53 protein-coding genes and 2 tRNA genes (1 of these 55 running past the window's edge) are annotated in these 57671 nt (G+C 44.0%); 45 read left to right on the plus strand and 10 right to left on the minus strand.

Annotation, left to right across the window (positions count from 1 at the left end; all coding sequences use genetic code 11):
* The first annotated feature begins 57 nt into the window (after nucleotides 1–57).
* The 4 genes from BCU75_RS21195 to BCU75_RS21210 all read left to right on the plus strand — a co-directional run bounded on the left by BCU75_RS21195 (nucleotide 58) and on the right by BCU75_RS21210 (nucleotide 1840).
* Nucleotides 58–134, plus strand: a tRNA-Asp gene (locus BCU75_RS21195).
* Between the two features lie 35 nt (nucleotides 135–169).
* Nucleotides 170–246, plus strand: a tRNA-Trp gene (locus tag BCU75_RS21200).
* A 171-nt stretch (nucleotides 247–417) separates the two neighbouring features.
* Nucleotides 418–1257: a penicillin-insensitive murein endopeptidase gene (gene mepA / locus BCU75_RS21205; protein WP_102475004.1), complete on the plus strand. Its 840-nt coding sequence runs from the start codon at nucleotides 418–420 to the stop codon at nucleotides 1255–1257.
* A gap of 274 nt (nucleotides 1258–1531) precedes the next feature.
* Complete coding sequence (locus BCU75_RS21210; RefSeq protein ID WP_076677772.1) at nucleotides 1532–1840, plus strand: hypothetical protein; 309 nt, start codon at nucleotides 1532–1534, stop codon at nucleotides 1838–1840.
* 42 nt (nucleotides 1841–1882) lie between these two features.
* On the opposite strand, the gene BCU75_RS21215 is transcribed toward BCU75_RS21210, so the two are convergent.
* The 3 genes from BCU75_RS21215 to rdgC all read right to left on the minus strand — a co-directional run bounded on the left by BCU75_RS21215 (nucleotide 1883) and on the right by rdgC (nucleotide 4708).
* Nucleotides 1883–2137, minus strand: a complete 255-nt coding sequence (locus tag BCU75_RS21215) for a YfhL family 4Fe-4S dicluster ferredoxin (RefSeq protein ID WP_102475005.1) — start codon at nucleotides 2135–2137, stop codon at nucleotides 1883–1885.
* Between the two features lie 32 nt (nucleotides 2138–2169).
* Complete coding sequence (yegQ, locus tag BCU75_RS21220; protein ID WP_017098091.1) at nucleotides 2170–3588, minus strand: tRNA 5-hydroxyuridine modification protein YegQ; 1419 nt, start codon at nucleotides 3586–3588, stop codon at nucleotides 2170–2172.
* 205 nt (nucleotides 3589–3793) lie between these two features.
* A complete protein-coding gene (rdgC, locus tag BCU75_RS21225) occupies nucleotides 3794–4708 on the minus strand; it encodes a recombination-associated protein RdgC (protein ID WP_076677775.1) in 915 nt (304 codons plus the stop codon).
* Between the two features lie 193 nt (nucleotides 4709–4901).
* Here rdgC and phoB point away from each other — a divergent pair, with 193 nt between their 5' ends.
* From phoB to BCU75_RS21240, 3 genes are read left to right on the plus strand one after another with little or no spacing between them, the layout of a single operon-like run.
* Complete coding sequence (gene phoB / locus BCU75_RS21230) at nucleotides 4902–5591, plus strand: phosphate regulon transcriptional regulator PhoB (protein WP_004735064.1); 690 nt, start codon at nucleotides 4902–4904, stop codon at nucleotides 5589–5591.
* Between the two features lie 33 nt (nucleotides 5592–5624).
* A complete protein-coding gene (gene phoR / locus BCU75_RS21235; RefSeq protein WP_076677777.1) occupies nucleotides 5625–6923 on the plus strand; it encodes a phosphate regulon sensor histidine kinase PhoR in 1299 nt (432 codons plus the stop codon).
* Nucleotides 6920–7897, plus strand: coding sequence for a PstS family phosphate ABC transporter substrate-binding protein (locus BCU75_RS21240; RefSeq protein WP_102475006.1), 978 nt, complete (start codon nucleotides 6920–6922; stop codon nucleotides 7895–7897). Before phoR ends, BCU75_RS21240 begins: the two co-directional genes overlap by 4 nt.
* Before the next feature lie 76 nt (nucleotides 7898–7973).
* On the opposite strand, the gene ppx is transcribed toward BCU75_RS21240, so the two are convergent.
* Both ppx and ppk1 read right to left on the minus strand, forming a co-directional pair.
* Nucleotides 7974–9485, minus strand: a complete 1512-nt coding sequence (gene ppx, locus BCU75_RS21245; protein WP_102475007.1) for an exopolyphosphatase — start codon at nucleotides 9483–9485, stop codon at nucleotides 7974–7976.
* Nucleotides 9476–11572 (minus strand): polyphosphate kinase 1, encoded by a 2097-nt coding sequence (gene ppk1, locus BCU75_RS21250; RefSeq protein WP_102475008.1) that lies wholly within the window; start codon nucleotides 11570–11572, stop codon nucleotides 9476–9478. The genes ppx and ppk1 overlap by 10 nt, the downstream gene beginning before the upstream one ends.
* A 200-nt stretch (nucleotides 11573–11772) precedes the next feature.
* On the opposite strand from ppk1, the gene BCU75_RS21255 reads away from it, so the two are divergent.
* The 4 genes from BCU75_RS21255 (at nucleotide 11773) to phoU (ending at nucleotide 17403) form a co-directional block, all read left to right on the plus strand.
* On the plus strand, nucleotides 11773–13989 hold the full coding sequence (locus tag BCU75_RS21255; protein ID WP_102475009.1) for an ABC transporter permease subunit: 2217 nt from the start codon (nucleotides 11773–11775) through the stop codon (nucleotides 13987–13989).
* A 111-nt stretch (nucleotides 13990–14100) separates the two neighbouring features.
* Nucleotides 14101–15810, plus strand: a complete 1710-nt coding sequence (gene pstA / locus BCU75_RS21260) for a phosphate ABC transporter permease PstA (RefSeq protein ID WP_102475010.1) — start codon at nucleotides 14101–14103, stop codon at nucleotides 15808–15810.
* The gene (gene pstB / locus BCU75_RS21265; protein WP_102475011.1) at nucleotides 15811–16629 is read left to right on the plus strand and encodes a phosphate ABC transporter ATP-binding protein PstB; all 819 of its coding nucleotides are present in this window, start codon (nucleotides 15811–15813) and stop codon (nucleotides 16627–16629) included.
* Between the two features lie 75 nt (nucleotides 16630–16704).
* Nucleotides 16705–17403, plus strand: coding sequence for a phosphate signaling complex protein PhoU (gene phoU / locus BCU75_RS21270; RefSeq protein ID WP_004735072.1), 699 nt, complete (start codon nucleotides 16705–16707; stop codon nucleotides 17401–17403).
* Nucleotides 17404–17446: 43 nt separating this feature from the next.
* On the opposite strand, the gene BCU75_RS21275 is transcribed toward phoU, so the two are convergent.
* On the minus strand, nucleotides 17447–18190 hold the full coding sequence (locus BCU75_RS21275) for a copper homeostasis protein CutC (protein WP_102475012.1): 744 nt from the start codon (nucleotides 18188–18190) through the stop codon (nucleotides 17447–17449).
* 318 nt (nucleotides 18191–18508) lie between these two features.
* A complete protein-coding gene (locus tag BCU75_RS21280; protein ID WP_009848275.1) occupies nucleotides 18509–19117 on the minus strand; it encodes a peroxiredoxin C in 609 nt (202 codons plus the stop codon).
* 209 nt (nucleotides 19118–19326) lie between these two features.
* On the opposite strand from BCU75_RS21280, the gene BCU75_RS21285 reads away from it, so the two are divergent.
* Nucleotides 19327–20232 carry a hydrogen peroxide-inducible genes activator gene (locus BCU75_RS21285; protein ID WP_016767129.1) on the plus strand — a complete coding sequence of 302 codons (906 nt, stop codon included), beginning with the start codon at nucleotides 19327–19329 and terminating at the stop codon, nucleotides 20230–20232.
* Between the two features lie 109 nt (nucleotides 20233–20341).
* Here the strand turns inward: BCU75_RS21285 and BCU75_RS21290 are convergent, their stop codons facing one another.
* Both BCU75_RS21290 and BCU75_RS21300 read right to left on the minus strand, forming a co-directional pair.
* Nucleotides 20342–22282 (minus strand): HAMP domain-containing methyl-accepting chemotaxis protein, encoded by a 1941-nt coding sequence (locus tag BCU75_RS21290; protein ID WP_102475013.1) that lies wholly within the window; start codon nucleotides 22280–22282, stop codon nucleotides 20342–20344.
* 275 nt (nucleotides 22283–22557) lie between these two features.
* On the minus strand, nucleotides 22558–23001 hold the full coding sequence (locus tag BCU75_RS21300) for a CBS domain-containing protein (RefSeq protein WP_102475015.1): 444 nt from the start codon (nucleotides 22999–23001) through the stop codon (nucleotides 22558–22560).
* Nucleotides 23002–23335: 334 nt separating this feature from the next.
* Here BCU75_RS21300 and queA point away from each other — a divergent pair, with 334 nt between their 5' ends.
* The 5 genes from queA (at nucleotide 23336) to secF (ending at nucleotide 28998) form a co-directional block, all read left to right on the plus strand.
* The gene (queA, locus tag BCU75_RS21305; RefSeq protein ID WP_102475016.1) at nucleotides 23336–24388 is read left to right on the plus strand and encodes a tRNA preQ1(34) S-adenosylmethionine ribosyltransferase-isomerase QueA; all 1053 of its coding nucleotides are present in this window, start codon (nucleotides 23336–23338) and stop codon (nucleotides 24386–24388) included.
* Nucleotides 24389–24582: 194 nt separating this feature from the next.
* The gene (gene tgt / locus BCU75_RS21310) at nucleotides 24583–25719 is read left to right on the plus strand and encodes a tRNA guanosine(34) transglycosylase Tgt (RefSeq protein ID WP_004735086.1); all 1137 of its coding nucleotides are present in this window, start codon (nucleotides 24583–24585) and stop codon (nucleotides 25717–25719) included.
* Between the two features lie 110 nt (nucleotides 25720–25829).
* Nucleotides 25830–26159, plus strand: coding sequence for a preprotein translocase subunit YajC (gene yajC, locus BCU75_RS21315; protein WP_009848281.1), 330 nt, complete (start codon nucleotides 25830–25832; stop codon nucleotides 26157–26159).
* A gap of 20 nt (nucleotides 26160–26179) precedes the next feature.
* Entirely contained in the window at nucleotides 26180–28036 is a 1857-nt protein-coding gene (secD, locus tag BCU75_RS21320; RefSeq protein ID WP_102475017.1) for a protein translocase subunit SecD, read from the plus strand.
* A 14-nt stretch (nucleotides 28037–28050) separates the two neighbouring features.
* The gene (gene secF / locus BCU75_RS21325) at nucleotides 28051–28998 is read left to right on the plus strand and encodes a protein translocase subunit SecF (RefSeq protein ID WP_004735089.1); all 948 of its coding nucleotides are present in this window, start codon (nucleotides 28051–28053) and stop codon (nucleotides 28996–28998) included.
* A gap of 228 nt (nucleotides 28999–29226) precedes the next feature.
* Here the strand turns inward: secF and suhB are convergent, their stop codons facing one another.
* Nucleotides 29227–30030 carry an inositol-1-monophosphatase gene (gene suhB, locus BCU75_RS21330; protein ID WP_004735090.1) on the minus strand — a complete coding sequence of 268 codons (804 nt, stop codon included), beginning with the start codon at nucleotides 30028–30030 and terminating at the stop codon, nucleotides 29227–29229.
* Between the two features lie 181 nt (nucleotides 30031–30211).
* Between suhB and trmJ the strand changes: the two genes are divergently transcribed.
* The 28 genes from trmJ to ureA form a co-directional block, all read left to right on the plus strand.
* Nucleotides 30212–30940: a tRNA (cytosine(32)/uridine(32)-2'-O)-methyltransferase TrmJ gene (trmJ, locus tag BCU75_RS21335; protein WP_102465221.1), complete on the plus strand. Its 729-nt coding sequence runs from the start codon at nucleotides 30212–30214 to the stop codon at nucleotides 30938–30940.
* A 116-nt stretch (nucleotides 30941–31056) separates the two neighbouring features.
* The gene (gene iscR / locus BCU75_RS21340; RefSeq protein WP_102475018.1) at nucleotides 31057–31578 is read left to right on the plus strand and encodes a Fe-S cluster assembly transcriptional regulator IscR; all 522 of its coding nucleotides are present in this window, start codon (nucleotides 31057–31059) and stop codon (nucleotides 31576–31578) included.
* Nucleotides 31579–31605: 27 nt separating this feature from the next.
* Nucleotides 31606–32820 (plus strand): IscS subfamily cysteine desulfurase, encoded by a 1215-nt coding sequence (locus BCU75_RS21345; RefSeq protein WP_102475019.1) that lies wholly within the window; start codon nucleotides 31606–31608, stop codon nucleotides 32818–32820.
* A 33-nt stretch (nucleotides 32821–32853) separates the two neighbouring features.
* Nucleotides 32854–33231, plus strand: a complete 378-nt coding sequence (gene iscU, locus BCU75_RS21350; RefSeq protein WP_004735094.1) for a Fe-S cluster assembly scaffold IscU — start codon at nucleotides 32854–32856, stop codon at nucleotides 33229–33231.
* Between the two features lie 101 nt (nucleotides 33232–33332).
* Entirely contained in the window at nucleotides 33333–33656 is a 324-nt protein-coding gene (gene iscA / locus BCU75_RS21355) for an iron-sulfur cluster assembly protein IscA (protein WP_004735095.1), read from the plus strand.
* Nucleotides 33657–33736: 80 nt separating this feature from the next.
* Complete coding sequence (gene hscB, locus BCU75_RS21360) at nucleotides 33737–34252, plus strand: co-chaperone HscB (protein ID WP_009848288.1); 516 nt, start codon at nucleotides 33737–33739, stop codon at nucleotides 34250–34252.
* 22 nt (nucleotides 34253–34274) lie between these two features.
* A complete protein-coding gene (hscA, locus tag BCU75_RS21365) occupies nucleotides 34275–36125 on the plus strand; it encodes a Fe-S protein assembly chaperone HscA (RefSeq protein WP_102475020.1) in 1851 nt (616 codons plus the stop codon).
* Nucleotides 36126–36145: 20 nt separating this feature from the next.
* Nucleotides 36146–36484, plus strand: coding sequence for an ISC system 2Fe-2S type ferredoxin (fdx, locus tag BCU75_RS21370; protein ID WP_076644811.1), 339 nt, complete (start codon nucleotides 36146–36148; stop codon nucleotides 36482–36484).
* 92 nt (nucleotides 36485–36576) lie between these two features.
* Nucleotides 36577–36777: a Fe-S cluster assembly protein IscX gene (gene iscX, locus BCU75_RS21375; protein WP_076677795.1), complete on the plus strand. Its 201-nt coding sequence runs from the start codon at nucleotides 36577–36579 to the stop codon at nucleotides 36775–36777.
* 206 nt (nucleotides 36778–36983) lie between these two features.
* Complete coding sequence (gene pepB, locus BCU75_RS21380) at nucleotides 36984–38279, plus strand: aminopeptidase PepB (protein ID WP_102475021.1); 1296 nt, start codon at nucleotides 36984–36986, stop codon at nucleotides 38277–38279.
* A 107-nt stretch (nucleotides 38280–38386) separates the two neighbouring features.
* Nucleotides 38387–38821, plus strand: coding sequence for a nucleoside-diphosphate kinase (gene ndk, locus BCU75_RS21385; RefSeq protein ID WP_102475022.1), 435 nt, complete (start codon nucleotides 38387–38389; stop codon nucleotides 38819–38821).
* 427 nt (nucleotides 38822–39248) lie between these two features.
* Nucleotides 39249–40391: a bifunctional tRNA (adenosine(37)-C2)-methyltransferase TrmG/ribosomal RNA large subunit methyltransferase RlmN gene (locus BCU75_RS21390; RefSeq protein WP_009848292.1), complete on the plus strand. Its 1143-nt coding sequence runs from the start codon at nucleotides 39249–39251 to the stop codon at nucleotides 40389–40391.
* A gap of 440 nt (nucleotides 40392–40831) precedes the next feature.
* Entirely contained in the window at nucleotides 40832–41776 is a 945-nt protein-coding gene (gene rodZ / locus BCU75_RS21395; RefSeq protein WP_102475023.1) for a cytoskeleton protein RodZ, read from the plus strand.
* Nucleotides 41777–41783: 7 nt separating this feature from the next.
* Nucleotides 41784–42905, plus strand: coding sequence for a flavodoxin-dependent (E)-4-hydroxy-3-methylbut-2-enyl-diphosphate synthase (ispG, locus tag BCU75_RS21400; RefSeq protein ID WP_017074118.1), 1122 nt, complete (start codon nucleotides 41784–41786; stop codon nucleotides 42903–42905).
* A gap of 70 nt (nucleotides 42906–42975) precedes the next feature.
* Entirely contained in the window at nucleotides 42976–44244 is a 1269-nt protein-coding gene (hisS, locus tag BCU75_RS21405; RefSeq protein WP_102475024.1) for a histidine--tRNA ligase, read from the plus strand.
* A gap of 79 nt (nucleotides 44245–44323) precedes the next feature.
* Nucleotides 44324–44938, plus strand: a complete 615-nt coding sequence (locus BCU75_RS21410) for a YfgM family protein (protein ID WP_054548097.1) — start codon at nucleotides 44324–44326, stop codon at nucleotides 44936–44938.
* 10 nt (nucleotides 44939–44948) lie between these two features.
* Complete coding sequence (bamB, locus tag BCU75_RS21415) at nucleotides 44949–46109, plus strand: outer membrane protein assembly factor BamB (protein ID WP_102475025.1); 1161 nt, start codon at nucleotides 44949–44951, stop codon at nucleotides 46107–46109.
* A 158-nt stretch (nucleotides 46110–46267) separates the two neighbouring features.
* Nucleotides 46268–47749 carry a ribosome biogenesis GTPase Der gene (gene der / locus BCU75_RS21420; RefSeq protein ID WP_004735108.1) on the plus strand — a complete coding sequence of 494 codons (1482 nt, stop codon included), beginning with the start codon at nucleotides 46268–46270 and terminating at the stop codon, nucleotides 47747–47749.
* A gap of 133 nt (nucleotides 47750–47882) precedes the next feature.
* Nucleotides 47883–48785, plus strand: coding sequence for a metal-dependent hydrolase (locus tag BCU75_RS21425; RefSeq protein ID WP_102475026.1), 903 nt, complete (start codon nucleotides 47883–47885; stop codon nucleotides 48783–48785).
* 289 nt (nucleotides 48786–49074) lie between these two features.
* Nucleotides 49075–50070 carry a GGDEF domain-containing protein gene (locus tag BCU75_RS21430; RefSeq protein WP_102475027.1) on the plus strand — a complete coding sequence of 332 codons (996 nt, stop codon included), beginning with the start codon at nucleotides 49075–49077 and terminating at the stop codon, nucleotides 50068–50070.
* A gap of 42 nt (nucleotides 50071–50112) precedes the next feature.
* Nucleotides 50113–50340, plus strand: coding sequence for a zinc ribbon domain-containing protein (locus BCU75_RS21435; protein ID WP_102475028.1), 228 nt, complete (start codon nucleotides 50113–50115; stop codon nucleotides 50338–50340).
* Between the two features lie 292 nt (nucleotides 50341–50632).
* Entirely contained in the window at nucleotides 50633–51919 is a 1287-nt protein-coding gene (gene urtA / locus BCU75_RS21440) for an urea ABC transporter substrate-binding protein (RefSeq protein ID WP_102475029.1), read from the plus strand.
* 134 nt (nucleotides 51920–52053) lie between these two features.
* A complete protein-coding gene (gene urtB / locus BCU75_RS21445; RefSeq protein ID WP_102475030.1) occupies nucleotides 52054–53682 on the plus strand; it encodes an urea ABC transporter permease subunit UrtB in 1629 nt (542 codons plus the stop codon).
* Between the two features lie 10 nt (nucleotides 53683–53692).
* The gene (gene urtC / locus BCU75_RS21450; protein WP_102475031.1) at nucleotides 53693–54874 is read left to right on the plus strand and encodes an urea ABC transporter permease subunit UrtC; all 1182 of its coding nucleotides are present in this window, start codon (nucleotides 53693–53695) and stop codon (nucleotides 54872–54874) included.
* Nucleotides 54871–55713, plus strand: a complete 843-nt coding sequence (gene urtD, locus BCU75_RS21455; protein WP_102475032.1) for an urea ABC transporter ATP-binding protein UrtD — start codon at nucleotides 54871–54873, stop codon at nucleotides 55711–55713. Before urtC ends, urtD begins: the two co-directional genes overlap by 4 nt.
* Before the next feature lies 1 nt (nucleotide 55714).
* Nucleotides 55715–56410 carry an urea ABC transporter ATP-binding subunit UrtE gene (gene urtE / locus BCU75_RS21460; RefSeq protein WP_102475033.1) on the plus strand — a complete coding sequence of 232 codons (696 nt, stop codon included), beginning with the start codon at nucleotides 55715–55717 and terminating at the stop codon, nucleotides 56408–56410.
* The gene (locus BCU75_RS21465; RefSeq protein ID WP_102475034.1) at nucleotides 56407–57354 is read left to right on the plus strand and encodes an urease accessory protein UreD; all 948 of its coding nucleotides are present in this window, start codon (nucleotides 56407–56409) and stop codon (nucleotides 57352–57354) included. The genes urtE and BCU75_RS21465 overlap by 4 nt, the downstream gene beginning before the upstream one ends.
* 133 nt (nucleotides 57355–57487) lie before the next feature.
* Nucleotides 57488–57671 carry the 5' portion of an urease subunit gamma gene (gene ureA / locus BCU75_RS21470; RefSeq protein WP_004735119.1) on the plus strand. 119 nt of this gene lie beyond the right edge of the window, so only the first 184 of its 303 coding nucleotides appear in the window; its start codon is at nucleotides 57488–57490; its stop codon lies off the right edge, out of view.

Consider the following 57671-nt stretch of genomic DNA (forward strand, 5'->3'; position numbering starts at 1 on the left):
ATCTTTAGGTTGACCGACCTGAAGATATGGACGCTCACTTAGTGAGTTGACCACTGCGGAGTGGTAGTTCAGTTGGTTAGAATACCGGCCTGTCACGCCGGGGGTCGCGGGTTCGAGTCCCGTCCACTCCGCCACTTATTCAGAGTTTCAGCTCTTTAAAACTGAAAATAGGGGTGTAGCTCCAATTGGCAGAGCAGCGGATTCCAAATCCGCGTGTTGGGAGTTCGAATCTCTCCACCCCTGCCATATTTAAGGCTCTAGTCGAAAGACTAGAGCCTTTTTGCTTTCTATGATTTGAACATTAGCGCCCTTCTCCAAGTGAAACTCCACTTTTATCTCCTAAATATCATCCTCGATATGCACCTGTCCCCAATGCCGACTAGTATAAAAAGTAGATATCATTCATTTGGAATAGTTATGAGGTTATTTTGTGCAACAGCTCTTATCTTATGTTCGTTTTACGTATCAGCAACCCCATGGGAAAAAGAGAAGAGCCCGACAACAAACTCAACCTCATCAATAGGTAGCTACGCTAATGGCTGTTTAGATGGTGGACAAGCGTTACCCATTGACGGTCAAGGTTACCAAGTTATTCGTCCTCAGAGAGAGCGCTACTATGGACATACAGAGGCCATTCAGTTTATTGAAAGGCTTGGTGTAACTATAAGCGAACAACTCAACACTAACTTGTTAGTTGGCGATATCTCCCTACCTCGAGGTGGGCGCTTTTCTTCTGGTCATTCAAGTCACCAGACTGGGTTGGATATTGATATATGGTTAAGGCTCACTGACAAGAGACTTTCAGAAAATGAACTCGCAGTTCCTAAGCCAATCAGCGTTGTCGACCTTACCAATTACAAATTGCGTAAATCTAATTGGACCGATAATCATTTTCAAATGATTCGTTATGCAGCCCAAGATGAAAAAGTGGTACGTATTTTTGTTCATCCAGTGATTAAGCAAGCCCTTTGTGAACAAGAAAATTCTGACGCCAATGATAGAACTTGGTTAGGCAAAATTAGGCCTTGGTGGGGGCATCATTCCCATTTTCATGTTCGTTTAAAATGCCCTAAAGGCAGTTCAAACTGCATAGCTCAAGCAACCCCTCCAAAAGGTGATGGCTGTGGAGGTGAGCTTGCTAGTTGGGCCCCACAGACTATTCCAGTTCCGCCACCTAAAAAAGTTGCTAAAAGTAAGAAAAAAAAGAAAGTTAAAGTGATGCCTAGCCAGTGTTTGGCTTTGATATCGAATAAATAACGTGCTTATCGAGGCGTTTTACAGTGGTAATGCCACTGGTTTTCTCGACTCTAAAACTGGAGAAATGTCACACTTTTGTCTAGAGTTTATAAACACGTAATTAAGAACATCGTTTGATATCAAAACAAACGAATAACGACAAGAGCAAAAACAACGATCAATTTGATAATGCTTAGTCAGGGATGGCGTGTTTTTTGGGTGAAAGATGCGGCTTATGTGCAGTATATGAAAATCAGAGTCTGATACCCGTTTATAAAAAATCAAGGATAAGTCAATGACTATGATTTGCGCGAGGGAATTCTCTAAATGGTTAAGACATAGATTCAGTAGTGAGAATATCGGTATTTCAATTTCTAGAGAAGATATAAACCAGCTAACAGGTCGACAACGGTTAGACCCTAACTTTGTGAATGATGTTCATTATGAACTGATGCAACATGGATTGGCATTTGTCACTGATACCAGTCGGGAGAATTTTTATTTGGTACCTGTATCTCAATCCAAAAACTGGCGAGAACAACTCGAATATCAATTTGAGAAAGAGATGTTTTGCAACATATACCCTATTGAAAAATCGGGTTAAAAAAAAGGTTCAACTTGATGACTAAGTTGAACCTTTTCTCTTTTAGGTCAAGCCTTGAATGATGACAAACTTTTCTAATAATTCGTCTTCAGTTTCAATATTGTTTGGGTCAGTGATTATGCATTTTGTAATGGGACACACTGACTGACATGTTGGCTTCTCATAGTGACCTTTACACTCAGTACATAAATCAGGATCGATTTCGAAGATACTGTCACCCATAGTGATTGCGCCATTTGGGCATTCTGGGTCACACATATCGCAGTTTATGCACTTGTCAGTTATTAACAGGGCCATTGTTTTCTTCTCAGTAGAGCTTCTAAGTAAAGTTACTTACCTGAAGCGTTACGTGTATCTTGGCCTGCGCTCAAGTTTCTCATTAATAAACCAAATTCTAGGTCAAGATCAGCAGGTACTGGAATAAACACAAAGTGTCCGTTACCTTTCGCATCGTCTACTGCTTCAGATTTACGGTTTTCCATAACTTCTAGTTTGAAAACAATGTTACCTTTCGGTGTCATCATTTCTAGGCTGTCACCAACTAGGAATTTGTTTTTCACTTCTACTTCAGCTAGGTCGCCACGGCGTTTACCTGTGAATTCACCAACAAACTGTTGAGTATCAGAGATAGAGTAACCGTATTCGTAGTTTTGGTATGAATCGTGAGTGTGACGACGTAGGAAGCCTTCAGTATAGCCTCGGTGAGCTAGGCTCTCTAGCGTACCCATTAGGCTCTCATCAAATGGCTTACCTGCAACAGCATCATCGATAGCTTTACGGTAAACCTGAGCTGTACGTGCACAGTAGTAGAAAGACTTGGTACGGCCTTCAATTTTCAATGAATGAACACCCATCTTCGTTAGGCGCTCAACGTGCTGGATTGCGCGAAGATCTTTCGAGTTCATGATGTAAGTACCATGCTCATCTTCAAACGCCGCCATTTTCTCTTCAGGTTTGTGTGATTCAGAAAGTAAAACGACTTCATCAGTTGGTTTACCAAGGCCTAGTGTGTTGTCAGGGCGCTCGTCTTGAACTTCAATACCTTGAGTTTCGACTTCTTGAATAGCAACGCCTGTAGGGTTAGCTTCAACGATCTGACCGTTTTCGTCTTCTTTAGCAGCTTCTGTCTTGTATTCCCAACGACAAGCGTTAGTACAAGTACCTTGGTTTGGATCGCGTTTGTTCATGTAACCAGAAAGCAGACAACGACCAGAGTAAGCCATGCATAGAGCACCGTGAACAAAGATTTCTAGCTCTGTTTCTGGGCAGTGTTCGCGAATCTCTTCGATTTCTTCAAGAGATAGTTCACGAGATAGGATCACACGCTCAACGCCTTGAGTTGACCAGAACTTTACGGTCGCCCAGTTTACTGCGTTTGCTTGAACTGAAAGGTGGATCGGCATTTCAGGGAATGATTCACGTACCATCATGATAAGACCTGGGTCTGACATGATAAGTGCGTCTGGGCCCATCTCAACAACTGGCTTAAGGTCGCGAATAAATGTTTTTAATTTAGAGTTGTGTGGCTGAATGTTACATACAACATATAACTTTTTGCCTTGAGCATGAGCTTCATCGATACCGATTTGTAGGTTTTCGTGATTGAACTCGTTGTTACGAACACGAAGGCTGTAACGTGGCTGGCCTGCGTAAACTGCATCTGCGCCGTAGGCGAATGCGTAACGCATGTTTTTAAGGCTTCCTGCCGGTGATAATAGTTCAGGTACAAATGGTTTTTGTGTAGTCATTGCTTCGTTCTCTAATCTGATCTCAAGTCAGGTTGATACCACCAAGTGATATCAAAGGGGCGCAAATTTTACGCTAAAATGAGCTTGGTTGATAGCCTTAAAGATAACAATGATATTAAGAATAGGGTGGAGAGATGAATATAAGCAGAAGTTTGAGGGAAGTAAGCTCAGATGCCATCGACATCTGAGCTTTGAGTATGACTGATTAAGCGTTAGGTTGAGTTAACCCACCTAATGATTCGAATAGGTTTGGTAGGAAAACACTGAACTCACCACAAAGTAGAGAGAAGTCTGCATCAAAACGTGCAGCTTGATCTTCACGAGGAATATCGTCGTTCTCATCTTTTAGTTCATCACTGAATTTTAGACGCTTGATACTGCCATCTTCTGCAAGAATAAATTCAATACGGTCTTGCCAGTTGATAAGAAGCTTAGTCACAACTTTGTTGGCTTCAATGTGGTTTTTAATCTCATCAGCTTCTAGTTCTTGTTTCTTAACTCGAACAATACCGCCGTCTTCTTGGATTGATTTAAGCTCAGCTTCATCAAGCATCGTAATGCCTTGAGGAGTATCGCCTGACTTAACCCACTCTGTCAGAGTCGTCTCAATTGCTTGCTCTGGAATAGCAGGCACTACTGGCAAGCTACCCATAGTTTTACGTAGTAATGCTAATACGTCTTCAGCTTTTTTGTAGCTGCTAGCATCAACCACAATAAAGCCTTCTTTCGGCATGATCAGCGCGTAAGTGAAGTTACTGCGGCTGAAAGCACGAGGAAGAAGATCGATGATGATGTCTTCTTTTAGGCTGTCTTTCTCTTTCTTTTTCAGAGGAGTACCAGACTCTGCCTCAAGCGTTTCTATTTTTGCATTCAATGAATCTTTGATCACAGAAGCAGGAAGCATTTTCTCTTCTTTCTTTGCACAGATTAGAATGCGGTTTTCTGATACGTGCGTCATCATATCGCCGTGTCTACCCATCGCATTTACCCAACCAAACTTTTGTTTGTCTTGGCTACCACAAGGGGTAAAACGGAACTCTTCAAGTTGTTTCTCTAGATGATCTGCGTTGAAGTCTATATCACGATTAAAGCGATAGACGAGGCAATTCTTAAACCACATAAATATTTCTCATACCTTTATCTGAAGACGCTCATCATAGGAGATTTCGATCCATTTGTCTTATACCTGCAATAAAAATTAAAAGTGAAATGTTTGAGACAGTTATATGAAAATTTGTTTTCAAAGGTCACAAAAGTGTCATAATTAAACCAGATAATGCAATGCGTTGATTAAATACTAAGGCTATTCAATTATGTCGAGAAGGATTCTGGTCGTTGAAGATGAAGCACCTATTCGTGAGATGTTGTGTTTTGTACTTGAACAAAAAGGCTACCAAGCAGTAGAGGCTGAAGATTACGATACAGCGGTAAACAAGCTATGCGAACCTTTCCCAGATCTAGTATTACTAGATTGGATGCTACCTGGTGGTAGCGGGATAAACTTTATCAAGCACATGAAGCGTGAAGAGTTAACTCGCAACATCCCAGTAGTGATGCTGACTGCTCGTGGCGAAGAAGAAGACAAAGTTCGAGGTTTAGAAGTGGGCGCTGATGATTACATCACCAAGCCATTTTCACCAAAAGAACTCGTTGCTCGCCTGAAAGCGGTTATCCGCCGTGTAACGCCTACCGCGCTAGAAGATGTGATTGATGTACAAGGGCTTAAATTAGACCCTGTATCTCACCGCGTTACCGCAAGCGAAGGTCCAGTTGATATGGGGCCTACAGAGTTCAAAATGCTGCATTTCTTTATGACTCATCAAGAGCGTGTGTATAGTCGAGAGCAACTACTGAATAACGTATGGGGTACCAACGTTTACGTTGAAGACCGTACTGTTGATGTACATATTCGACGCCTACGTAAAGCACTTGAATCGGCAGGTCACGATAAGCTAATCCAAACGGTTCGCGGCGCGGGCTACCGTTTTTCTACAAAGGCTTAATGTGGCTTCGCTACGCAGTTTACGGAGTCCTGAATGGTTGAAAAGTTAACCTGGAAAAAGCTAGCTTGGGAGCTGGCTTTTTTTTACGCACCTTGGTTTTTAGTCGGTTGGATGTTCGGCTACTTACCTTGGTTACTGCTGGCTGCTACGATATTGCAGCTCGGCTGGCATCTACATAATCAAATGCGTTTGTCCGCTTGGTTATGGGATGAAAAGCGTTTAACACCACCATCAGGTTCTGGAAACTGGGAATCTCTGTTTAACGGTATTTACCGTATGCAACAGAGACAGCGTCGTAAAAGAAAAGAGCTGACCAACCTAATCCGCCGTTTCAGAAACGGTGCAGAATCCCTTCCCGATGCCGTTGTGGTATTTCGCGGTGAAGGCAATATCGTTTGGTGTAATAAGCTTGCTCAGTATTTACTGGGGTTTCGCTGGCCAGATGATTCAGGACAACCGATTTCTAACTTGATCCGCACGCCGGACTTCATCAAGTATCTTAATAAACAAGATTTCTCAGAGCCGTTAGAGATGCCTTCGCCACTGAATGTGGAGCGCATGCTCGAGCTTCGTATCGTGCCGTATACCGAGGGCGAGCACCTAATGGTAGTACGTGATGTTACTCAGCTAAAGCAGCTAGAAGGCATGCGCCGGAACTTTTTTGCTAACGTTTCTCACGAGCTACGCACTCCAATGACCGTACTTCAGGGATATCTTGAAATGACGGAAGATCCAGACATGGTCGTTGGGCCTATGTGGCCTAAGGCTCATGGTGTGATGACTGAGCAACTGAATCGCATGAACAGTCTGGTGAATCAGCTTTTAACACTGTCAAAAATCGAAGCAGCACCGATGCATGAGCTTGATGAAGTGGTGAACGTTCCGGCTATGCTTGAGGTTCTTGAAAAAGAAGCGGCAAGCCTAAGCGGTGACCGAGAACATAAGCTTGAATTTGATATCGATAAGAGTCTACGAGTTCTCGCTGATGAAGATCAGCTGAGAAGTGCGATATCGAATCTGGTTTATAACGCAGTGAAATATACACCACCGGGCGCTACGGTTAAGGTTCGCTGGTATCAAACTAGTCAAGGCGCGTGTTTGGATGTGTCAGATACCGGAGACGGTATTGAACCACAACACTTACATCGACTCACAGAACGTTTTTACCGTGTAGATAAAGCACGCTCTCGCGATACTGGTGGTAGTGGTCTTGGACTGGCGATTGTGAAACATGCACTTAGTCATCATGACTCACATTTAGAAATTCAAAGTAAAGTGGGTGTTGGTAGCCGATTCCATTTCACGCTACCTAACCGATTGACAGTGTCATGAGTTGTTTGACACGCAGGATGCGTTTACCCGCCAGCTCATTGTTAGCAATTGCTTTGGTTAACCCAGTTCATGCCGAACAGGGTGTCGACTCACTTCCTGATTACGCTAAGGTTCCGGGTATTTCAGGGAGCTTACTGTCTGTTGGTTCGGATACCTTGGCGGGTATGACGACATTATGGGTTGAAGAATTTAAGTCTTACTACCCTAACGTTAACGCTCAGGTTCAAGCTTCTGGTTCTTCAACGGCACCTCCAGCTTTAACGGAAGGTACAGCTCAGCTTGGGCCTATGAGTCGACCAATGCGCCTACGAGAAGTAGAAGCGTTCGAAAGAGAACATGGTTACAAGCCGACAGCGCTGCGAGTCGCTATCGATGCTATTGGGCTTTTTGTGCATCGTGATAACCCAATTGAAGGGCTTAACTTTCACCAGATTGACAGCATATTTTCAGAGACATTGCGCTGCGGCGCGACTAAGTCGCTAAATAATTGGCAAGATTTAGGTATCGAACAGCCGTGGGCAAAACATCGATTTCAACTGTTTGGTCGTAATTCTGTTTCGGGAACGTACGGCTATTTCAAACAAAACGCACTGTGCGGCGGTGACTTTAAGAACCGAGTTAATGAGCAGCCAGGTTCTGCATCGGTTGTACAGTCGGTCGCTTCATCAATCAGCGGGATAGGGTATTCCGGTATTGGGTATCGAGTGGCTGGTGTTAAGTTAATTCCTATTTCAGAGCAGGGTTCTGATTATGTCGAGCCGACTCGAGCGAATATCTTGAGTGGTGATTACCCATTATCTCGCTTTCTTTATGTGTATGTGAATAAGCATCCTGATAAACCGCTTTCTCCTGTTGAAAGAGAGTTCCTTACTTTTGTGTTCTCAAAGCAAGGGCAAGAGCTTGTAGAGAAAGACGGCTACTTAGCGATACCGTCTGAGTTCGCTGAACAAGAGTTGGCAAAAATAGGACTCTGATTTAGGTACGATTAACATAGAAAACGAACCTAGGAACGGCTTGCTAAATCGCAGGCTGTTTTATTGAGGTTACCTATTATTCAAACTTCAACGACCATCCAGCACTTTGCCAACGTTGTTGTTCTTCTTTGAGTTCGTAATCAAGCAGTTGGTTTTGAGCTAACCAGTCGGTTGCATCTCCTTCTAAGTACCAGTTCTCATCTTGCTCAATGATTAACTTTACATTCGGTATTGGTGATTGGTTTCGCTGTCGATTGAGTAGGATTGCCATCCTCAATACTTGAATTAATAACGTTACCTGCCCTGTATTGAATAGCGTGAGATCCGGTAAGTCACTAAGCTTAATCGCTTTTCTTTGATAGCGAACTAATGTTGAGATCAGGCGCTGCTGCTCAGTATTGAAACCGGGCATAGTCGTATGTTTAAGTAAATAAGCTGAATGACGGTGATAGCTTTGGAATGCAATGCTTTGTCCAACTTCATGAAGCAATGCAGCCCACCCAATGAGATCATAAAGTTCATTGTTTACCGCAGTACTCACCTGAGGTTGCACTTGCTTCAATAAGGCAAGGGCGAGTACTTTGACTTTTTGGCCATGAACTACGTCAACATGGTATCGAGAGACTAGCGTTTCGGCAGTTCTTGTTCGAACATCAATATCTTTAAACCGATCTTCCATATCATAAAGAACCCCTTCTCTTAGGGCGCTATCGGAGAAATGTAATTCTTTGATGTTTAGCATATCCATCGCTGCTGAAAGAATGGTGACACCAGCGGCAAACACCGACTTTCTTTCATCGCTTAAACCTGAAAGATCTAATCCCTTAGATGATGGAAATTCACATAAGTGGTTCTTCAAATAGGATAGGCGTTGCGGCGTAATGAGACCATCGGTGAACCCTAAGCCAATGAGTACCTCTTTTATTGATTTAGTAGTACCTGATGAGCCAAAGGCGACTTCCCAAGCGTTTTTTTGGTATTCTTCAATTAATGGCATCAGCAGGCGAGTAGCAGAGACATAAGCATCGGAGAAGTGTTGTGATGTCAGCTCTCCATCGGCAAAGAAACGCTGAGTAAAACTGACACATCCCATTGGTAAGCTACGCATGACTTGGGGGGTAAAGCCTTGTCCAGCGACTAATTCAGTACTTCCTCCACCGATATCAATGACTAATTTGGATTCGGAAGCGGCTTGTGTGTGCTCTACGCCGTTATAGATAATTCGGGCTTCTTCTTGCCCTGAAATGATCTCTATTGGAAAAGGAAAGAGTGGTTTAGCTTGCTCTAAGAAATTTTTGGCGTTTTTGGCCTTTCTTAGAGCATGAGTCGCAACGACTCTGACATTATCAAGTTCAAAATCCGCTAGTCGTTCTGCGAATACCTTGAGGCACTCCAAACCTCGCTCGATAGCGCTTTCGGATAAGAAGCTGTGCTCATCCAACCCATCACCTAATCTCACTTTCTGTTTGTGTCTGCTGACTAATTGCAGGTGTTGGTCGAATACTCGAGCAACCACCATATGGAAACTATTCGAACCCAAGTCGATAGCGGCAATACATCGAGAATATTTGTTATCCATTAGTGGCATGATTTCTTCTCTTGTTTGTACTTCTTGCGAGCAAGTTTCTCCATACGTTTAATATAGTGGTAAGTGGAGAGTTGCGACGTCGGGTAATTTAGTGGGTTGGCTGGTGGTTGTATGTAAGGGTTGCTCATCGATTGGTCTAGCACTCGAGCTTTGTTGCTGTCATCGAAATGAAACTCGGTGATATCGATAATGGTTTGCTTGATATTTGGATCTAAAATTGGAGTGGCGACTTCGATCCGATGATCGAAGTTTCGCGTCATCCAGTCGGCAGAGGAGATATAGACTTTTGGATTTCCAGCGTTACCAAAGATCATCACTCTTGGGTGTTCGAGAAAACGATCGACCACACTGACAATCTCAATCTGATCACTGATGTTGGGTATGCCAGGGACAAGAGAGCACATACCACGAATGACCATTCTCACTTTTACATTGGCTTGGCTAGCCTGATAGAGCTTCTCAATGATTTCTCGGTCGACCAAATTGTTGAGTTTTAGAGTGATGCTTGCCGGCTTATCCTCTATCGCGTTTTGTATTTCATTATCTATCAACTGATACAGGCGTTTTCTTGTATTCTTTGGTGACACAATCAGTTGTTTGAACTGGGACTTTTGATAAGGGTTTTCAATATACTTAAAGACTTGCCTCACCTCTTGGGTCAAATCTTCATTCGCAGTGATCAGAGAAAAATCGGTATATACGCGCGCTGTTACTTCATGAAAGTTACCGGTGCCAATATGGGCGTAATGCGCTGTATGCTTGCCTTCTTTCCTTTTAATGAGCAGCAGCTTGGAGTGGATTTTTAAACTCGGAATACCATGGATTACTTTTACTCTCGCTTCTTGAAGTTTCTTAGTCCATTGAATATTGGCTTGCTCATCAAAGCGGGCTTGTAGCTCGACAACCACAGTGACCTTTTTTCCATTGTGTGCCGCATCGATGATCGAGCTAAGGAGCTTTGAGCCTTCTGCAACACGGTAAACGTTTATTTTTATGGAGGTGACCTTCGGGTCAAAGGAAGCCTGCCTCACGAGTTCAGTAATGTGATTAAAGGTGTGGTAAGGGTAATGCAACAAGATGTCACGAGCTTTGATCGCGTCGAAATAGTTTGGGTAGTGGCTGAAATGCGCGCACTTAATCGCGGGTAGTGGACGATTAACTAAATCACGTCGATTAAGGCTTGGGAACTCAGAAAAATGTTTGAAGTTATGATAGCGACCACCTGCAATGACACTGTCATAGTCAGACAGCCTTAGTCTGACTTGTAAGAAACTGAGCATTTCAGCTGGCATTTCTGACTCATAGATAAGGCGTATCGGTAGTGCCGTTAAGCGCTGTTCTAAACCTAAAGACATCAATTCTAGTAGACTATTTTCATTGCTCTCTTGAAGGTCATAATCGGCATCACGAGTCATTTTTATAGCAAAGCAACGCACGGAGTCATACTCAAAGAATCCTTTAAGCAAGTCATCTAAACAAAACCGAACTATATTATCTAATAAGATCAAAGTCGTACGCTGTGAACCAGAAGTGTCTGGTAACTTAACAAATCGAGGGAGAGCTTCTGATGGGATTTCGAGTAAGACATATTGAGAAGATGCCTCATGCTCGATGTCGATGGCTAAGTAACTTTGCTCGTCTTTCATAATATTGAGCAACTGGCTATCTTCGTTCAAGAGAAACGGAGTTAAATGTGGCAGCACTTTTTTCTTAAAGTACTTTTTGATCCACTCACTTTGCTCTTCGTTGATTTGTTGTTCGTTGACCAAAAAAATACGATTGCGCGCCAGTTCCAACAATAGGTCGTTATACAGCTCATGGAATCGAACATCGAGCTTACTTGCTTTGCTCTGCATTTGGGTCAGTAAGGTTTTCTGCGAGTTAACAGGCAATTGTGGATTTTGAAGTAAGATTTTTCGTTTCACATCAGCAAATCGGACCTTGTAAAACTCATCGAGATTTTTTGAGTAAATACCTAAGAAACGAACTCTTTCGATTAAGGGGACTGACTTATCAGCTGCTTCTTGGAGCACTCTTTCATTGAAGGATAACCAGCTAAGTTCTTTTGTGACATAGTCTTTTTCCATCGCGATGATAATCCTTGAGTGCTGGCTATAGAGCTGATTACTTTAATTTAGAATGACAAAATTCACAAAATCCATGATCTTACTTTAAGAAACATGGTCAACAAACTTGTTATTAGTTTCAGTTGTTTAACGTAACTTGTAATATAATTGTCATCTAACGTACATATTATGTCAGTAGCTAAAAAAAGGTAGATAAACAGATGGCTTCAACCCAATTTTCATTGAAAGAGCGTGACAAAAAAAGATGGTTGAAAGATCGTCTCGTCCGTTTTTCAGTGACATGTGGTGCCGTCAGTGTTCTAGCTGCTCTGGTATTGATTTTTGTTTACTTGGCTATGGTCATTTTACCGGTATTTTCTGATACTGGTTTAGAGACTGACCAAGCCGTTAAGACCGTTGCTGTAGAAAAGCCTATCGCCTTATCGGTTGATGAATACGGTCAGCATGCATTTACTATCGAAAAATCTGGTTTGGTGCAGTTTTGGGATTTAGAGTCTCAAAATACACACTCTTACTTTGAGCGTAGTGTTTTGGCCAACCCAGTTGCCTTTTCTCGAAATACCCCATCTGAAAACTGGTTTGCCTTTGCCGATAGCGCAAGCCATCTTACTTTTTTCTATCCTGAGTATAGTGCGCCCGTGATGCAAAAGGGCAGTGAAGCTAAACCTAAAATTGAGCAAATTACTCTCCCTGAACCGTTTTTAAATGATGAATCCTCAATTGGGGCGACGATCGACAAGTTCGCGTTCTCTAAAAATGGACGTGGTATCACGGTTGCCGCTCAACTAAGTGACCAACGAGTCTTAGTGAAGTGGTACCAAAGTGATATTACGGGTCAGTATGTTTTTCAGAAAAGCCAATGGCTGTCGGATAAGTTGGGCTTACAGCAGCAATTGTTAGTCACACCCGACGGGAAAACTTTATATCTCCGAGCACAATCGGATTTAGTAGTTTTGAAGCTGTCAGATAGTGGCTTTAATGTTCGTGAAGTGATTGATCTTAGTTTGAATGATGCCAAGCACTCGGTGAAAAGTATCGATTTACTGTCTGGGGCTTATTCCCTGTTGGTTACGCATGAGGATGGACAGGTTTCTCAGTGGTTCGATGTACTCAAAGATGAAAAGCGTAGCCTGACCCATATTCGAGACTTCCAACTTGCTGAACAAGTGCAATTTATTTTGCCTGATACTTATAGAAAGGGTTTTTATAGCTTCTATAAGAACGGCACATTACAAAGCCACTATACGACCAGTGAAAAGCTGTCGCTGTTCGAGCGAGCATTTGATAAATCACCACAATTAGCGGCTATGTCTGCCAATGAACTGCATCTGGCGACGCTGATTGATGGCACCATCAGTGTGGCTAAGGTCGATAATGAATACCCGCAAATATCATTCTCATCGCTTTGGCAAAAAGTCTGGTATGAAAGCTACCCTGAGCCACAATATGTTTGGCAATCAACCTCGGCGAATGATGACTTTGAAGAGAAATTCAGTTTAGTACCCATTACGTTCGGTACCATTAAGGCCGCTCTGTTTGCGATGATGTTTGCCGTGCCGGTTGCTGTGCTCGGAGCCATTTACACCGCATACTTCATGTCTCCACGAATGCGAAGAGTGGTTAAACCTTCGATAGAGCTGATGGAAGCGCTTCCAACCGTCATCATCGGATTCTTGGCTGGGCTTTGGTTTGCTCCAATTGTCGAAACGCATTTAACGGCAGTCTTCTCATTAATGGTGTTATTACCGTTGAGTACATTGTTGACGGGGTTTGTTTGGTTCTGCTTGCCGAAGATGGTGACGAGTCGTTTCTCTAACGGTTGGCATGCCTTAATATTGATCCCGGTATTAGTGATTACAGTGGTGGCCGTCTTTGCTGGTGGAAACAGTATTGAAGCCTTGTTGTTTGGTGGTGATATTCGTACTTTCTTGGCTAACTATGGCATCGACTTTGACCAACGTAATGCGCTGGTAGTTGGTTTTGCTATGGGTTTTGCTGTCATCCCAACGATTTTTACTATCGCCGAAGACGCTATTTTCTCTGTGCCTAAACACTTATCCGATGGCTCATTAGCGTTGGGTGCGACGGCGTGGCAGACCCTTATTTATGTGGTGTTATTGACGGCTAGCCCAGGTATCTTTTCAGCGGTCATGATGGGACTAGGGCGAGCGGTTGGCGAAACTATGATTGTCTTAATGGCCACAGGTAACACACCAATTCTTGACTGGAATATTTTGGAAGGGATGAGGACGCTATCCGCAACGATTGCCGTCGAACTACCAGAATCAGAGGTGGGTGGTTCTCACTTCCGTTTGTTGTTCTTAGCTGCACTCTTACTGTTTATTTTCACGTTTGCGGTGAACTCAGTCGCTGAGTGGGTTAGACAAAGACTGAGAGATAAATATCGTGCGCTGTAGTTTTAAAGGTTCACCTCAATCTTTATCAATGGCTATTAGTAGTATGGCTAGCTTATTCCGTGATCTTCGAAGTTTCTTGAGTTCAGCGCGTCCAGAGCAAGGTCAATCATGATGAATAAATTGAAGTCATTATTATCTTGGGTTAAATCAGGCTCTCCGTGGATTTGGCTTACGGGCGGTGCGGTGAGCATCAGTATGCTCTCTGTTCTTGGCCTAATGCTGTTGATTGGCTGGAAGGGTTTAACGTATTTTTGGCCTGCTCCTTTGTATCAATGGCAAGTCGACTCCAAAGACTTATCGTTAGTGGTTGATCTTGACGAAGCGGTATCAAAGCAAGATGTATTGATTGGTCAGTTGTATGAGCGTAAATACATTCCGATAGAGCAAGTTCCACAAGTGCACGATCTCTTGTCGCCTCAAAACCTGTCGACGGGACTAATTCAGCGCTTAAGTATTAAAGTCGCCAACAGAGAACTCTACCCAGCGGACTTTGTTTCGATTCTGGATGTTAACTTACGTGAACCAACAACCCCACTTGATTGGGTTGTGATTGAACGAAGTCGAGGTGGTTATTTCTTTGGTAAACCGGTGGGTTTTAAAACCGCTTCTGGCACCTTTGATTCGAACATAGACCAAAAGCTCGAACAAGGCTTGGCGTTCGCTGATACATTGCGTAAAGAAACGTCGCGCGTTGTGGACCAAGAAATCCGCAATATCAGTTGGCAACTGGAAAATTTGCGCTTAGAAAAACGTAAGCTTGAACTCAATGAGTCAGTGAGCGATGAATATCTTAAAACCTATACTCAAACTAAACTGAAATTAAACCACCAGTTAGCTGACGCAGAAGTAAAGCTCGAGCACCTTAGAACACAACTCAATGTCGAAAGTTTGCTGGTGGAGGATATGACAGGAGAGCAGGTTGAAATTTCGCTCAGTCATATCTTGGATTATTGGTATCCGAATAATATGTCTTATCTTGAAAAGGTTGGGCATTGGGGTAAACAAGTTTGGAAGTTCTTATCAGAGAACCCACGAGACTCAAACTCTGAAGGCGGCGTGTTTCCTGCAATTTTCGGCACTGTGCTGCTGGTTATTCTCATGTCGATCGTAGTGATGCCTCTTGGCGTAGTTGCTGCGATATATCTTCATGAATATGCAAGAAACAATGCACTAACACGTTTGATTCGTATTGCCGTGATTAACTTAGCGGGTGTGCCGTCGATTGTGTATGGCGTATTCGGCTTAGGATTCTTTGTGTATACCATCGGTGGCTCAATCGATTCTTTGTTTTACGCAGAGCGATTACCCGCTCCGACATTTGGTACGCCGGGCCTATTATGGTCTGCTCTGACCTTAGCGGTATTAACATTACCCGTTGTTATTGTAACTACGGAAGAGGGCTTAACGCGTATTCCTAGTTCGGTGAGGCACGGTTCATTAGCGCTTGGGGCTACTCAATTTGAGACGCTTTGGCGTATTGTTTTACCGATGGCAAGCCCTGCAATTATCACCGGTTTGATATTGGCAATCGCGAGAGCTGCGGGGGAAGTTGCCCCACTTATGCTGGTGGGGGTAGTGAAATTAGCATCAAGTTTGCCAGTGGATGGTCAGTTTCCATATCTACATTTAGACAGAAAGTTCATGCATTTAGGCTTTCATATCTATGATGTTGGTTTTCAAACTTCCAATATCGAAGCGGCGCGGCCTTTAGTGTATGCGACTTCATTTTTACTGGTTACGGTGATTGTTGGGTTGAACTTAACAGCCATCAATATCCGTAATAACTTGCGTGAAAAATACCGAACCTTAGGACAAGATTAAATGTTCTCGATTAATGAAACGTTGGGTTACCAAGCACCACTTGATGTTCATAACTTGAAGGATGAGCAAATCGCGATCTCGATTGAAGGGCTGAATCTTTACTATAAAGAGAGCCAAGCACTCGATGATATTTCAATGCAGATCCCTAAAGGGCAAGTGACAGCTTTCATCGGTCCTTCTGGGTGTGGTAAGTCGACCCTATTACGCTGCATTAATCGTATGAACGATCTTGTTGAGGGCTGTAAGGTTTCCGGGAAAGTGAAGCTTTATGGCAAGAACGTCTATCACCCTAAGGTGGATGTCGCGACCTTACGACGTCGTGTCGGCATGGTGTTCCAGCGCCCGAACCCTTTTCCTAAATCTATCTATGAGAATGTGGTTTATGGTTTGAGGCTGCAAGGTGTGAGCAACAGCCGAGATCTTGATGATGCAGTTGAACGCTCTCTGCGCGCTGCCGCGTTATGGGATGAAGTGAAGGACCGTTTGCATGAGAATGCCTTTGGTTTGTCGGGAGGCCAACAGCAGCGTTTGGTTATTGCTCGTGCGGTTGCTATCGAACCTGAAGTGCTTTTATTAGATGAGCCTACATCGGCACTCGATCCGATTTCGACATTGACGATTGAAGAGTTGATCAATGAACTGAAGACCCAATACACAGTTGTTATTGTTACTCATAACATGCAACAAGCGGCGCGTGTGAGTGACCATACTGCTTTTATCCATATGGGTAAGTTGATCGAGTACTCAGATACCGACTCGATATTTACTTCACCATTGAAAAATCAAACGGAAGACTACATTACTGGTAGGTATGGCTAACGTTCAAGTTTGTGCCATCTAGAGCTAAGTCACTCTGAAATAAACGGCTTTATTCATTTCTTTTAAGGAGCTGACATGCATTTTGGTCGCCATATCTCAGGACAGTTTAATGTCGAATTAGAATCTATCCGCACACATGTTTTAACTATGGGTGGATTGGTAGAGCAGCAGTTGTCCTTTGCGATGCAAGCTCTTCATAAAGATGACGCGGAACTGGCCAAGAAAGTGATTCGTGATGACCACAAAGTGAATGCGATGGAAGTTTCAATCGATGAAGCATGTACTCGTATCATTGCGAAGCGTCAGCCGACAGCGAAAGATCTACGTCTTATTATGGCGATCATCAAAACCATTACCGACTTAGAACGTATTGGCGATGTTGCCTCTAAAATTGCTCAAGGCGCGATAGAGATCCCTTCAACCAAAGAACAAAAATTCCATGTTTCGTTAGAGCCTCTTTGTCGTCAGGCAATCACCATGCTTCACCAAGTATTAGATGCTTTTGCTCGTATGGATGTCGATGCTGCGGCAGAAGTGCACAAGCTTGATGATAAGTTGGATGCGGAGTACGAGGCAGTTATTCGTCAGTTAATGACGTACATGATGGAAGATCCTAAGAACATCCCAAATATTTTACAGGTGATGTGGTCTGCAAGGGCGATTGAGCGAGTGGGCGATCGTTGCCAGAATATTTGTGAATACATCATCTATTTCGTGAAAGGCAAAGATGTTCGTCACCTAGGTGATCAAAGTCTAGATGACGCTTTAAAGTAACGTATTCATCGAACTGGGTTAATTTTGGTTTTTGACTCCGGCCCTAAACAGTGAGAGCTGCTCTTACATCGGATATCTTACTAGCATCAGTTACTGGGATCTGATAATCATCAATATCATCACTGCCCATTTGAGCGCTTGAATTGCTTTCCATTAAGCTCGGTCTTGTCGATTTACCTGAAAGGTGAAGTGCGGGTACTTGGGTAGCGCTTTGAATCATTTTGGCATTCGCAGCGTTGACGCCAGCCCCCGCCATGATATCGATTCTGCCATTGGCTTGTTTGACCATTGCCGCTAATACATCGATGCCTTGCTCAGCATTAACAGCAAGCCCTGATGTTAGGATTCTTTCGCATCCAAGTGTGATGACCTGTTCTAATGTGGTTTGGTAATTAGAGCTTTGATCAATGGCTCTGTGGAACGTAATTCCAAGCTTTAATGAGTTCGCTTTGTCAGCCAGTAGCTGCATTTTTGGCATATCAATAGTTCCGTTAGGCGCTAACACACCAAGTACGACTCCATTCAATCCTGCGCTTGCACAAGCTTCAATATCTTCGAGCATACAGAGCACATCATCATCATCAAAAATGAAGTCACCTTGTCTTGGTCGTATCATAGCGTAGACAGGAACGGGAGAAATTTTTGCCGCTTGCTTCATCATTCCGAAGCTTGGAGTTAACCCTCCCAGTGCTAAAGAAGAGCAAAGCTCAATTCGATTTGCGCCGCCAGACAGCGCGTTGTGTAGAGATTCTAAGTTATCGATACAGACTTCAATTTCGATGTTCATCATGTTTATCCGTTTAAAAAGATACTGATGAAATCATAGCAACCTAGATACGGATATGAATAGGTGGTAGCAGAGGAAAATAGGGGTAAAGTTTGTTTTTGTAACTACCTCAATTAAGTGATTCTGAGGGAGACTAGCGGAAATGAAAGGCCGTCGAATAGATATGAAAAAGCCCGAAGCGTTAACTTCGGGCTTTTAATAGGACTTTACTTCTTAACTGATTGGCGGTGCGCTTTGCGCTATTAGCTTATGCTTTATTTCTCTTTATAGAGAGTCTTCCAACCATTAACCCGCGTTGAGTTCGGGCTTAAGAGGTAATTACTTGCTTAGGTCGTCAGCGTGCTCAGATAGGAATGCTGCAACACCTTGTGGAGATGCGTCCATACCTGATTTACCTTCTTCCCATTGTGCAGGACAAACTTCACCGTTCTTCTCGTGGAAGTTTAGTGCGTCTACCATGCGTAGCATTTCGTCGATGTTACGACCTAGTGGAAGATCGTTAACTACTTGGTGACGTACAAGACCGTCAGCGTCGATTAGGAAAGAACCACGGAAAGCAACGCCTGCTTCTGGGTGCTCAACATCGTATGCTTTGCAGATCTCGTGCTTAACGTCAGCAATTAGAGGGTATTTAACTTGACCGATACCGCCATCAGCGATAGCAGTGTTACGCCATGCGTTGTGAGAGAATTGTGAATCGATAGAAACACCGATTACTTCAACGCCTTTAGCTTGGAAATCTTCTAGACGGTTGTCGAAAGCAATTAGCTCTGAAGGACAAACGAAAGTGAAGTCTAGTGGGTAGAAGAAAACTACCGCTTTCTTACCTTTAGTGAATTCTGCGAAGTTGAAGTTATCAACAATCTCGCCGTTACCTAGAACAGCTGCTGCAGTAAAGTCAGGGGCTTGACGACCTACTAGTACCATTTGGAATCTCCTAAAAAATTAGTTGGCCCAACACATCTTTGTTTGGGCTCCGTTTCTACGGGACAAACTATAGTACAATCGGTACTATAGAAAAAAGCGAATTAAATAGATTAAGTTAATCGAAAAAAGCGATAAGCTTATTCTTTGCTCAGTCCTTAGGTCTGCTGACCTTTGCCCAACTTATCCTACTCATATTACAAAGTAATTTCATGAATAAATGGCCAAGTCTTAAGCAACTTTATTATCTCGTTACTCTTCACGAAACACGCCATTTTAGCGATGCTGCTGATCGCTGTTTCGTCAGCCAATCCACGCTAAGTAAAGGTATTCAAAATCTCGAAGAGCTTATCGGTTGTCCTCTCTATGAGAAGAAAGATAAAAAGAGCCCATTAGTATTTACGCAAGCGGGTGAACTAGTGGTTAAGCACGGACGAGAGCTACTGGCGAAAGGACAAGATCTGGTTGAGCTCGGAAATTTATGTAACGGGGATGCGATGCAAGGTCAGCTACGAGTAGGGTGTATTCCTACCATAGCGCCATTTCTGCTGTGCGATTTAGTACAAGAAGTGAACCAACGCTTTCCACAGCTAAATTTGCTGTTACGTGAAGATACAACAACTAACTTATTAGCAGCGCTGCGTCATGGTGAGTTGGATGTTTTGATTTTGGCTTTGCCTGTCGATATCGACAACATGGAGAGCCAAGTTGTTGGGCAAGACCCATTCAGAATGGTGATCAGTCGTAATCAAGCCGATGGTATTCGTGTTCCGATTAAATACGATGACTTGCCAGATGAGTCTGTATTTTTGTTGGAGAACGAGCACTGCTTAACCGAGCACGCGGTATCAGCGTGTAAGCTAACCGACAAAGAGAAGATAAACCCGTTCACCGCCACAAGCCTCCACACATTGGTACAAATGGTGGCCAATGGTTTAGGAACTACCTTTATTCCACAAATGGCGATCGATCATGGTTTGCTGGAAAATCAAAACCTAGTGGTTATTGATCCTCCAGGTCAGCAAGCGTACCGAGATATAGGCCTGGTTTGGCGACCAAGCTCATCTCGTCTAGAGACATTCCATCAACTTGCGGATGTGGTTTCTGAGTTGCTTTAAAAATTTAGAACATCAAACAAAAAGAGCGGCCATTTTTGCTGCTCTATTTGTTTGTTCATTTGAGAAGAAAAACGCCACAAACTGTGGCGTTGGAAATTTATTTACAGCGTTAAATTTTGAAAAAACTCAGTAAGTCTTTTTGTTTCACTGCTAATGAAGATAGCTCTTCACTCGCTTGCTTGCTTTGTTCAATTCCTGAGACATTTTGGTGAACGATATCAAAGGTCAAAGAAACATTTTGTGAAATGTCCTGTGTGACTCCAGATTGTTCTTCAGATGCTGTTGCTACTTGTGTATTCATATCTGAAATCAGGCCAACAGACTCCGTAATTGATGCAAATGCCGTTCTAAGCTGCTCACTATAATTACGAGATTCGACGGCTAGGGAAAGGTTAGATTGCATGAACTGGTTGGCATCTTTCGCTTGCGCTTGAAGTCGAGAGATTATCTCTTGAATGTCGACAGTTGATTGTTGTGTTTTAGCGGCCAGAGAACGAACTTCATCAGCAACGACAGCAAAGCCTCGCCCTTGCTCACCAGCTCTAGCGGCCTCAATGGCGGCGTTGAGTGCTAACAAGTTAGTTTGCTCGGAGATGGAGTTGATCACTTCAATAACCGTGCCGATCTCTACCGAGTACTCTTGTAGTTGATTGACGATATTTGATGTCTCTTCGATTGAATCTTCAACCTTGCGAGATATATCATCTGAGGCATCGAGTGAAACCCCTCCTTCTTTGACATTGGAAGTTGCACCAGTTGCTGCGTTCTCAGCACTAGCTGCATTATGGCTAACCTCATTCGCCGTACTAGAAAGCTCATTGATGGCCGTTGCGATTTGCTCCATTTGACTCAGTTCTTGTTGAGCGTTCCCTTCTGTTTGACTCATCACGGCCGTTAGCTCGACTGAAGCCGCTGAAACATTATCTGAAATTTGATGGAAGCCATCGATGATACGGCGTAGTTCTTGGCGCATCTCTAAAATGTTTGCGTATATACCCGTTTCTTTACCTGTAATTGGAATCTGCTTTGAAAGGTCACCGGAAGCAACTTCTTCTACAATCGCTTGAATGTCGCTAGGCTCTCCCCCTACAACTTTCCAGACGCTACGGTAAATCGAAATTGCAATACCAAGGGCAATGGCGATAACAACGATTGAAAGCGCTCCCAAGATAAATTGAGCATTTGAAAATCGCTCAACCATGCTTGGACCAACAGAGTCTTGTTTTGACTTGGTAGACAGTTTTATTTCTTCAATTGTTTTTGCTGCATTGCTACCAGCAATATCAAGGGTCCCAGAAACGATACTGTTTCGTTCATTTATTGTGTTAACGACTTTTGAAAATGTAGTGCTATAGGTTTTAAAGGCGTTATTGAAATCAGTTAAATACTGAATTTGCTGTGTTGACATTAACTGAGACTCAATGGTTTCTGCGAGTAATTCAGCTGACGCAAACTCTTTTTCAGCTCGTTGAGCATCTTCTGTTTTGTTACTAGTCAGAAATTTAGAAGCATACAGTCGAGACAACAATACATGTTGCTGAAGTTGTCCTGAACTGACAGCAACCTCTAAATCTTCCTCAGTAGAAGCTTGGTTCATCAGGTTAGTTACTGCTTTTCGCATGTTTAAACCTGATGGGTCTAAATCTTCTTTGACTAAGTTGTTCCTAGTGTTTACCAGTTGAACAACTTTTTTGAATCCTTGGCTGTATTGCTTAAGCTGTTTCTCTATCGCTAAAAATTCATTTTTATGTTGGTCGTCAACATGAGAGTTCAACACACTTTCGACCAATTGAATTGATGTCGTGATACGTTTATCTAACTCTGATGCATGAGATGGACCAGGGTTCTTTATGTATTTTAACGCAGATAAACGAGCTTCCAATATATTGGCTTGAATTCGTCCAGTAGATACACTCGTGAGTGCGAGAGAACGGTAGGTATTGAATCCATCACTTGATTGATAAAAGCGTAATGAAGCAACGATTGAAATAACTAAGATCAGCGCGAGAATCACGCCAAAACCTAAGGACAGCAATTTCTTTAAACTCATAAATATCATTCCTAATGAAGCAGCTTGTTTTCATTTCTAACAAATTCTTACATTATTCCAACGAGAAATATATCAATAAATCCAATTGGAGCCTTACATTCTCATATATAAAAATAATAAGTGAGGGCGGTTTATTAAGAGGCTTAAACATTGGAACTAGTCTCAAAAAAGAAATGAGGGATGTAGCGAGTTTCACAATGAATATGTGATAGTTGAACGTGTAAAGAGCCTTGGTTTGAAAGGCTCTAGGAGTGAAGAGGATAGAACAACGTTGATTAACTTTCAGCTTCTTCTGGTTCTACCTCTTCTTGTAGTTCTAGTAAATTAATCGCTATCGTGACGAAATCACTGTCAGTGATAATGCCCACTAACTCATGACTGTCTACGACAGGTAAACAACCCACTTTGTGTTTCTGCATATAAATAGCCGACTCTTTTAATCCAGCTCGTGGCTCTACCGACATAACACTTTTGTGCATGATGTCATTCAGTGGTGTAGCAAGAGTAAATGATTGAGCTTGGGGTATGTTTTGTAGGCTAGATTCTTGAGCTGCAAGAACGTCTCGTTGTGTGACAACGCCTAATAAATTTCTGTCGGCATCAACCACTGGAATGTGGCGGATATCAAGCGCTTCCATCATGTGTTTAGCATCAGCCAGTGAATGTGAGCGCAATAGAGTATGAGGGTTGCGAGTCATCATATCTTCAACCTTGATCATACGAACCTCCTTATTTTTTATTTGTTGCTATTACTATAGTTTTTTATCTAAAACATAACTGAGAGCTAACGCATTTATGGGCGAGTTTTATGCAACTAATTCTCGAAATTAAAGAGTCTAATCGGTAGCATTATTTTACGCCTCTTTACAATAATCCGTTGTCGTAAACCTTGCTATTGCGGCTCGTGTGCCTATACTAGCCCACTGCGAAATTTTTAGTCGCGCCAGTGATCCACTTACGGTAACTATTTCCTTGCTGTAACGGTTTATTAGCGGCCGCGATTTATGATTCGTCAACGACACAAATCTCATCAACTAAGACAAGACTAGACACATGCAAGTTTCAGATTTTCACTTTGACCTACCAGATGAACTCATTGCTCGTTACCCTCAAGAGGAGCGTACAGCAAGCCGCCTGCTTAAATTAGATGGCAACAGCGGTAACCTAGCTGATGGTTCGTTTAAAGACGTTTTAGACTTGGTTGAGCCAGGCGATCTTGTCGTTTTCAATAACACTCGAGTTATTCCTGCTCGTGTATTCGGTCGCAAGGCATCAGGCGGTAAGCTTGAAGTGCTAGTGGAGCGAATGCTCGATGAAAAAAGTATTCTAGCGCATGTTCGTTGTTCTAAGTCACCTAAGCCGGGCACTAAGCTATTCCTTGGTGAAAACGATGAATATGAAGCTGAAATGGTGACGCGTCATGATGCGTTATTTGAAATCCATTTCACCTCCGATCAAAGCGTTTTAGAGATTCTTAACAGTGTGGGTCACATGCCACTGCCTCCTTACATCGACCGCCCTGATGAAGATGCAGATAAAGAGCGTTACCAGACTGTCTATAATGAAAAACCAGGTGCCGTTGCTGCGCCAACAGCGGGTCTTCACTTTGATGATAAGCTGATGGCTGACATGAAGGCAAAAGGTGTCGAGTTTGCTTATGTGACACTTCACGTAGGTGCGGGCACATTCCAACCGGTAAAAGTAGATAATATCAATGATCACCACATGCATGCTGAGTACGTTGAAGTACCACAAGAAGTGGTTGATGCCGTTGCTGCAGCGAAAGCGCGTGGCGGACGTATTATCGCCGTTGGTACCACCTCTGTACGTTCATTAGAAAGTGCAGCTCAAGATGCCTTAAAAAAAGGCACTGAGTTAGTTCCTTTCTTTGGTGATACAGAAATCTTCATCTTCCCTGGTTATGAATACCAGTTGGTGGATTGCTTGATTACCAATTTCCACTTACCAGAATCAACACTGATCATGTTGGTGAGTGCATTTGCTGGTTATGACAATGTGATGGGCGCATACGATCACGCAGTGAAGAGCGAATATCGTTTCTTCAGCTACGGTGATGCGATGTTCATCAACAAGAAAACCAACTAATTTAAGCTGGTTATAAACGATATAAGCAGAATTTACGGGTGCTAGCAGTAAGCTAGGAGTCGGGCAGGGTGTCTGTCTAATCTCTCGCAAGGAATACGCGACCGCTCCTCATAGAACTTGCTAGATTGAACTTATATTTAGCTTAAGGTTCTGAATTATCAGTCAGATTGTTTCTCTGGCATATTGGAGGCTTCGTGAAATTAAAATACGAACTTAAAAAAACAAACAGCGGCGCACGTCGTGGTCAACTTCAGTTTGAACGTGGTAGCGTTGAAACACCAGCATTCATGCCAGTAGGTACTTACGGTACGGTTAAAGGCATGACTCCTGAAGAAGTGAAAGACACAGGTGCTGAAATCCTGCTAGGCAACACGTTCCACTTGTGGTTACGTCCTGGTCAAGAAATCATGAAACTACACGGTGACTTGCACGATTTCATGAACTGGAAAGGACCTATCCTGACTGATTCAGGCGGTTTCCAAGTATTCAGCCTAGGTGCGACGCGTAAAATCACTGAAGAGGGTGTTCACTTCCGTAACCCTGTAAACGGTGACAAGATCTTCATGGACGCTGAAAAGTCGATGGAAATCCAAAAGGATCTAGGTTCAGACATCGTAATGATCTTTGACGAATGTACGCCTTACCCTGCGACGCATAAAGAAGCTAAAGACTCAATGGAGATGTCTCTTCGTTGGGCTCAGCGTTCACGCAATCACTTTGACAAGCAAGAAAACCCGAACTCACTATTCGGTATCGTTCAAGGTGGCGTATACGAAGACCTTCGTGACGTATCCGTTAAAGGCCTAACAGAAATTGGTTTTGACGGTTACGCTGTTGGCGGCCTAGCAGTAGGCGAACCAAAAGAAGACATGCACCGTATTCTTGAGCATACATGTCCTCAACTGCCTGAAGATAAACCACGTTACCTAATGGGCGTAGGTAAACCTGAAGATTTGGTTGAAGGTGTTCGTCGCGGTATCGACATGTTTGACTGTGTAATGCCAACGCGAAATGCACGTAACGGCCACCTGTTTGTCACTGAAGGTGTGATCAAGATCCGTAATGCGAAGCATAAAACGGATACAACACCACTAGATTCAGATTGTGACTGTTACACTTGTAAGAACTACAGCAAGTCATACTTACACCATTTGGATCGTTGTAATGAAATCCTAGGTGCTCGACTGAACACTATTCATAACTTGCGTTTTTACCAACGAATTATGTCAGACATTCGTCAATCTATTGATGAAGACCGTTTTGAAGAGTTCGTTGCAGAGTTCTACGCAAGAATGGGGCGTGAAGTGCCACCACTAGGTAAAGAATCTTAGTATTTCTTTTTTGCGAGCCCTATCTCTCTTCCGAGTGATGGGGCTTGAAAATAAAGGGATGCGACCCAATTAGACAAACAATTACTAAAATATAATAGAGGATGTTTTAAATGTTTATTTCTCAAGCTCACGCAGCAGCAGAAGGTGCACCAGCAGGCGGCGGTTTCGAAATGCTTATCATGCTAGGTATGTTCGCTGTGATCTTCTACTTCATGATCTACCGTCCACAAGCTAAGCGCGTAAAAGAGCATAAGAGCCTTATGTCTTCTATGGGTAAAGGCGATGAAGTTCTAACAAGCGGCGGTCTAATCGGTAAAATTACTAAGATTGCAGAAGACAGCGACTACGTTGCTATCGAACTGAACGCAAATAACGAAGTAGTTATCAAGAAAGACTTCGTTACAGCAGTGCTACCAAAAGGTACTCTGAAATCACTATAAACAGCTAGAGGATCCTCGCTGTGCTAAACCGTTATCCGTTATGGAAGTATTTGATGGTGGTGTTTGCCATCGCTATCGCCGCGTTGTACGCACTTCCGAATATATACGGTGAAGATCCGGCAGTTCAAGTTACAGGGGCGCGTGGCGCCTCTGTAGATCTGTCTACGCTGGATGCTGTCACCAATGCTCTTGAAGCAGAAAACCTTTCTACTAAATCCGTTGCTCTCGAAAACGGTTCTATTCTTGTTCGCTTTAACGATACAGACACGCAAATTAGTGCCCGTGATATCATCACAGAAGCACTAAGTGATGACGTTATCGTTGCTTTGAATCTAGCGCCTTCAACTCCAGATTGGCTTGAATCTATTGGTGCTGCACCAATGAAACTGGGTCTTGATCTACGTGGTGGTGTTCACTTCTTAATGGAAGTGGATATGGATGCTGCGATGCAAAAGCTAGTTGGCCAACAAGAAGAAGCTTTCCGTAGTGAACTTCGTGAAGAAAAAATTCGTTACCGTGCTATTCGCCCATCGGGTAAAGATGCCGTTGAAGTAATTCTACGTAACGAAGAGCAGCTTGCTGAAGCGAAATCGCTACTGCAATCTAAGCACCAAGATATGACGTTCGTAGATTCAGAATCTAATGGTCGTTTCTCTTTGGTTGCTCGTTTTACAGACGCTCGCCTTCAAGAAATCCGTAACTACGCAGTAGAGCAAAACATTACCATTCTACGTAACCGTGTTAACGAACTTGGTGTTGCTGAGCCTTTGGTTCAACGTCAAGGTGCTAGCCGTATCGTAGTGGAATTGCCTGGTGTTCAAGATACGGCGCGCGCTAAAGAAATTCTTGGTGCAACGGCGACGCTTGAGTTCCGTGAAGTTGATAGTAGTGCTGACTTAGCCGCTGCCGCTTCTGGTCGTGCCCCTGCGGGTAGCGAAATCAAGCAAGACCGTGATGGTCGCCCTGTGGTACTTAAGAAGCGCGTTATTCTAGGCGGTTCAAGTATTACTGATGCAAGCTCAAGTGTTGATGAATATGGTCGTCCACAAGTTAACATCTCGCTAGATAGCGAAGGTGGTAGCAAGATGTCTACGTTCTCTCGTCAGAATATCGGTAAGCTTATGGCTACGGTATTTGCAGAGTACAAAGACAGTGGTCGTAAAACACCAGAAGGTCGAGTGATCTTAAGTAAGCACGAAGAAGTGATCAACCAAGCGACGATTCAATCTGCGCTTGGCCGTAACTTCCGTATTACGGGTATCGACTCAACGGCTGAAGCTCATAACTTGGCACTTTTACTACGTGCTGGTGCATTGATTGCACCTATCTCGATTGTAGAAGAGCGTACGATTGGTCCATCTATGGGTCAACAAAACATCGATATGGGTATCATGGCGATGGTTTGGGGTATGGCTGCTGTAATGTTGTTTACTCTGCTTTACTACCGTACTTTCGGTTTGATTGCGAACGTTGCTCTGATGGCTAACTTGGTGTTGATTATCGGTGTTATGTCGATGATTCCGGGGGCTACTATGACTCTGCCAGGTATTGCCGGTATCGTATTGACGGTTGGTATGGCGGTTGATGCCAACGTACTTATCTTTGAGCGTATACGTGAAGAACTTCGAGATGGACGTAGTCCACAACAAGCGATTCACCAAGGTTATGCGAACGCATTTAGCACCATCGCCGATGCCAATATCACCACACTACTGACAGCAATTATTCTATTTGCTGTAGGTACAGGTGCAATTAAAGGCTTCGCGGTAACGCTGTCTATCGGTATCTTAACTTCAATGTTTACAGCTATTGTCGGAACACGTTGTATCGTGAACCTGATGTATGGCGGCAAACGCGTTAAGAAACTGTCGATCTAAGGCTAGGAATTAATATGTTTCAGATTCTAAAAGCAGAAAAAATGATCGACTTTATGCGTTGGTCAAAGGTTGCCTTTTTATTCTCAATCTTGATGATTGGTACTGCCATCTTTACCTTAACAACGAAATCGTTGAATTGGGGTCTAGATTTTACCGGTGGTACTCTGATTGAAGTGGGTTTTGAGCAACCAGCAAACCTACCTGATATCCGTAGTGCACTAGAAGCGGAAGGTTTCGGTGATGCAACGGTACAGAACTTTGGTTCTGCACGTGAGGTAATGGTTCGTTTACGTCCACGTGACGGTGTTGCTGGCGAAACGCTTGGTAACCAGATCCTGTCTGCAATTAAAGATGGCACTGGTGAGCAAGTTGAGATGCGTCGTATCGAGTTCGTTGGCCCTAATGTAGGTGACGAGCTAACAGAAGCGGGTGGCCTTGCTATCCTTGTTTCTCTGATCTGTATCTTGATCTATGTGTCAGTGCGATTCGAATGGCGTTTGGCGGCAGGTGCGGTACTAGCACTGGCGCACGACGTTATCATCACTCTAGGTGTGTTCTCTCTAATGCAAATTGAGGTAGATCTTACTATCGTAGCAGCCTTGCTAACGGTAGTCGGTTACTCCCTCAACGATACCATAGTAGTATTTGACCGTATTCGTGAGAACTTCCGTAAGATGCGTAAAGGTGAAGCTCCTGAAGTACTGAACAGCTCAATCACACAAACATTGAGCCGTACACTGATTACTTCTGGTACAACGTTATTCGTAGTTATCGCGCTGTTCGCTCAGGGCGGTGCTATGATTCACGGCTTCGCGACTGCACTTCTATTGGGTATTACCGTTGGTACTTATTCTTCTATCTACGTTGCCTCTGCACTCGCTATGAAGTTGGGTATTACGCGTGAACACCTAATGCCACCACAAGTGGATAAAGAAGGTGAAGAGTTTGACGAAATGCCTTAGGCCTTGGCTTAACAATTTTCGCTGAACCAAAAAAACCGCTAGGCAACTAGCGGTTTTTTTACGTCTGTATTCTGTCGATAAGCTCTACGCAACTTATTGGCGAATTGCGTTGTGCTCATCGCAACTAACCGCCATCTTGCTCGTATCGCAGATACAAAAAAGCCCCGCAATAGCGAGGCTTTGAAAATCTTCTGCTCTTAACTAAAGAGCATTAACGTAAGGTCTGAATTACTTCAGCATACCTTCGTTAGAGTTCTCACGAACGTGCTTAAGAATAGACTTAACACCACGTGCGCTTGAAGCAACAACATTACCAGACGTCATGTAATCAGTACCGCCAGCAAAGTCAGTCATGATAGCGCCAGCTTCACGAGCGATTAGATCGCCAGCTGCTAGATCCCATGGCTTAAGGCCTAGTTCTAGGTAGCCGTCAACACGGCCAGCCGCTAGGTAACATAGGTCAAGTGCTGGAGAGCCAGTACGACGGAAGTCCGCACAATCAACGAATAGACCAGAGATGATCTTCATGAAAGATTCAGAGTGTTGTTTTTGCTTGAATGGGAAACCAGTCGCTAGAACAGTACCTTGAAGGTCTTTAAGTTGAGTAACACGCATACGAGCGTTGTTAAGTTGAGCGCCAGAGCCACGTTGAGCTGTGAATAGCTCGTTTAGCATTGGGTCATAAACACAAGCAACTTCTGTACGACCGTTCATACGAACAGCAATAGATACAGAGAAGTGAGGGAAACCTTTTACAAAGTTGTTGGTGCCATCTAGTGGGTCAACGATCCATTGTACGTCAGAATCTTTACCTTCAGTTAGGCCTGACTCTTCAGAAATAATGCTGTGCTCTGGGTAAGATGATTTGATTGTCTCAATAATCATGTACTCAGCTTCTTGAGCAATGTTAGTAACGTAATCGTTGTTACCTTTTAGAGACGATTCGATCTTATCAGTTGTTTCTAGAGATTTAGCAATATGGTTGCCAGCTTTACGCGCAGCGCGTATCGCAATGTTTAGCATTGGATGCATATGGTTTTTCCCACAAGATGTTAAAGAACAATTTAAAGCGGCGGCGAGTATACCAAAGTTTCCCCAAAATGGAAGTGGTTATTTTTTGAACTCTTAGTTTCACATTCCGAGAAGGGTCTGACCATTTTACTTTGCTATGTGTTAATATCTCGCGATTATTTTTAAAGTGGTGTCATATAGCATGTTAGACAATGTAAAAGTCGTTCTGGTTGGTACGTCTCATTCAGGGAATATCGGATCAGCAGCTCGCGCAATGAAAGTGATGGGTTTGAGTCAATTAGTTCTTGTAGACCCTCAATGTGAAGTTGACGAGCAGACCTTAGCACTGGCTGCGGGTGCAGGTGACATCGCAGAAAACGCGACCATTGTGTCTACACTGGATGAAGCAGTAAAAGACTGTGGTTTGGTGGTCGGCTCAAGTGCTCGTTCAAGAACACTTGAATGGCCAATGCTTGAGCCTCGTGAGTGCGGACAAAAGTTTGCAATTGAAGGTCAAAAGCACCCAGTCGCATTAGTCTTTGGTCGTGAACGTACGGGGCTAACGAACGATGAGCTTCAGAAGTGTCATTTCCACGTATGTATCCCCGCTAACCCAGAGTACAGCTCATTAAATCTAGCGATGGCAGTACAGACACTGAGCTATGAAGTTCGCGTGGCACACCTTGATATGGTGGCTAGCCAGTACCAGCCGCAGCAACAAGATGACTACCCTCGTCACGAAGAACTAGAAATGTTCTATGAACACCTTGAAAAAGTGATCATTGATACCCAATTTATCTCTAAGGATAAGCCGGGTCAGGTGATGAACAAGCTACGTCGTTTATTCAGCCGAGCTCGTCCTGAACTGCAAGAGATCAATACTCTACGTGGTATTTTGACTTCAATTGAGAAGATCAAAAACGACAAATAAAATCCACCCTACTTGTAGGGATGAATACCTGACTAAAATAGTCAACTAAATACTTGACCAATTTAGTCGGGTATGGGAAGATTCCAACCACATAAACAATGTGGATACGGTGTGATATGAAACTTACATCTAAAGGAAGATATGCGGTAACAGCTATGCTAGATGTAGCACTGCATTCGCAAAAGAGCCCAGTTCCTCTGGCTGACATTTCAGAGCGACAAGGCATCTCGTTATCTTACTTAGAGCAACTATTTTCTAAGTTACGTAAGGCTGGCTTAGTTGCTAGTGTTCGTGGTCCTGGCGGTGGTTACCGTCTAGGTGCTGAAGCGAGCGACATCGCTGTCGGAACTGTGATTGCTGCAGTAGACGAATCAGTTGATGCAACTAAGTGTCACGGTCGAGCAGATTGCCAAGGTGGCAGTCGTTGTTTAACTCACACTTTATGGCGTGATTTAAGCTCCCGAATCAGCAGCTTCTTAAACGACATTACGCTCGGTGAGTTAATGAAAGATAACGAAGTTTTACAGATTTCTGATCGTCAAGATATCGATCTTGCGGTTAATAATAGTTTTGCACATAAAAATACGAGCACTACAACGATTAGTGCAGCACCTCACGGTGTTAATGCCCGCTCTTAGCGGTCAGTTTTTACATTGGAGTAGAAAATGAAACTGCCTATTTACTTTGACTATTCAGCTACATGCCCAGTCGATCCACGTGTTGCTGAAAAAATGGTTCAGTGTATGACGATGGACGGTAACTTCGGTAACCCTGCATCTCGTTCACACCGTTACGGCTGGCAGGCAGAAGAATCAGTAGATAATGCTCGTGAGCAAATTGCCGATCTACTAAATGCAGACCCACGTGAGATTGTTTTCACGTCAGGTGCTACTGAGTCAGACAACCTTGCTATCAAAGGTGCAGCGCACTTTTACGAGAAGAAAGGTAAGCACGTAATCACGTGTAAAACAGAACATAAAGCGGTTCTTGATCCATGTCGCCAATTAGAGCGTGAAGGTTTTGAGGTGACTTACCTTGAACCTGAATCTAACGGCATCATCGATCTAGACAAGCTACAGGCAGCAATGCGTGAAGATACTGTTCTTGTTTCTATCATGCACGTAAACAACGAGATTGGTGTGATCCAAGATATCTCTGCAATCGGCGAATTATGTCGTTCATGCAAGATCATCTTCCACGTTGATGCGGCTCAGTCTGCGGGCAGAATCCCACTAGATGTAAAAGAGATGAAAGTTGACCTTATCTCTCTTTCTGCGCACAAAGCATACGGCCCTAAAGGCATCGGCGCTTTGTACGTTCGTCGTAAGCCACGTATTCGCCTAGAAGCGCAAATGCATGGTGGCGGTCATGAACGTGGTTTCCGTTCTGGTACGCTTGCTACTCACCAAATCGTGGGTATGGGCGAAGCATTTGCTATCGCTAAACAAGACATGCAGAAAGATTACGATCACGCACTAGCTCTTCGTGAACGCCTACTTAAAGGTGTTCAAGATCTAGAAGCAGTAACCGTAAACGGCGACTTAGACCAACGTGTACCACACAACCTAAACGTGAGCTTTGCTTTCGTTGAAGGTGAGTCTCTGCTTATGTCTTTAAAAGACCTAGCAGTATCATCAGGTTCTGCATGTACATCAGCAAGCCTAGAGCCTTCATACGTTTTACGTGCTCTTGGTTTGAACGATGAACTGGCACACAGCTCAGTACGTTTCTCATTCGGCCGTTTTACAACGGAAGAAGAAATCGACTACGCGATTGCTCAAATCCGCGTGGCGGTAAACAAATTACGCGACATGTCTCCTCTATGGGATATGTATAAAGAAGGGATTGATTTGAACACTGTTGAGTGGGCTCATCACTAATCTCACGGAAATAGAGGATTCGAGGTAACTATCATGGCATATAGCGAAAAAGTAATTGATCACTACGAAAACCCACGTAACGTAGGTTCGTTTGATAAAGAAGACCCAAGTGTAGGTAGCGGTATGGTTGGCGCACCAGCTTGTGGTGACGTGATGAAACTGCAAATCAAAGTATCTGCAGAAGGTATTATTGAAGACGCAAAATTCAAGACTTACGGTTGCGGTAGCGCAATCGCTTCTAGCTCACTAGTAACTGAGTGGGTTAAAGGTAAAAGTATTGATGAAGCGGCTGCAATCAAAAACTCTGAAATCGCAGAAGAGCTTGAGTTGCCACCAGTGAAAGTTCACTGTTCAATTCTTGCTGAAGATGCAATCAAAGCAGCGGTTGCAGATTACAAAAAGAAGCACTAATCGCTTCAATACCGTAATCACTACGAAAGATAAGTAATATTTGGGAGCACCCTTTGTGCTCCCCCTGAGTTCTCAATTTATATAAAACACAAGGTTGTAGTATGGCCATCACCATGACAGATACGGCAGCAAGCCGAGTTCAAGCTTTCCTAGATAACCGTGGTAAAGGTCTCGGATTACGCTTAGCAGTAAAAACTACTGGCTGTTCGGGTATGGCGTATGTACTAGAGTTCGTTGACGAGCTTAACGAAGAAGACGAAGTGTTTGAGCATTCAGGTGTTAAGGTCATCATTGATCCAAAGAGTTTAGTATACCTAGATGGTACTGAGCTTGATTATGTAAAAGAAGGCCTAAACGAAGGTTTTGAATTCAACAACCCTAACGCGAAAGGCGAATGTGGTTGTGGTGAGAGCTTCAATGTTTAAACGCTTGAATCGTTAAGCGTTGTAAGCGAAGAATAAAATTAGGCTCTGAACAAAGAGCCTAAACTTAGGACCACCTTTACATGAATCATTTCGAATTATTTGGGCTACCACTTCAGTTTCAACTGGATGGTAGCCTTCTTTCTTCTCAGTTTAGAGATCTGCAACGCCAATTCCATCCTGATAAATTTGCGATAGCTTCTGAGCGTGATCGCTTATTAGCTGTGCAAAAAGCGGCACAAATCAATGATGCGTATCAGGTATTGAAGAATCCAATCAGCCGAGCAGAATACCTGTTAGTTCAACACGGTGAAGACATTCGTGGCGAACAACAAACCATGCAAGATCCGATGTTCCTGATGGAGCAGATGGAATTGCGTGAAGAGCTGGAAGACATCGCAGACAGTTCTGACCCTGAAGATGCGCTATTTGCATTTGAAGGCAAGGTTAGCAAAATGTATAAACAACAATTAAGCGCTATCCAACAAGAACTCGAAAGTGAAGCTTGGTTAGAAGCTGCAGACCGAGTAAGAAAGCTTAAGTTTATTGCAAAATTAAAGAATGAAATCGAATTAGTTGAAGATCGTTTGATCGGCTAGTTTGTATAACAAGGATACCTCCATGGCACTACTTCAGATTGCAGAACCAGGGCAAAGCGCCGCTCCTCACCAGCATAAGCTTGCTGTGGGTATTGATTTAGGTACAACAAACTCGTTGGTTGCTGCAGTACGCAGTGGCGAGGCGAGCACACTCGTTGATCAACAAGGTCGAAGTATTCTTCCTTCCGTTGTTCACTATACGACAGATTCGTACACTACTGGTGATGAAGCTCGTGCTAACGCGCAGACTGATCCTAAAAATACCATTATCTCAGTTAAGCGATTAATCGGTCGCTCACTGTCAGATATTCAACAGCGATACCCGTCTCTGCCATATCAGTTTGAAGAAAGTGATAATGGTTTGCCTGTGATTAGCACAGAGCAAGGTAACAAGAACCCAATTCAAGTATCAGCAGATATTCTGCGAGCGCTAGGTCAACGTGCTGAAACAACACTAGGTGGCGAGCTAGCTGGTGCTGTTATTACCGTTCCTGCGTACTTTGATGATGCACAGCGCGCGGGTACGAAAGATGCGGCGCAACTTGCTGGTCTTCACGTGTTACGTCTTCTTAATGAACCTACGGCCGCTGCGATTGCTTACGGTCTGGATTCAGGTAAAGAAGGGGTAATCGCTGTTTATGATTTAGGTGGTGGTACGTTTGATATCTCTATCCTACGCCTGTCTAAAGGTGTCTTCGAAGTTTTAGCAACGGGTGGTGACTCTGCATTAGGCGGCGATGACTTTGACCATTTAGTTGCGGAGCATTTCCTAGAAAAAATGGGCTTAGCAGAGCTCACAGCAGAACAAAACCGTATTCTTTTAGACGCTGCAACTGAAGCTAAAATTGGTTTGTCTGAAGCTGAAAGTGTTGATGTTGAAGTACTGGGTTGGTCTGGTTCGTTAACTCGTGAAGAGTTCGAAGAGATCATCAAGCCGCTGGTTAAGAAAACGCTACTTTCATGTCGTCGTGCATTGAAAGATGCTGAAGTTGACGCAGACGAAGTTCTAGAAGTGGTTATGGTTGGCGGTTCAACTCGCACCTTGCTTGTTCGTGAAATGGTGGGTGGCTTCTTTGGTCGTACTCCATTAACTAGCATTAACCCTGATGAAGTGGTTGCGATTGGAGCGTCGATTCAAGCGGATATCTTAGTCGGCAACAAGCCTGACTCTGAGATGCTGCTATTGGATGTTATCCCTCTGTCACTTGGTATCGAAACCATGGGTGGTTTAGTAGAAAAGATCATCCCTCGTAACACCACGATCCCTGTTGCTCGCGCACAAGAATTTACCACGTTCAAAGACGGTCAAACTGCAATGACAGTACACACAGTGCAAGGCGAGCGTGAAATGGTCGACGACTGTCGTTCATTGGCTCGATTTGCTCTGAAAGGCATTCCACCAATGACAGCAGGTGCTGCGCATATTCGCGTAACTTACCAAGTAGATGCTGATGGCCTGCTATCGGTTACCGCGATGGAGAAGAGCACTGGCGTTCAAGCTGAAATCCAAGTTAAGCCTTCTTACGGTCTAAGTGACAACGAAGTTGCTAGTATGCTGAAAGATTCGATGACGTTTGCAAAAGAAGACATGCAAGCACGTGCTCTTGCTGAGCAACGCGTAGAAGCGGATCGCGTTATCGAAGGCCTTATTGCTGCAATGCAAGCCGACGGCGATGAGCTGCTAGATGAACAAGGCAAGCAACAACTTGTTCAAGCGATTGAAGCACTGATTGAAGTGCGCAATGGTGACAATGCTGATGCCATTGAACTCGAAATTAAGAATACCGACAAAGCGAGCCAAGACTTTGCTTCTCGTCGTATGGATAAATCAATTCGTGCTGCACTGTCAGGTCAGTCAGTCGATAATATTTAATAGTTAGAGAATAGATAAACATGCCAAAGATTATTGTTTTACCTCACGAAGATCTATGTCCAGAAGGCGCTGTTTTAGAAGCAAAAGCTGGTGAGACGGTTCTTGATGTTGCACTGAAGGCCGGTATTGGTATTGAACACGCATGTGAAAAGTCGTGTGCATGTACTACATGTCACGTTGTGATTCGTGAAGGTTTCGACTCATTAGAAGAAAGTGATGACCTAGAAGACGACATGCTTGATAAAGCATGGGGTCTAGAAATGGAATCTCGTCTTGGTTGCCAAGCTAAAGTGGCTGATACTGACCTTGTTGTTGAGATTCCAAAGTACACATTGAACCTAGCTTCTGAAGAGCACTAAGAACTCAGCTCTACTAAAACTGTTAGTAAAACTGGCATAGAATACAAATCATGAAGATGATAAATCATCGCTGATAAATATAAGGAAGTGTTATGAGCTTGAAATGGATTGATTCGCGAGATATTGCGATTGAACTATGTGATTTATACCCAGATACCGATCCTAAAACTGTACGTTTCACGGACTTGCATCAGTGGGTATTAGATCTTGAAGATTTTGATGATGAGCCTAATAACTCGAATGAGAAAATTCTAGAGGCCATTATTTTGTGCTGGATGGATGAGATGGACTAACCCTCTTGTTCTATAATTTGGCTGTTGGTTGGAATTTATCCAATATAAAATACAGCCAAGTTAACAATTCTTACTAAAAAAAGCGGACCTTATGGTCCGTTTTTTTATCAAAATGACATTTTACTCTTACATAATGCTAACATCAGTACGCTAATAAAAAATAATCTGAATCACACTCTCAAAGTGGTTCATGACAAGGAGAAATCATGTCTACACAGATGTCAGTATTTTTAAGTCAAGAAGCTGCCCAGCCTCAGTGGGGAGCAAGAGCTATTTTATCGTTTTCTGAAGCGGGAGCGACAGTTCACATTGGTGAAGGCCACGATTTAGGCGCAGTTCAACGTTCTGGACGTACGCTTGACGGACAAGGTATCGCATTCGTTTCACTTCGTGGTGAAGGTTGGGATCTAGAAAGCGTTTGGGCTTTCTACCAAGGCTACCGTGGACCAAAGAAAAAGAATGTATTGGAATGGGATGCACTTTCAGAAGCCGACCAAGCAGAGCTAGAAGCTCGCATTCGCTCTACTGATTGGACTCGTGACATTATCAACAAAACTGCTGAAGAAGTGGCACCTCGCCAATTAGCGACGATGGCTGCGGAATACATCAAGTCAGTGGCTCCTGCAGGCACAGTTAAAGCGAAAATCGTTAAAGACAAAGATCTCCTAACTGAAGGTTGGGAAGGCATCTACGCGGTAGGCCGCGGCTCTGAACGCACATCTGCAATGCTTCAACTTGACTTCAACCCAACTGGCGATGAAAACGCACCTGTGTTTGCTTGTCTAGTCGGTAAAGGTATCACTTTCGACTCAGGCGGTTACAGCATCAAGCCAGGTCAATTCATGACAGCAATGAAGGCTGACATGGGCGGCGCAGCAACTATTACGGGTGGTTTAGGTCTAGCGATTGAACGCGGCCTGAACAAGCGTATTAAGCTTATTCTATGTTGTGCAGAAAACATGATCTCTGGTCGTGCATTGAAGCTTGGCGACATCATTACCTACAAAAATGGTAAGACGGTTGAGATCATGAATACTGACGCTGAAGGCCGTTTAGTTTTAGCTGATGGCCTGATGTTCGCAAGCGCACAAAACCCAGAATTGATCATCGACTGCGCAACGCTAACTGGCGCAGCGAAGAATGCACTAGGTAACGACTACCATGCACTATTAAGCTTCGACGATGAACTGTCTCATCAAGCGCTAACGGCTGCGAACCAAGAGAAAGAAGGCCTATGGCCACTGCCTCTTGCTGATTTTCACCGTGGTATGCTGCCTTCAAACTTTGCTGATCTTTCAAATATCAGCTCTGGTGATTACACGCCAGGTGCAAGTACCGCTGCTGCATTCCTTTCTTACTTTGTAGACGACTACAAAAAAGGTTGGATTCACATGGACTGCGCGGGTACTTACCGTAAGTCATCTAGTGATAAGTGGGCTGCAGGCGCGACCGGTATGGGTGTTCGTACACTGGCTCGTCTTCTTATCGACCAAGCAAAATAATAATAAGAGTGAGCGGTATTTCGATAGCGCTCATTCATAAAGCTAAGATCGAATGATCTCAGTAATTTCAGTATTTAATAACAAAAAAATGAAGTGAAGGAATCCCTATGGCTCTAGAAAGAACGTTCTCAATTGTTAAGCCGGATGCAGTTAAGCGTAACCTTGTTGGTGAAATCTACCACCGCATTGAAAAAGCAGGCCTACAGATTATTGCTGCTAAAATGGTTTCTCTTACTGAAGCGCAAGCAAGTGGCTTCTATGCAGAACATGAAGGTAAAGAGTTCTTTGGACCACTTAAAGAGTTTATGACTTCTGGTCCTATCATGGTTCAAGTGCTTGAAGGCGAAAATGCGATCGCTCGTTACCGTGAACTAATGGGCAAAACTAACCCAGAAGAAGCGGCTTGCGGTACTATCCGTGCTGACTACGCAATCAGCATGCGTTACAACTCAGTACACGGCAGCGACAGCTCTGAGTCTGCAGCTCGCGAAATCGAATTCTTCTTCCCAGAATCTGAAATTTGCTCACGTCCAGCTAAATAAGCAGGCAACAGCAAGTATCAAAAAAAGGCTTCACTTCGGTGAGGCCTTTTTCGTTTCTGATGAGTGTTAGTGTCATTTTCGAAAGTGACGACGGAGCGTAATCATGAATCTCTGCTTGCTGTTGGAAGTTCCAGATATCTCGTTCCTCGATTCTGGAATTGTGGAGAGTTTTGGTGTCACACCCTCGTGGTAAGTATTGGCGAACTTTTAGTGATTATTTACGTCATTCCTGAGAGAGACGAAGGAGCGTAATCGGGAATCTTTTCTTTAATCTAGTTATTCTCAGACCGAACAAACCAATTGTTCAAGTTTTAATCGCTTAACTTTGAATGTCTTAATAAACACAGGGTTTTACAGCGCTTGTTGAAGTTGCGTAAAGCCTGTACAATTCGCGCCCTTAATTATTGTTCCGTCATTGAGAGGCATCATGACCACAGCTAAAGTCAATCTACTCGATTTTGATCGTAAAGGTCTTCGTAAATTTTTCACAGAAGAACTGAATGAGAAAGCGTTTCGAGCAGAGCAAGTGATGAAGTGGATTTATCACTTCGGTGTCGATGACTTCGAACAAATGAACAACATCAACAAAAAGTTACGTGAGAAACTACTGCACCGCTGTGAGATTGTTGCACCTATCGTTTCTGAAGCTCAGCACTCTGCGGATGGCACTATTAAATGGGCGATGAGCGTTGGCGACCAAGACGTTGAAACGGTATACATCCCAGATGGTGACCGTGCAACGCTATGTGTCTCTTCACAGGTTGGTTGTGCACTAGAATGTAAATTCTGCTCTACGGCTCAACAAGGTTTCAACCGTAACCTAAAAGTTTCAGAGATCGTTGGCCAAATCTGGCGCGCTGCACGTGAAATCGGTTTAGAAAAAGAAACGGGTCGTCGTCCAATAACTAACGTCGTAATGATGGGTATGGGTGAGCCTCTGCTTAACATGAAGAATCTAATTCCTTCATTAGAGCTGATGCTGGATGATCTAGGTTTCTCGCTGTCTAAGCGTCGTGTGACAGTATCAACATCTGGTGTTGTTTCTGGTCTTGATCAGATGACAGACAACATCGATGTAGCTCTGGCGATTTCTCTACACGCACCAAACGATGCATTACGTAGCCAAATTATGCCAATCAACGACCGTTGGGATATCCAAGATTTCCTAGCATCGGTTCGTCGTTACATTGCTTCTTCAAATGCTAACCGCGGTAAAGTAACGGTTGAGTACGTTCTATTGGATCATGTGAATGATGACATGGACCACGCTCGTGAACTTGCTGAGCTAATGAAAGATACGCCTTGTAAGATCAACTTGATTCCATTCAACCCGTACCCAGGTTCGCCTTATAAGAAGCCAAGCAACTCTCGTATTGATCGCTTCCAAAAAACGCTGATGGAATACAACTACACAGTAACGGTTCGTAAAACACGTGGCGATGATATTGATGCCGCATGTGGTCAGTTGGTGGGTGATGTCATTGATAGAACCAAGCGTACTAAAATGCTGAAAGCCGCCTCTGAAGCTAACTTAATCGCAGGTGATGTGATTCAAGTAAAAGCGGTTTAAATACCATTTAGATCTAAACAAGCCAGAAGGATTCCTTCTGGCTTGTTGCTTTTCTGGAAGGTGAATTTCCAAAAATTGGATTTTTTCCCCACGCTTTCTTACATTTTTCGTTAAATTTTGGACAAAACCATGAGCTGACGGTAAATTTTGTCGAAAGTGTTTTTGCCTTGTAATGGCATTAGCTTATGATTAAATAATCTTAAATTAATTTAAGTGCTCGCTTGTTACCCGATAATCGTCAATGTGTCTATTTAGGTTGGCTACTTGATAAACTAGCTTCCTGAGAAAGTCGCTCACCAACAGTGTGTGGTTTTCTACTTTAAGGGTTGATGAACCGGGTGATAGGAAAAATTCCACATAGTAGGTTGTAAGATTGAGCTTAAACGAAAACAAAAAATGCTCTCATCAACCTGCGATAATACTTTAGAAGTTCACTCTCTATGAACACAGAACACGAAACACAAACGAAAGAAACTGCCGCTCCAGCAATTGAAGCGGGAACGCTGCTCAAAAATAAACGAGAATCTCTTGGTTTAACACAAAAGCAGATCTCTGATCGCTTGAAGTTGCGCATTACACTTATCCAACAAATTGAAGAAAATCAATTCGAGTCAGATCAGGTTGCCACTTTTATGCGTGGTTACATTCGTTCATATGCGAAATACGTTAATCTTGATGAAAAAGCCGTGTTGAACGCGCTTCATCATTCTGGTGATGCTCAACATCAAGAACAAGAAATGTTGAGCTTCTCTCGTAAGACTAAAACCGAGAAGCACAACAGCCGTATTATGATCCTTACTTGGAGCATCTTTGCTGTGATTGCGGGTATCTCCTCTCTTTGGTGGTGGCAGAATCAACAGCAAGACACCTTATCTCAGTCTTTGGCCAATACTGAAAGCTCGGAAGAACTAGTGGTAGAAGAGTCGCTTGATCCTGAGCTGACTTCATTAGAAGTGATTGAAGCAGAGCAAAACACAGAAACATCTCCTGTTACTGAAAATTCTAATGAACTTACTGAAGTGAGTTCAGCTGAAGATTCAGTAACTCTTGACCCTGTTGAAGTTATGGAAGAAGCACCAGAAGCACCAGAAGCAGCAGACGTTGCTTCGGTTACTGCGGAACAAGAGACTGTTGCACCCAAAGCTGTGGCTAATGAGCTAGTGATGCAGTTCTCTGCTGATTGCTGGATCCAAGTGAAAGATGCTTCGGGTAAAACGTTATCTACCGGTATTAAAAAAGCAGGTCAGACATTAAATCTTTCTGGAACTGCACCATATAAAGTGATTCTGGGTGCGCCTGAAGGCGTATCGATGACATTTGCAAGTGAACCTGTCGACCTTTCTGGGTATACTTCAGGCAAAGTAGCTAGAATAACCTTACCTTAGAGTTAATATGCAACACGAATCTCCTATTATTCGTCGCAAATCAACCCGTATTTATGTGGGTGATGTGCCGATCGGTGATGGTGCACCAATTGCTGTGCAATCCATGACCAACACAAGAACAACAGATGTCGCCGCGACCGTCGCTCAAATAAGAGCTTTGGAAAAAGTGGGGGCTGATATCGTTCGCGTATCTGTACCGACTATGGATGCCGCTGAAGCCTTTAAGCTCATCAAGCAGCAGGTCTCTATTCCTTTGGTTGCTGACATTCACTTCGACTACCGTATTGCTCTTAAAGTGGCAGAGTATGGGGTCGACTGTCTGCGTATTAACCCTGGTAACATCGGTAACGAAAGCCGCATTCGCTCTGTTGTGGACTGTGCTCGTGATATGAATATCCCGATTCGTATTGGTGTTAACGGCGGTTCTCTTGAAAAAGAGATCCAAGAGAAATACACAGAGCCGACAGCAGAAGCACTGGTTGAATCTGCAATGCGTCACGTCGATATCCTAGACCGTCTGAACTTTGATCAATTCAAAGTCAGTGTTAAGGCTTCTGATGTATTCCTAGCCGTCGGCTCATACCGTTTGCTTGCTAAGCAGATTGATCAACCTCTTCACCTTGGCATAACCGAAGCGGGTGGTGCGCGTGCAGGCTCAGTGAAGTCAGCGGTAGGTTTAGGAATGCTTCTTTCTGAAGGTATCGGCGATACCTTGCGTATCTCGCTAGCGGCAGATCCAGTTGAAGAGATCAAAGTTGGCTTTGATATTCTTAAATCTTTGCGCATTCGCTCACGTGGCATCAACTTCATTGCATGCCCAAGCTGTTCTCGCCAAGAGTTCGATGTTATTAACACCGTGAATGCTCTTGAAGAGCGCTTAGAAGACATAGTGACTCCAATGGATGTCTCTATCATCGGTTGTGTCGTTAACGGCCCTGGTGAAGCTGAAGTGTCTCACTTAGGCCTTGCGGGTAGTGCACGTAAGAGTGCCTTCTACGAAGATGGCAAGCGTCAGAAAGAGCGTTTTGATAACAATGATCTTGTCGACAAGCTTGAAGCTAGGATCCGAGCGAAAGCATCGGTGCTTGATAAAGCAAATCGCATTGATGTAGAAAACTTAGAAGATTAATACAACGCGATGGGGTGTGATTGTCTATTCGCACTAACACCTGGTCGCGAGACATTACGGAATAAATACTGTGGCTAAAAATATCCAAGCAATTCGAGGCATGAACGACTGCCTTCCAACTCAATCACCACTGTGGCAGAAAGTAGAAAGCGCAGTTAAAAGTGTGGTGAGTGCATACGGTTACAACGAAGTACGTATGCCTATCGTTGAAGAAACTAATCTATTTAGCCGTGCCGTTGGTGAAGAGACAGACGTTGTTTCTAAAGAGATGTACACCTTTGATGACCGTAATGGCGACAGCCTGACGCTGCGTCCAGAAGGCACAGCAGGTTGTGTACGTTCATGTATTCAAAACAGCCTTATCAACCGTGATGAGCAGCGCCTATGGTACATGGGTCCAATGTTCCGTCACGAGCGCCCTCAAAAAGGTCGTTACCGTCAATTCCACCAATGTGGTGTTGAAGTGTTTGGCCTAGACGGTCCAGACGTTGACGCAGAACTTATCATGATGACAGCACGTCTATGGCGTGAACTAGGCATTGATAAGCACGTTCGCCTCGAGCTGAACTCAATCGGTTCTCAAGAAGATCGAGTAAGCTATCGCACAGCGTTAGTGGCTTTCCTTGAGCAACACATTGATGTGTTAGATGAAGACTGCAAACGTCGCATGCACACTAACCCTCTACGTGTACTTGATACTAAGAACCCGGATGTTCAAGCGATCTTAGGTGACGCACCTCGACTATCTGAATATTTAGGTGAAGAATCGAAGCAACATTTTGCTGGTTTGTGTGAACTTCTTGACGCTGTTGGTATCGAATACCAAGTTAATGAGCGTCTAGTACGTGGCCTAGATTACTACAACCGCACAGTATTTGAGTGGATCACTGATAGCCTTGGTGCTCAAGGTACAGTTTGTGGCGGCGGTCGTTACGATGGTCTTGTTGAGCAACTAGGCGGCAAAGCAACAAATGCTGTTGGCTTTGCAATGGGTCTAGAGCGTCTGGTTCTTATGATGGAAACGTTAGAGCTAACAGAAGTTCGCCGTAGCGTTGACGTATACGTGGTTGCGGCTGGCGACGGTACTATGATCGCAGGCATGCAGTTAGCGAATCAATTACGCGATACCGTTGAAGGCGTACGCGTAATGAACCACTTCGGTGGTGGTAACTTCAAGAAGCAATTCAAGCGTGCTGACAAAGTAGGTGCTGTTGTAGCATTGGTACTTGGTGAGAACGAAGTTGCTGACAATACAGTTGTGCTAAAAGATCTGGTTGGCGGCGAGCAAGAAACCGTGTCTCAAACGGAAGTTGCAGAGAAAGTTGCTGCGCTAATCTAATTAGCCATTGAGCAAACGCTCATCATGAATATCAACGTCAGCACTATGCTGGCGTTTAAAGAATTAAAGAGGACAGGAAGTGGAACTTTACGATAGCGAAGAGCAACAAGTTGAAGCCATTAAAGATTGGTGGAAAGAGAACGGTAAAGCCGTAATCTTTGGTGCAGTTATTGGTTTAGGCGGTCTATTTGGCTGGCGCTATTACCAAGATTCAGTCGTTGAAGCGCGTGAAGTCGCTTCAGAAGGCTACACCTCTGTAATTTCAGCTCTTGATGCTAAGGGCGTTGATGCTCAATCTGATATTCAAGCTTTTATCGACGCTAACAAAGACGCTGAATACTCTGTACTTGCTGCTATGCAATTAGCAAAAGCGCAAGTTCAAGCGGGTGAGCTTGCAGCAGCACTTGAACAGCTTGAGTGGGCAAAATCGGCAACTAAGGATGCGGCACTTACGCCACTACTGACTTACCGTGCGGCACGTATCAAAGCTGAGCAAGGTGAATTTGACGCAGCATTGACTGATCTTGAAGCGATGACTGACGAATCTTGGACTGGCCGTGTTGCTGAACTGCGTGGTGATATCTCACTTCGTAAAGGCGATACAGATGCGGCTTACAGTGCTTATTCTGAAGCACAACAAGCAGCTGATGCGAGCCAAACGCTTCAAATCAAACTTGACGACCTAGCTAAATAAGGCGCTTTGAATGAAGAAGATGTTTCCAAAAGCGGCGTTGTGTGCGATTGCTCTTGGCCTATTGGCTGGCTGTGCGGGCGAAGAAGACACCGTAATCATGGCGCCAGTACCAATAGTAAATAGCGAGTTCACTCCTAGCCAGGAATGGTCTACGTCGGTTGGTGATGGTGTTGGTCACTACTTTTCAAAACTAACGCCAGAATTGGCTTACGACAAAGTGTTTGTTGCGAGCCGTGAAGGTATGGTTAAAGCGCTTGATCCTGAAACAGGTAAAGAGCTGTGGAAGGTCGATCTTGAGCAAGAAGTACTGGCTCGTTTATCGGGTGGCTTAACGGCGGCTTACGGCAAAATATTTGTTGGTTCTGAAAATGGCGAAGTGATCGCGATGGATGAATCAACCGGTGAAGAGCTGTGGCGTGTATCAGTGAATGGTGAGGTGCTTGCATCCCCTGCAACTGAAAGCAACATGGTTATTGTTCATACTAGCCGCGGCATGTTGGTCGCGTTAGATCAAGAAAGCGGTGAACAGAAGTGGACCATCAGTACTGAAGTTCCAAGCCTAACACTTCGTGGCGATAGCTCGCCTGTTGCTGTTTCTGGCGGTGTATTCTGGGGAACGGCAAATGGTCGTTTAGCAGCCGCAATCGTTGACCGTGGTCAGCTGATTTGGCAACAGCCAGTAGGTACACCAAAAGGCGCAACGGAAATCGATCGCTTGGTTGATGTTGATGCATCACCGATTGTTCTTGGCGGAACCTTATATACCGTAGGTATCAATGGTCAGCTAATCGCTATCGATCTTCGTTCTGGTAAGCCAATTTGGAAGCGTAACTACTCGTCAGCGATTGACTTAGCGAGTGATGGTAGCCGTTTGTTTGTCGTTACCGACAAAGATCATGTGGTTGCGGTTGATGCGCGTAGTGGTACTGAACTTTGGAGCACTCCATTGTTAGAAAACCGCTTACTGACAGCACCTGCTATTATTAATGGTTATGTCGTTGTGGGTGACACAGAAGGTTATCTGCACTGGTTAGATCGTTCATCGGGTGAGTTTGTTGCTCAACAGCTCGTCGATGATAGCGGCTTTGCGGTTGCGCCAATTGAAATGCCTGAAGGCTACTTAGTGACGACTCGCAATGGCGATGTAAAGAAACTAACGATTAGCCAATAAAAGCGTGATACAATTCACAGTCGGCTCCTGGTTGGTAACAGCTAGGAGCCGTTTTGTTGTTATAAATTAATAAACCGTGTGGTTATAGGTAAGAGTTTAAACTTGCGATCAAGTGCTTACCTATAACTACATTTAGAGAAGAAATTGTAGAGGTTGTTATGGTACCTGTTGTTGCTCTAGTAGGGCGTCCGAACGTAGGTAAATCTACGTTATTTAACCGATTGACTCGAACTCGTGATGCATTGGTTGCGGATTTCCCTGGCTTAACGCGTGACCGTAAATACGGTCATGCTCATTTTAGCGAGCATGACTTTATTGTTATTGACACTGGTGGTATCGACGGTACTGAAGAAGGTGTTGAAACTAAAATGGCTGAACAGTCGCTAGCGGCGATTGATGAAGCTGATGTCGTTCTATTTATGGTAGATGGCCGCGCGGGTCTAACACCTTCAGACGTGGCGATTGCTAAGCACCTTCGTCAACTAGAAAAGCCTTCAATGCTAGTCGTAAACAAGGTTGATGGTATTGACCCTGATGCTGCAAGTGCTGATTTCTGGCAACTAGGCGTAGAAGACATGTACCAAATCGCTGCAGCGCATGGTCGTGGCGTAACAGCGTTGATTGATCTTGCTCTTAACCCGTTCGCAGAAGCGTTAAAAGCTGAGAATGGCGAAGTAAGCGATTTGACTGAGTTTGAAGACGAAGAAGAAGAGCAAGTTGATTTCACTGAAGAAGAAGCGGAAGAAGAGTTCAAGCGTCTTCAAGATCAACCGATTAAGCTAGCGATCATTGGTCGTCCGAACGTAGGTAAATCAACACTAACTAACCGAATTCTTGGTGAAGAACGTGTGGTTGTTTACGATATGCCGGGCACAACTCGTGACTCTATCTACATTCCAATGCAGCGTGATGAGCGTGAATACGTTCTAATCGACACTGCTGGTGTTCGTCGTCGTAAGAATATCAACGAAACAGTAGAAAAGTTCTCAGTGGTTAAAACACTGAAAGCAATTGAAGATGCTAACGTTGTATTGCTGCTTATTGATGCTCGAGACAACATCTCTGATCAAGATTTAAGCTTGTTAGGCTTTGCGTTGAATGCTGGTCGTTCAATTGTTATTGCAGTAAACAAGTGGGATGGTCTAGACAGCGATGTTAAAGATCGCGTTAAGAAAGAACTAGACCGTCGTTTAGGTTTCGTTGATTTCGCACGTATTCACTTTATCTCTGCACTTCACGGTACAGGTGTTGGTCACTTGTTTGAATCTGTTCAAGAAGCTTACAAGTCAGCAACGACTCGTGTTGGTACTTCTGTTCTAACTCGTATCATGAAGATGGCAACCGATGATCACCAACCGCCTATGGTTCGTGGCCGTCGTGTGAAACTGAAATACGCGCACGCTGGTGGCTACAACCCACCGATTATCGTTATTCACGGTAACCAAGTACGTAACTTGCCAGATTCATACAAACGATTCTTGATGAACTACTACCGTCGTTCACTAGAGATTATGGGTACACCTATTCGCATTCAATTCCAGAACAGCGAGAACCCATTTGAAGCTAAGACAACCAAGCTGACAATCTCTCAAGAACGTAAACGTAAGCGTATGATGAGCATGGTTAAAGGTCGTAAGTAAACCTTTCCAATAGATTTGATACCCGAGCCTGTCTCGGGTATTTTTTTAAGCAAAATTCACGTTAAGCCATAACTGCACGCTTTCGTATCGCTATGGCTTAACGAATCAGACTAGATTCAAAAAGAAGAATGATATGACCACTAGCGATTTGAATACATCCGCGTCAGCAATCACCCCAACCATCACTCAATTTTGTCACCAGGCTTGGCAGCTTAATGCCAAGGCGTTGTACGTTGAAAACGATGACAGCAAAACCTACCTGATCACCGACATGACACCTTTCCACCCTGTTAGTCATATTTGGCCCGATCACCCAGCAGACCGAGGTTTTGTCAGCGTAAATGGTGAACAGTATATTGTTGAAGATTGCCTTGTTGGTGCAGTGGAGCAATCTACTGGAAAACTTCATATCGCAGCAGATATCCCTGTTAAGCGAGATACGGAAGGTTGGGCGTTTGTGGTTGTTCATCAACTCCCCGCATCTGCTTCTATGATTAACATTAACGACGAAGTCGGGTTGACGGTAGATAAAGAGTACCAAGCAAGCCTTAGCCGCGGTCACAGTGCTGGCCACATCGCTTTCTTAGCGCTGAATAAGGTATTGGCTGAGAGTTACTGGCGTAAAGATGCAGATAGAAAAGATCCACTCGGCAGCTACGACTTCAATAGCTACGCACAAGTGACTAGCTTTGTGACTCCAGAGTTATGTACAGACAAGTATCGTTTGGGTAAAACCTTGAAGAAGCGTGGTTTGAACGTTGCAGACATGCTAGCGAACCTTGATGGTATTGAAGCCGATATCAACCAGATGATTTCAAGCTGGCTCGCAGAGTCGACGCTAGTAGGAATGAGACTGGAAGGTGAGGCATTAACAGACTCTCGCTATTGGGAATGGCAGCTGGATAGCGATACCTTAGTGTCTATTCCGTGTGGTGGTACTCACATCGAGAATACGTCAGAACTTAAGTCTTTATCGGTTAATTTAACCCAGTTAGATGACCAGCATATTGAAATGCTGACGCATGTAATACGATGATTTAGACTACAGATCGAAATGGCTTATGCTGTTTATTTTGTTTTAATATGTAACTTTTAATATAAATGACCATTTAAAATTGAAATGCAGCACATGTAACTTATGCTTTCGGTGTGTGGTGATATAAATATTCTTTTTGGGGTAGATCGCTGATCAAAATAGATAAAGCGAAAGATCAACCTATGATCTTCGATTGTGTGTACCGCTTATTTAGTGTGTTATTATTAACCAATAGTAAGCTTGCATAAGAACAAGCTGTGCCCGATTACACAATTGAAAGCTTTAGTGAATGGAACAACAATTTTTATTAGAAGGTCATCGAGCCGTCAATAGCTTGCTGCGGAAGCTTGCTCTTGGGTTGGATCGCAAAGATTTAAACCACAAGATTATTCAGCTTACCGAGCAGCTTTTTGGGCAGCGTATGGCTTCAATTTTATTGCTTAACTCAGAGTCGAAGACTTTACACCTTGAATATGCCCCAAACTTGCCTGATTTTTACAATCAACAGATAGAAGGGGTAGGGATTGGTGCAGGCATTGGTTCTTGTGGCGAGGCGGCTGCGCTTAAGAAAGCGGTGATGGTCTCCAATATAAATGCACACCCAAATTGGACACCTTTCTTAGCGTTAGCTAATCAAGCCAATTTGCATGCCTGTTGGTCGGTGCCAATTATCTCATCGCACGGTCATGTATTGGGTACTTTCGCCGTTTATAGTCAGTACACCTCTGAGCCACACGAATTTGAGCTTGAGATCTTAGAGTTGCTTGCTTCTTTGTATTCGGTGGCGCTAGAGAAGTTTGAACTTGAAAACCAACTTAACTTTTTTGCCAGTCATGACTCCCTGACACATTGTTTGAATCGTCGAGCGTTGTTAAGTGAAGCTGAGAAAGTTCTGGTTAAACAATGTTTTTCAAACAAAGTGATGGCATGCCTGTTTGTTGATGTCGATAAATTTAAGTCGATCAACGATACTTATGGCCATAGTTTTGGTGATGAAGTGTTACTGACTGTTGCAAAAGTTCTTGATGAGGCGACCACTGCATGCGCCAAGATCGGCCGTTACGGCGGTGATGAGTTTGTGGTTTTTGCTTGCTTTGATGATAATGAAAGTGTTGTTACCTTTTACCACAACTTAGAGAAAGCTTTACAACAAGCTCTTTATATTAATGATGTGCAGTTCTCGGTGAGTGTTGGCCTGTCTTGTGAGAAAGCCCCTCAAGGATTAGACCAGTTGATCGCACAAGCTGACAAGAACATGTATCAAATCAAGCAAGCTAAGTCTTAGCAGTAGTAGATTGTAAAAATAGTAGTGAATTAGGAAATGCTAATGAGTGAAAATATCTGCCCTAAGTGCCAGTCTGATCTTGCTTGGGATGGCAAATACCACTGTGAAAGCTGTCAGGTTCACTTTACTAAAGTTGGATTTTGCCCAGAGTGCGATGGTCAACTCGAGAAGCTTCAAGCCTGTGGTTCAGCGAGCTATTTTTGTAATGGTGATTGCAACGAGCTTAAATCTAAGTCGAGAGTGAAATTCGAATTTCAACAAGCCGATTAATCTGTAGCGGTATGGTTGGATGACAATTTGTGATGTTTATTAGAGGCTCAATATGAAGATATTGGGTCTTTTTTGTCTCTGGCGAATACGTTTGTGTCATCTTGGTTCATTCTCATCGTCACTGCACCAATATAAAACATAGTGACATGATTACTATGCACTCTATTGGTGTGACTTGATTTTAAGTTCCATTAATACAATAGCTTATAAATTTATTGGTCGCTTTTTAAGTTTGGCACTCTTCTTGTAACTCTGTAATTGAATAACAAAAATACAATTATGGAGTAATATCATGAACAAGGTGTTCAATTTATCGCTAGCTGCACTGTGTACAACACTTTCATTTTCTTCTGCAACAGTGCTTGCTGCTGATGAGACCATCAAGGTCGGTGTTCTACATTCACTCTCTGGCACTATGGCTATCAGTGAAACAACGCTAAAAGATACCGTGTTGATGCTCATTGAAGAGCAGAACAAAAAGGGCGGTTTGCTTGGCAAGAAGCTAGAGCCTGTCGTTGTTGACCCTGCGTCAAACTGGCCGCTATTTGCAGAAAAAGCGCGCGAGCTTATCGAAAAAGAAAAAGTGGATGTGGTGTTCGGGGGGTGGACATCGGTATCACGTAAATCCATGTTGCCTGTTTTTGAAGAGCTCAACAGCATCCTTTTCTATCCAGTACAGTATGAAGGTGAAGAGTCTTCTAAAAACGTTTTCTATACTGGCGCCGCGCCAAATCAACAAGCGATTCCTGCCGTTGATTACTTAATGGATGAACTGGAAGTGGAGCGCTGGGTACTTGCTGGTACTGATTACGTTTATCCACGCACCACCAATAAGATCTTAGAAGCCTACCTAAAAGATAAAGGTGTCGCAGAAGAAGACATCATGATCAACTACACGCCATTTGGTCACTCTGATTGGCAATCTATCGTTTCAGACATCAAAAAGTTCGGCGAAGCAGGCAAGAAAACCGCTGTAGTTTCTACTGTGAACGGCGATGCGAACGTGCCTTTCTACAAAGAGCTTGGCGCTCAGGGCATTTCATCTGAAGATATCCCAGTTATTGCATTCTCTGTTGGTGAAGAAGAGCTATCGGGTATGGATACTGAACCTCTTGTTGGGCACTTAGCTGCGTGGAACTATTTCATGAGCGTCGATACGGAAGCCAATGAAGAGTTTGTTGAAACATGGCAGTCATTCATTAAGAGTGACAAACGCGTAACGAATGACCCGATGGAAGCACACTATATTGGTTTCAACATGTGGGCTCAAGCCGTGACAAATGCGGGTACAACCGACGCTGAAGCGGTGCAAGATGCCTTGATTGGTGTGTCTGTTCCTAACCTATCTGGTGGCTACTCAACCATGCTACCAAACCACCACATCACAAAACCGGTACTGATCGGTGAAATCCAAGATGATGGTCAGTTCGACATCGTTTGGGAAACCACAGGCTTAGTTGCGGGTGATGCTTGGTCTAACTACTTGCCGGAATCAGCAAAACTGTTCTCTAGTTGGTCTAAGCCATTCTCGTGCGGTGCGTTCAACGTTGAAACTAAGAAGTGTTCTGGCGGTAACTAGAATCATTAATTGTGAGCCTTGCCCTTGGTAAACATAGCTAAGGAAAGGCTCACAATTTTGAGGTAACAATAATTATCCACGTATCCATCAAGCAAAAATAACAATATCTAGCTAGGTGGACTAAGGAAGCAGGGATGAAAAACGTATTGAACGTATTTAAGGCGCTGTTGCTCATGGCTGTCAGTGCTCAGTTGGCTTTTGCAGGAATAGCGGATGAAGCTAGCTTTACCAAGGCGCTAGTTGGTAAGAAAACATCGGATAAAGAATTAGCTATCGATTGGGTGATTGAGACGCAAACGGAAGATGTGTCGAAACCTATTTTAGATGGATGGCTAAACGGCAATCTCTATTACTTCAATGATAAAAAAAACGAACATTATAAACAGCTCTATCTCATTCAAAACATCAAAACAGCGACGTCAGCTCAGTCAGTATGGGATGATTCAACGCTTAATATCGAGAATGCGAGACAGTTTAAAAAGGTTCGTGTGAATAACAAACTTCGCGGCATCTTGCGCGGGGAAATAGCCTCGATTGGACTGAACAGCAGTAACCCAGAGGTGCGCTATAAAGCGGTTCTGGATCTGTTAGGAACCAAAGATTCTGTCATCATCGAACGACTAACTGAACTCAGAACAAATGAATCAGATGGCAAAGTAGCCGAGCTAATGGATTTGTCGTTAGCCATTTTCACTTCTCTTAATAACAGTGCCACCACTGAAGATCGTGTGGCTTCAATTGAACGAGTTGGCGACTTCAAACATTCCGTGGTTCTGAAAACACTTAATCAACTACTGAGCAGTGAGCAAGACCCAAAAGTCTTGGCAGCGGCAGAGCGTGCGATGGACGGTTATCAACAGAGCCAAGCACTCTATTCGGGGGTAGAAACCGTATTCTTTGGTTTGAGCTTAGGTTCGGTATTGGTGCTGGCGGGCATTGGCTTGGCGATTACCTTTGGTGTAATGGGCGTTATCAACATGGCTCATGGTGAGCTGATCATGATTGGCGCATATACCACCTATGTAATGCAGTTGTTGATGCCCAATCATATTGGTTTAGCGTTGATACTTTCTATTCCTGCAGCATTCATTGTTTCTGGCTTAGTGGGCATTGTGATTGAGCGAAGCGTGATTCGTCATCTTTATGGTCGTCCATTGGAAACCTTACTCGCGACCTTTGGTATTAGCTTGATCTTACAACAAGCCGTTCGCTCGATTTTCTCTCCATTGAACCGCTCAGTAAGCACGCCTGAATGGATGTCTGGCGCACTTCAATTAAACCCAATGTTGTCTCTGACCTATAACCGACTTTATATCATCTTGTTCTGTGGTTTAGTGTTTATGGGCTTATTGATGGTTTTGAAAAAGACACCACTAGGCTTACAGGTTCGTGCGGTTTCTCAAAACCGTGGCATGGCGCGTGCGATGGGCATTCGTTCTGAGCGAGTTGATGCGATGACCTTCGGTTTAGGCTCTGGCGTTGCTGGTATCGCGGGTGTGGCACTTTCTCAACTGACTAACGTTGGACCGAATATGGGGCAGGCGTACATCATCGACTCATTTATGGTGGTGGTATTCGGCGGCGTTGGCAACCTATGGGGCACGTTAGTCGCAGGTTTAAGCCTTGGCTTATTCAATAAGATTTTAGAACCATGGGCTGGTGCGGTGCTCGCTAAAATTCTAGTACTGGTTTTCATCATTCTATTTATTCAAAAACGTCCACGCGGATTATTCCCACAACGTGGTCGTGCAGCTGAAGGTTAAGGACAACATCATGCAGTCTAAATCATTTGTACTTTCGGTGATGCGTGGTGACAAGGGTGGCCAACTGACCATACTTGCCATTCTTGCGGCCGTGATTCTTATTCCACTGGCTAACACCATGTTGCCAAGTGGACACCCATTCCATGTTGAGACTTTCACTATCTCATTGATGGGTAAATACCTGAGTTATGCGATGTTGGCGTTGGCACTCGATCTTGTGTGGGGCTATCTCGGGATCTTAAGTCTAGGTCATGGTGCTTTCTTTGCCCTTGGTGGTTATGCGATGGGCATGTACTTAATGCGCCAGATTGGTGACCGTGGAGTTTATGGTGATCCAATCCTTCCTGACTTTATGGTGTTCCTTGATTGGTCTGCGTTGCCGTGGTTCTGGCAGGGCTTTGATCAGTTGTGGTTTGCTTGCCTAATGGTGGTGTTGGTGCCGGGCGCGTTGGCTTACTTGTTTGGTTACCTTGCTTTTCGCTCTCGCGTATCTGGGGTTTATTTATCCATCATGACTCAGGCGTTAACTTACGCATTGATGTTGGCATTCTTCCGTAACGAGATGGGCTTTGGTGGTAACAACGGACTGACGGATTTCAAAGACATCATAGGTCTGAGCTTGCAGAGTGATGCGGTCAAGATAGGTCTATTTGTCGCGACTGGCATTGCGCTCATCCTTAGTTACATCGCCTGTCGTATGGTAGTGACCAGTCGCTTAGGTCGTGTGGCACTAGCGATTCGCGATACGGAATCACGCACTCGTTTTATGGGCTACGACGTCGATGGCATCAAGCTGTGGGTCTTCGTTCTTTCTGCGGTTATCGCGGGTATTGCCGGGGCTTTATATGTTCCTCAAGTTGGCATTATCAATCCGGGAGAGTTTGCACCGCTTAATTCGATTGAGATTGTGGTTTGGGTTGCCTTAGGCGGTCGTGCCACTCTGTTTGGTGCCATTGTTGGTGCGCTTATTATTAATTACGCCAAGAGTTGGTTCACGGTTGAATTTCCAGAGGTGTGGTTGTTTGCTCTGGGCGGTCTATTCGTACTCTCAACCATGTATTTCCCACAAGGTGTGATTGGCTTTGTCAGTGAGAAATGGCAACAACTGCGTAAAGCTTCGGGTTCACGAGGCAAGGGACGAGGAACATCAGATAAGAATGATCAGCCAGAAGCCAAGGAGGTGATCGCATGACCACATTTAATAGCGTTAAGGAATCGATCCAGGCTTTCACTCGTCGAGACGAAGTCTTTGACTACCTCAAACCTGATATTCACCCAGCCATAGATACTCGTCATAACGTGCTGTTGTATGTGGAAGGTGTCAACAAAAGTTTCGATGGTTTCCAAGCGATAAACGATCTTAATCTCTACATCAATGAGGGAGAGCTTCGCTGCATTATTGGTCCTAATGGCGCAGGTAAAACCACCATGATGGACATCATCACAGGTAAAACTAAGCCAGATACTGGCGAAGTGTGGTTGGGTTCGAACATCAACTTATTGAAGATGAACGAAGCCGAAATCGCCAATGCAGGCGTTGGGCGTAAATTCCAAAAACCGACCGTGATTGAGTGTTTAACCGTGTGGCAGAACCTTGAGTTAGCCATGGCCGGTGACCGTTCTGTGTGGGCGACCTATACAGCCGTGATGTCTGGCGAGCAGAAAGACAAACTTACCTCGGTACTTGAGTTGATTCACCTAAAAGACGAAGCCGCTAATTTGTCGGGTAACCTGTCTCACGGACAAAAGCAGTGGTTGGAGATTGGCATGTTACTGATGCAAAACCCTAGGCTGTTGCTGGTGGATGAACCTGTTGCGGGTATGACTCACCAAGAAATGGACCGTACCTCGGAGTTACTCAATTCATTGGCAGGCAAACACTCAGTGGTCGTTGTTGAACACGATATGGACTTCGTTCGTTCAATCGCTAGCCATGTCACCGTACTTCATCAAGGTCACGTGTTAGCAGAAGGCACCATGGATCAAGTGCAAGCTCACCCTGAAGTTAAACAAGTTTATCTCGGAGAATAGGATGCTAGAGGTTAAATCAGTTAATCAATTTTACGGTGAGAGCCATACGCTGTGGGATTTGGACATGCAGATCCCAGAAGGTAAATGCACGGTGTTGATGGGGCGAAACGGTGTCGGTAAAACGACGTTGCTGCAATGCATTATGGGGCTGGTTAAAGTCAAAAGCGGTGACATCTCATTATCGGGTGAGTCGCTTTTGAAAACCGATGCCGAAGATCGGGCTCGCCAAGGAATCGGTTATGTGCCGCAGGGACGTCAGATCTTTCCTATGCTCACTGTGCAAGAAAATCTAGAAGTAGGTTTACCGATTCGCGAAAAAGGCGACCGTAATATCCCTGAATTCATCTTCGATATATTCCCAGTGTTAAAAGAGATGCTGCATCGTCGTGGTGGTGATTTATCCGGTGGTCAGCAGCAGCAACTCGCGATTGGGCGTGCGTTGGTGGTTAACCCTAAGCTATTGATCTTGGATGAACCGACAGAAGGTATTCAACCCAATATTGTGCAAGAGATTGGTGACATCATTCGTATGCTTAACGAGAAGATGGGACTCACGGTACTGCTTGTGGAACAGAAGTTACCATTTGCTCGAAAGGTCGGTGATCGTTTCTGTATTCTAGATCGCGGACGTCAGGTTGCGGAAGGAGAAATGAAAGGGCTCAATGAATCATTGATCAAGGAGTACTTGACCGTATGAATTCTCTCTTTTCTCCGGGTGAAGTAAGAAATGCTTCTCTAACGGCCGCTTTGTCTCTTAATGAAACCATTGAACAAGATATTCGAGACGGTTGGCAAGCGAGCTTAAACCTCACCTTTGTCGACCGTGGTGATAAAACTGTATTAAAGAATCGTCAGCAGTCTGGTCCGCTTGCGGTGCAACGCCCCTTGTATCCTGATGGGGAAACGTGTCACACCTACTTACTCCATCCCCCCGGTGGAGTAGTAGGTGGTGACACTCTCAATATTGAAGCGACCATAGAAAGTGGCGCTCATGCGCTAATTACCACCCCCGGTGCCACTAAGTTTTATCGTTCTAATAATAAGTACGCCAAGCAGAAGCAGACCTTGCGAGTGAAGAAAGATGCACGCTTGGAATGGATGCCGCAAGAGAACATTTTTTTCCCTAATGCACACGTACGTTTAGACACTGAAATTCGGCTAGAAAAGGGCGCTCAGTTTTGGGGTTGGGAGATGCACTGTTTTGGGCGACCTGCACAGAATGAGGGATTTGAGCATGGTCACCTTGTAGGGAAAACAGAAATCTATCTTGATAATCAAAGGCTTCTCACTGAAGGTTTTAATTTTCATGGTGGCGATAAGTTAATGATAAATATGGGGTTACTTGATTTCTCAATGATGGGAACCTTTTATATTACGTCAAATGAGAAGCAAGATTTAGAGTTGGTACAGAGCTTGCTCTTATCTATTACACAGCAAGCTTCACAGCAATCAGTCACATCGAAAGTGCCGAATGAGCCCACATTAATAATGGGTGCGACGCAAATAGAGGGATTGATTGTGGTGCGAGCCTTGGGTAATTGGAGTGAAGATATCCTCCAGGCCTTTGGTCAGGTATGGCAAGCAACTCGCTCTCATTTGTGTGGTACGACTCCTGATTTACCAAGGATTTGGGCGACTTAGCGATTAGCCCTTTTTGTACCGAGGGCGACTTCCGGCCCTCGGTACATTTTTTAAAGCTTGCTGTGTTTGAATCTCACTTACTGTTCATGCGTTTTTGAGCACTAAGAAAACAACACTAACAGCGGGCGGCTAAATGGAATTAACACCAAGAGAAAAAGATAAGCTACTTATCTTCTGCGCAGGAATGCTGGCACAGCAGCGCAAACAAAAAGGCTTAAAACTCAACTATCCAGAATCTATTGCACTGATCAGCAGTGCCATTCTCGAAGGTGCCCGCGAGGGTAAAACCGTTTCAGAGTTGATGGATTTTGGACGCA

Origin of the sequence: Vibrio splendidus (genome assembly GCF_002873455.1) — a bacterium.
GTDB classification, from domain to species: domain Bacteria; phylum Pseudomonadota; class Gammaproteobacteria; order Enterobacterales; family Vibrionaceae; genus Vibrio; species Vibrio splendidus_J.

Excerpts from the sequence above, each read along its gene's own strand:
- mepA (WP_102475004.1), top strand. The coding sequence starts at position 418 with ATGAGGTTATTTTGTGCAACAGCTCTTATCTTATGTTCGTTTTACGTA.
- BCU75_RS21210 (WP_076677772.1), top strand. The coding sequence starts at position 1,532 with ATGACTATGATTTGCGCGAGGGAATTCTCTAAATGGTTAAGACATAGA.
- BCU75_RS21215 (WP_102475005.1), bottom strand. The coding sequence starts at position 2,137 with ATGGCCCTGTTAATAACTGACAAGTGCATAAACTGCGATATGTGTGAC.
- yegQ (WP_017098091.1), bottom strand. The coding sequence starts at position 3,588 with ATGACTACACAAAAACCATTTGTACCTGAACTATTATCACCGGCAGGA.
- rdgC (WP_076677775.1), bottom strand. The coding sequence starts at position 4,708 with ATGTGGTTTAAGAATTGCCTCGTCTATCGCTTTAATCGTGATATAGAC.
- phoB (WP_004735064.1), top strand. The coding sequence starts at position 4,902 with ATGTCGAGAAGGATTCTGGTCGTTGAAGATGAAGCACCTATTCGTGAG.
- phoR (WP_076677777.1), top strand. The coding sequence starts at position 5,625 with ATGGTTGAAAAGTTAACCTGGAAAAAGCTAGCTTGGGAGCTGGCTTTT.
- BCU75_RS21240 (WP_102475006.1), top strand. The coding sequence starts at position 6,920 with ATGAGTTGTTTGACACGCAGGATGCGTTTACCCGCCAGCTCATTGTTA.
- ppx (WP_102475007.1), bottom strand. The coding sequence starts at position 9,485 with ATGCCACTAATGGATAACAAATATTCTCGATGTATTGCCGCTATCGAC.
- ppk1 (WP_102475008.1), bottom strand. The coding sequence starts at position 11,572 with ATGGAAAAAGACTATGTCACAAAAGAACTTAGCTGGTTATCCTTCAAT.
- BCU75_RS21255 (WP_102475009.1), top strand. The coding sequence starts at position 11,773 with ATGGCTTCAACCCAATTTTCATTGAAAGAGCGTGACAAAAAAAGATGG.
- pstA (WP_102475010.1), top strand. The coding sequence starts at position 14,101 with ATGAATAAATTGAAGTCATTATTATCTTGGGTTAAATCAGGCTCTCCG.
- pstB (WP_102475011.1), top strand. The coding sequence starts at position 15,811 with ATGTTCTCGATTAATGAAACGTTGGGTTACCAAGCACCACTTGATGTT.
- phoU (WP_004735072.1), top strand. The coding sequence starts at position 16,705 with ATGCATTTTGGTCGCCATATCTCAGGACAGTTTAATGTCGAATTAGAA.
- BCU75_RS21275 (WP_102475012.1), bottom strand. The coding sequence starts at position 18,190 with ATGAACATCGAAATTGAAGTCTGTATCGATAACTTAGAATCTCTACAC.
- BCU75_RS21280 (WP_009848275.1), bottom strand. The coding sequence starts at position 19,117 with ATGGTACTAGTAGGTCGTCAAGCCCCTGACTTTACTGCAGCAGCTGTT.
- BCU75_RS21285 (WP_016767129.1), top strand. The coding sequence starts at position 19,327 with ATGAATAAATGGCCAAGTCTTAAGCAACTTTATTATCTCGTTACTCTT.
- BCU75_RS21290 (WP_102475013.1), bottom strand. The coding sequence starts at position 22,282 with ATGAGTTTAAAGAAATTGCTGTCCTTAGGTTTTGGCGTGATTCTCGCG.
- BCU75_RS21300 (WP_102475015.1), bottom strand. The coding sequence starts at position 23,001 with ATGATCAAGGTTGAAGATATGATGACTCGCAACCCTCATACTCTATTG.
- queA (WP_102475016.1), top strand. The coding sequence starts at position 23,336 with ATGCAAGTTTCAGATTTTCACTTTGACCTACCAGATGAACTCATTGCT.
- yajC (WP_009848281.1), top strand. The coding sequence starts at position 25,830 with ATGTTTATTTCTCAAGCTCACGCAGCAGCAGAAGGTGCACCAGCAGGC.
- secF (WP_004735089.1), top strand. The coding sequence starts at position 28,051 with ATGTTTCAGATTCTAAAAGCAGAAAAAATGATCGACTTTATGCGTTGG.
- suhB (WP_004735090.1), bottom strand. The coding sequence starts at position 30,030 with ATGCATCCAATGCTAAACATTGCGATACGCGCTGCGCGTAAAGCTGGC.
- trmJ (WP_102465221.1), top strand. The coding sequence starts at position 30,212 with ATGTTAGACAATGTAAAAGTCGTTCTGGTTGGTACGTCTCATTCAGGG.
- iscR (WP_102475018.1), top strand. The coding sequence starts at position 31,057 with ATGAAACTTACATCTAAAGGAAGATATGCGGTAACAGCTATGCTAGAT.
- BCU75_RS21345 (WP_102475019.1), top strand. The coding sequence starts at position 31,606 with ATGAAACTGCCTATTTACTTTGACTATTCAGCTACATGCCCAGTCGAT.
- iscU (WP_004735094.1), top strand. The coding sequence starts at position 32,854 with ATGGCATATAGCGAAAAAGTAATTGATCACTACGAAAACCCACGTAAC.
- iscA (WP_004735095.1), top strand. The coding sequence starts at position 33,333 with ATGGCCATCACCATGACAGATACGGCAGCAAGCCGAGTTCAAGCTTTC.
- hscB (WP_009848288.1), top strand. The coding sequence starts at position 33,737 with ATGAATCATTTCGAATTATTTGGGCTACCACTTCAGTTTCAACTGGAT.
- hscA (WP_102475020.1), top strand. The coding sequence starts at position 34,275 with ATGGCACTACTTCAGATTGCAGAACCAGGGCAAAGCGCCGCTCCTCAC.
- fdx (WP_076644811.1), top strand. The coding sequence starts at position 36,146 with ATGCCAAAGATTATTGTTTTACCTCACGAAGATCTATGTCCAGAAGGC.
- iscX (WP_076677795.1), top strand. The coding sequence starts at position 36,577 with ATGAGCTTGAAATGGATTGATTCGCGAGATATTGCGATTGAACTATGT.
- pepB (WP_102475021.1), top strand. The coding sequence starts at position 36,984 with ATGTCTACACAGATGTCAGTATTTTTAAGTCAAGAAGCTGCCCAGCCT.
- ndk (WP_102475022.1), top strand. The coding sequence starts at position 38,387 with ATGGCTCTAGAAAGAACGTTCTCAATTGTTAAGCCGGATGCAGTTAAG.
- BCU75_RS21390 (WP_009848292.1), top strand. The coding sequence starts at position 39,249 with ATGACCACAGCTAAAGTCAATCTACTCGATTTTGATCGTAAAGGTCTT.
- rodZ (WP_102475023.1), top strand. The coding sequence starts at position 40,832 with ATGAACACAGAACACGAAACACAAACGAAAGAAACTGCCGCTCCAGCA.
- ispG (WP_017074118.1), top strand. The coding sequence starts at position 41,784 with ATGCAACACGAATCTCCTATTATTCGTCGCAAATCAACCCGTATTTAT.
- bamB (WP_102475025.1), top strand. The coding sequence starts at position 44,949 with ATGAAGAAGATGTTTCCAAAAGCGGCGTTGTGTGCGATTGCTCTTGGC.
- der (WP_004735108.1), top strand. The coding sequence starts at position 46,268 with ATGGTACCTGTTGTTGCTCTAGTAGGGCGTCCGAACGTAGGTAAATCT.
- BCU75_RS21425 (WP_102475026.1), top strand. The coding sequence starts at position 47,883 with ATGACCACTAGCGATTTGAATACATCCGCGTCAGCAATCACCCCAACC.
- BCU75_RS21430 (WP_102475027.1), top strand. The coding sequence starts at position 49,075 with ATGGAACAACAATTTTTATTAGAAGGTCATCGAGCCGTCAATAGCTTG.
- BCU75_RS21435 (WP_102475028.1), top strand. The coding sequence starts at position 50,113 with ATGAGTGAAAATATCTGCCCTAAGTGCCAGTCTGATCTTGCTTGGGAT.
- urtA (WP_102475029.1), top strand. The coding sequence starts at position 50,633 with ATGAACAAGGTGTTCAATTTATCGCTAGCTGCACTGTGTACAACACTT.
- urtB (WP_102475030.1), top strand. The coding sequence starts at position 52,054 with ATGAAAAACGTATTGAACGTATTTAAGGCGCTGTTGCTCATGGCTGTC.
- urtC (WP_102475031.1), top strand. The coding sequence starts at position 53,693 with ATGCAGTCTAAATCATTTGTACTTTCGGTGATGCGTGGTGACAAGGGT.
- urtD (WP_102475032.1), top strand. The coding sequence starts at position 54,871 with ATGACCACATTTAATAGCGTTAAGGAATCGATCCAGGCTTTCACTCGT.
- urtE (WP_102475033.1), top strand. The coding sequence starts at position 55,715 with ATGCTAGAGGTTAAATCAGTTAATCAATTTTACGGTGAGAGCCATACG.
- BCU75_RS21465 (WP_102475034.1), top strand. The coding sequence starts at position 56,407 with ATGAATTCTCTCTTTTCTCCGGGTGAAGTAAGAAATGCTTCTCTAACG.